The sequence below is a fragment of the Prevotella heparinolytica genome, assembly GCF_002998535.1.
Lineage (GTDB): Bacteria > Bacteroidota > Bacteroidia > Bacteroidales > Bacteroidaceae > Bacteroides > Bacteroides heparinolyticus.
In genome coordinates this window covers 1,105,758-1,163,428 of sequence record NZ_CP027234.1, presented here as the reverse complement: position 1 = coordinate 1,163,428, position 57,671 = coordinate 1,105,758, and the positions used below count along the sequence as shown (strand labels likewise).

Annotated in this window: 41 protein-coding genes and 1 pseudogene (2 of these 42 cut by a window edge); 26 read left to right on the top strand and 16 right to left on the bottom strand. The window is 47.5% G+C overall.

Annotated features, from left to right (window positions below; all coding sequences use genetic code 11):
• The 5 genes from C3V43_RS04815 to C3V43_RS04795 form a co-directional block, all read right to left on the bottom strand.
• Positions 1–570 carry the 5' end (the start) of a SusC/RagA family TonB-linked outer membrane protein gene (locus C3V43_RS04815; RefSeq protein ID WP_106068821.1) on the bottom strand. Its footprint begins 2,676 nt before the window's first position, so 570 of the gene's 3,246 nt are visible here — the first part of the coding sequence; it begins with the start codon at positions 568–570; its stop codon lies off the left edge, out of view.
• Between the two features lie 21 nt (positions 571–591).
• Positions 592–2,337: a RagB/SusD family nutrient uptake outer membrane protein gene (locus tag C3V43_RS04810; RefSeq protein ID WP_106068820.1), complete on the bottom strand. Its 1,746-nt coding sequence runs from the start codon at positions 2,335–2,337 to the stop codon at positions 592–594.
• 8 nt (positions 2,338–2,345) lie between these two features.
• Complete coding sequence (locus tag C3V43_RS04805; protein WP_317046018.1) at positions 2,346–5,411, bottom strand: SusC/RagA family TonB-linked outer membrane protein; 3,066 nt, start codon at positions 5,409–5,411, stop codon at positions 2,346–2,348.
• A 70-nt stretch (positions 5,412–5,481) separates the two neighbouring features.
• Positions 5,482–7,347: a LamG-like jellyroll fold domain-containing protein gene (locus C3V43_RS04800; RefSeq protein ID WP_106068818.1), complete on the bottom strand. Its 1,866-nt coding sequence runs from the start codon at positions 7,345–7,347 to the stop codon at positions 5,482–5,484.
• Positions 7,348–8,038: 691 nt separating this feature from the next.
• Positions 8,039–12,319: a hybrid sensor histidine kinase/response regulator transcription factor gene (locus tag C3V43_RS04795; RefSeq protein WP_106068817.1), complete on the bottom strand. Its 4,281-nt coding sequence runs from the start codon at positions 12,317–12,319 to the stop codon at positions 8,039–8,041.
• Between the two features lie 279 nt (positions 12,320–12,598).
• On the opposite strand from C3V43_RS04795, the gene C3V43_RS04790 reads away from it, so the two are divergent.
• Genes C3V43_RS04790 through C3V43_RS04780 form a run of 3 tightly spaced genes read left to right on the top strand, consistent with a single transcriptional unit; the run spans position 12,599 to position 17,028 of the window.
• Entirely contained in the window at positions 12,599–14,047 is a 1,449-nt protein-coding gene (locus tag C3V43_RS04790) for an arabinan endo-1,5-alpha-L-arabinosidase (protein WP_394336163.1), read from the top strand.
• 24 nt (positions 14,048–14,071) lie between these two features.
• Positions 14,072–16,057 (top strand): alpha-L-arabinofuranosidase family protein, encoded by a 1,986-nt coding sequence (locus tag C3V43_RS04785; RefSeq protein ID WP_106068815.1) that lies wholly within the window; start codon positions 14,072–14,074, stop codon positions 16,055–16,057.
• Positions 16,054–17,028, top strand: a complete 975-nt coding sequence (locus tag C3V43_RS04780; protein WP_106068814.1) for a glycoside hydrolase family 43 protein — start codon at positions 16,054–16,056, stop codon at positions 17,026–17,028. The genes C3V43_RS04785 and C3V43_RS04780 overlap by 4 nt, the downstream gene beginning before the upstream one ends.
• Before the next feature lie 112 nt (positions 17,029–17,140).
• Here C3V43_RS04780 and C3V43_RS04775 read toward each other — a convergent pair whose 3' ends face one another.
• Complete coding sequence (locus C3V43_RS04775) at positions 17,141–17,617, bottom strand: copper resistance protein NlpE N-terminal domain-containing protein (RefSeq protein ID WP_106068813.1); 477 nt, start codon at positions 17,615–17,617, stop codon at positions 17,141–17,143.
• 150 nt (positions 17,618–17,767) lie between these two features.
• Here C3V43_RS04775 and C3V43_RS04770 point away from each other — a divergent pair, with 150 nt between their 5' ends.
• On the top strand, positions 17,768–18,580 hold the full coding sequence (locus C3V43_RS04770) for an alpha/beta hydrolase (protein WP_106068812.1): 813 nt from the start codon (positions 17,768–17,770) through the stop codon (positions 18,578–18,580).
• A 26-nt stretch (positions 18,581–18,606) separates the two neighbouring features.
• Here C3V43_RS04770 and C3V43_RS04765 read toward each other — a convergent pair whose 3' ends face one another.
• Positions 18,607–20,004, bottom strand: coding sequence for a S41 family peptidase (locus C3V43_RS04765; RefSeq protein ID WP_235655884.1), 1,398 nt, complete (start codon positions 20,002–20,004; stop codon positions 18,607–18,609).
• Positions 20,005–20,120: 116 nt separating this feature from the next.
• On the opposite strand from C3V43_RS04765, the gene C3V43_RS04760 reads away from it, so the two are divergent.
• Together C3V43_RS04760 and mnmA are read left to right on the top strand one after the other, a co-directional pair.
• Positions 20,121–21,407, top strand: a complete 1,287-nt coding sequence (locus C3V43_RS04760; RefSeq protein ID WP_106068811.1) for an O-acetylhomoserine aminocarboxypropyltransferase/cysteine synthase family protein — start codon at positions 20,121–20,123, stop codon at positions 21,405–21,407.
• A gap of 51 nt (positions 21,408–21,458) precedes the next feature.
• Entirely contained in the window at positions 21,459–22,523 is a 1,065-nt protein-coding gene (gene mnmA / locus C3V43_RS04755; protein ID WP_106068810.1) for a tRNA 2-thiouridine(34) synthase MnmA, read from the top strand.
• Here the strand turns inward: mnmA and C3V43_RS04750 are convergent.
• Both C3V43_RS04750 and C3V43_RS04745 read right to left on the bottom strand, forming a co-directional pair.
• Complete coding sequence (locus C3V43_RS04750) at positions 22,514–23,176, bottom strand: response regulator transcription factor (protein ID WP_106070469.1); 663 nt, start codon at positions 23,174–23,176, stop codon at positions 22,514–22,516. The two genes, mnmA and C3V43_RS04750, sit on opposite strands and share 10 nt — an antisense overlap.
• A gap of 426 nt (positions 23,177–23,602) precedes the next feature.
• Entirely contained in the window at positions 23,603–24,538 is a 936-nt protein-coding gene (locus C3V43_RS04745; RefSeq protein WP_164996216.1) for a helix-turn-helix domain-containing protein, read from the bottom strand.
• A 159-nt stretch (positions 24,539–24,697) separates the two neighbouring features.
• Here C3V43_RS04745 and C3V43_RS04740 point away from each other — a divergent pair, with 159 nt between their 5' ends.
• The 14 genes from C3V43_RS04740 to nhaA all read left to right on the top strand — a co-directional run bounded on the left by C3V43_RS04740 (position 24,698) and on the right by nhaA (position 41,102).
• Positions 24,698–25,969, top strand: a complete 1,272-nt coding sequence (locus tag C3V43_RS04740) for a TolC family protein (protein WP_106068808.1) — start codon at positions 24,698–24,700, stop codon at positions 25,967–25,969.
• Between the two features lie 190 nt (positions 25,970–26,159).
• Positions 26,160–27,011 (top strand): HlyD family secretion protein, encoded by an 852-nt coding sequence (locus C3V43_RS04735; protein ID WP_174704394.1) that lies wholly within the window; start codon positions 26,160–26,162, stop codon positions 27,009–27,011.
• A gap of 9 nt (positions 27,012–27,020) precedes the next feature.
• Positions 27,021–28,481: an ATP-binding cassette domain-containing protein gene (locus tag C3V43_RS04730; protein WP_106070467.1), complete on the top strand. Its 1,461-nt coding sequence runs from the start codon at positions 27,021–27,023 to the stop codon at positions 28,479–28,481.
• 69 nt (positions 28,482–28,550) lie between these two features.
• Positions 28,551–29,546, top strand: a complete 996-nt coding sequence (locus tag C3V43_RS04725) for an ABC transporter permease (protein WP_106068807.1) — start codon at positions 28,551–28,553, stop codon at positions 29,544–29,546.
• Between the two features lie 6 nt (positions 29,547–29,552).
• Positions 29,553–30,638, top strand: coding sequence for an ABC transporter permease (locus C3V43_RS04720; RefSeq protein ID WP_106068806.1), 1,086 nt, complete (start codon positions 29,553–29,555; stop codon positions 30,636–30,638).
• Positions 30,639–30,867: 229 nt separating this feature from the next.
• Entirely contained in the window at positions 30,868–33,330 is a 2,463-nt protein-coding gene (pheT, locus tag C3V43_RS04715) for a phenylalanine--tRNA ligase subunit beta (protein WP_106068805.1), read from the top strand.
• 44 nt (positions 33,331–33,374) lie between these two features.
• A complete protein-coding gene (locus C3V43_RS04710; RefSeq protein ID WP_106068804.1) occupies positions 33,375–34,112 on the top strand; it encodes a YebC/PmpR family DNA-binding transcriptional regulator in 738 nt (245 codons plus the stop codon).
• Positions 34,112–34,357: a TIGR03905 family TSCPD domain-containing protein gene (locus C3V43_RS04705; protein ID WP_106068803.1), complete on the top strand. Its 246-nt coding sequence runs from the start codon at positions 34,112–34,114 to the stop codon at positions 34,355–34,357. The genes C3V43_RS04710 and C3V43_RS04705 overlap by 1 nt, the downstream gene beginning before the upstream one ends.
• Positions 34,358–34,930: 573 nt before the next feature.
• The gene (locus tag C3V43_RS04700) at positions 34,931–36,196 is read left to right on the top strand and encodes an Nramp family divalent metal transporter (RefSeq protein WP_106068802.1); all 1,266 of its coding nucleotides are present in this window, start codon (positions 34,931–34,933) and stop codon (positions 36,194–36,196) included.
• Positions 36,197–36,225: 29 nt separating this feature from the next.
• Positions 36,226–36,990, top strand: a complete 765-nt coding sequence (locus C3V43_RS04695) for an exodeoxyribonuclease III (RefSeq protein ID WP_106068801.1) — start codon at positions 36,226–36,228, stop codon at positions 36,988–36,990.
• Entirely contained in the window at positions 36,990–37,454 is a 465-nt protein-coding gene (locus C3V43_RS04690; RefSeq protein ID WP_106068800.1) for a C-GCAxxG-C-C family protein, read from the top strand. The genes C3V43_RS04695 and C3V43_RS04690 overlap by 1 nt, the downstream gene beginning before the upstream one ends.
• Positions 37,455–37,606: 152 nt before the next feature.
• Positions 37,607–37,807, top strand: a complete 201-nt coding sequence (locus C3V43_RS04685; RefSeq protein ID WP_106068799.1) for a winged helix-turn-helix domain-containing protein — start codon at positions 37,607–37,609, stop codon at positions 37,805–37,807.
• A 123-nt stretch (positions 37,808–37,930) separates the two neighbouring features.
• Complete coding sequence (lepA, locus tag C3V43_RS04680; RefSeq protein ID WP_106068798.1) at positions 37,931–39,712, top strand: translation elongation factor 4; 1,782 nt, start codon at positions 37,931–37,933, stop codon at positions 39,710–39,712.
• A gap of 73 nt (positions 39,713–39,785) precedes the next feature.
• Positions 39,786–41,102 carry a Na+/H+ antiporter NhaA gene (gene nhaA, locus C3V43_RS04675; RefSeq protein ID WP_106068797.1) on the top strand — a complete coding sequence of 439 codons (1,317 nt, stop codon included), beginning with the start codon at positions 39,786–39,788 and terminating at the stop codon, positions 41,100–41,102.
• An 84-nt stretch (positions 41,103–41,186) separates the two neighbouring features.
• Here nhaA and C3V43_RS04670 read toward each other — a convergent pair whose 3' ends face one another.
• The 3 genes from C3V43_RS04670 to C3V43_RS04660 all read right to left on the bottom strand — a co-directional run bounded on the left by C3V43_RS04670 (position 41,187) and on the right by C3V43_RS04660 (position 44,201).
• A complete protein-coding gene (locus tag C3V43_RS04670) occupies positions 41,187–42,497 on the bottom strand; it encodes a DNA recombination protein RmuC (RefSeq protein ID WP_106068796.1) in 1,311 nt (436 codons plus the stop codon).
• Between the two features lie 33 nt (positions 42,498–42,530).
• Positions 42,531–43,385: a type I methionyl aminopeptidase gene (gene map / locus C3V43_RS04665; RefSeq protein ID WP_106068795.1), complete on the bottom strand. Its 855-nt coding sequence runs from the start codon at positions 43,383–43,385 to the stop codon at positions 42,531–42,533.
• A 171-nt stretch (positions 43,386–43,556) separates the two neighbouring features.
• Positions 43,557–44,201, bottom strand: coding sequence for an HU family DNA-binding protein (locus C3V43_RS04660; protein WP_106068794.1), 645 nt, complete (start codon positions 44,199–44,201; stop codon positions 43,557–43,559).
• A gap of 467 nt (positions 44,202–44,668) precedes the next feature.
• Between C3V43_RS04660 and C3V43_RS04655 the strand changes: the two genes are divergently transcribed.
• The gene (locus tag C3V43_RS04655; protein ID WP_106068793.1) at positions 44,669–45,082 is read left to right on the top strand and encodes a hypothetical protein; all 414 of its coding nucleotides are present in this window, start codon (positions 44,669–44,671) and stop codon (positions 45,080–45,082) included.
• Positions 45,083–45,120: 38 nt separating this feature from the next.
• Here C3V43_RS04655 and C3V43_RS04650 read toward each other — a convergent pair whose 3' ends face one another.
• Positions 45,121–46,032, bottom strand: a complete 912-nt coding sequence (locus C3V43_RS04650) for an RluA family pseudouridine synthase (RefSeq protein ID WP_106068792.1) — start codon at positions 46,030–46,032, stop codon at positions 45,121–45,123.
• A 20-nt stretch (positions 46,033–46,052) separates the two neighbouring features.
• The gene (gene rlmD, locus C3V43_RS04645; protein WP_106068791.1) at positions 46,053–47,498 is read right to left on the bottom strand and encodes a 23S rRNA (uracil(1939)-C(5))-methyltransferase RlmD; all 1,446 of its coding nucleotides are present in this window, start codon (positions 47,496–47,498) and stop codon (positions 46,053–46,055) included.
• A 205-nt stretch (positions 47,499–47,703) separates the two neighbouring features.
• On the opposite strand from rlmD, the gene ppdK reads away from it, so the two are divergent.
• Entirely contained in the window at positions 47,704–50,430 is a 2,727-nt protein-coding gene (ppdK, locus tag C3V43_RS04635) for a pyruvate, phosphate dikinase (RefSeq protein WP_106068789.1), read from the top strand.
• Positions 50,431–50,707: 277 nt separating this feature from the next.
• On the opposite strand, the gene istB is transcribed toward ppdK, so the two are convergent.
• Together istB and istA are read right to left on the bottom strand one after the other, a co-directional pair.
• Positions 50,708–51,496, bottom strand: a complete 789-nt coding sequence (istB, locus tag C3V43_RS04625) for an IS21-like element helper ATPase IstB (RefSeq protein WP_106068784.1) — start codon at positions 51,494–51,496, stop codon at positions 50,708–50,710.
• Between the two features lie 12 nt (positions 51,497–51,508).
• Positions 51,509–53,079, bottom strand: a pseudogene (gene istA / locus C3V43_RS04620) (IS21 family transposase).
• 147 nt (positions 53,080–53,226) lie between these two features.
• Here istA and mobC point away from each other — a divergent pair.
• The 4 genes from mobC to C3V43_RS04600 form a co-directional block, all read left to right on the top strand.
• A complete protein-coding gene (gene mobC / locus C3V43_RS04615; protein ID WP_106068788.1) occupies positions 53,227–55,218 on the top strand; it encodes a conjugal transfer protein MobC in 1,992 nt (663 codons plus the stop codon).
• Between the two features lie 304 nt (positions 55,219–55,522).
• Positions 55,523–55,726, top strand: a complete 204-nt coding sequence (locus C3V43_RS15090) for a permease of the drug/metabolite transporter (protein ID WP_211815600.1) — start codon at positions 55,523–55,525, stop codon at positions 55,724–55,726.
• Positions 55,727–55,763: 37 nt separating this feature from the next.
• Positions 55,764–56,801 carry a PDDEXK nuclease domain-containing protein gene (locus tag C3V43_RS04605; RefSeq protein WP_021662848.1) on the top strand — a complete coding sequence of 346 codons (1,038 nt, stop codon included), beginning with the start codon at positions 55,764–55,766 and terminating at the stop codon, positions 56,799–56,801.
• A gap of 120 nt (positions 56,802–56,921) precedes the next feature.
• Positions 56,922–57,671: the 5' end (the start) of an IS1182 family transposase gene (locus tag C3V43_RS04600; protein WP_106068183.1), read on the top strand. Its footprint extends 915 nt past the window's final position; the window shows 750 of its 1,665 coding nt (coding positions 1–750); the start codon lies at positions 56,922–56,924; the stop codon falls past the right edge of the window.

Sequence of the window (57,671 nt, the reverse complement as noted above, 5' to 3'; positions counted from 1 at the left end):
GCGGGCATTGCTGTTCATAGTGCGGATACCGCGGATATACATGGCCGATTCCGTCCATCCCGGTTCACTGGACCATTCATAAGTCTGTACGCCGTTTACGGTGGAGGTGAATGCGTTCTGCAACACGGTGATGGGGTGCTTCTGGAGTTCTTCTCCCGTTACCACGGAGGTGGCTTCCGTCAGCAGTTTCCTGGCTTTGCGTCCGAAAGGTACCGGTGTGGTATGTAGATACTCATCTAAATCGGAGGCCAGCTCTACTTTGAACTCGTCGCTGAACTCTACGGGTACTTGCGCATTCTTGTAACCGACGCTGCTGATGCAGATCTCATCGGTCAGTTTTACACCTTTCAGGATGAAGTTCCCGTCTTTGTCGGTCAGGACAATGCGACTCTGTTCTGCTATGTTCACCACCGCACCGACAATGGGATTGCCTTCGCTGTCTATAACACGGCCTTTCAATGTTTGCTCGCTTTGTGCCCATATGGCGGTGGCTACAAAGAGCAAGACTACCGGCATCAGGGCTTTGCCTGCATCTGCCATTCTTTTTATGATGTGATTCATTTTATACATATGCTGTTATCATGTTTAAGGTTACCAACCGGGATTGTTTTTGATGCCGGTCTTCCAATATTCGCCTTCGGGTATGGGATAGAGGTACATCTTCTCGCTGAATACGCGTTTTTGTGCCACTTTGCGAGTGATGCTGCCGTCGGCAGCTACATCGATTCCTATGATGTCGCGTCCCAACGCTTTCTCGGCCACATTCCACCGGCGTACATCCCACGGACGATGTTCCTCGAAAGCCAGTTCTATGCTACGCTCCTTGCGGATGAAGTTGCGCATCTTCTCTTTCGTATTGAGGTCTGTTCGATCGGCTATATTCCCCGTGATACCGGCACGATGGCGTATCAGGTCAAGCGCTTTGTATACTTCCTCGCAAGGTCCTTGTACCTCATTTATGGCTTCGGCATAATTCAGCAGAATTTCCGAGTAGCGAATGAAAGACCATAGACGGTATGCCTTACCTCCATGGTTGTTGCTCAAGATGGATTCCGGAATCAGCTTCCGCACATAATAACCGGTCGGAGTGGCATTGGCATTTCCCATCGGGTTGTCGCGCTGTCCTTTCACCACGTTGATAGTTCCGTTTCCCCAAACAACACCATGATAGAGGATGGATGCATTCAGACGTTGGTCGCGGTTAATCCACATCTTGGCATCGCTGTACCCGGCGGCCGGGTTGATAATCGGTTGTGTGCCGTTATATGCAGGCGCCCCTGTTTCATCATAACTTTGGAACGGAGCGTTTCCGTCTATCATGTCATACATGTCTATCAGGTTTTGCGAAGGACATAGACCGCCGTTTCCACCTTCTCCTACCGGAGTGTCATTGGAAATGCCTCCCCAGGTTATTGTATTGTTGTTGCGGTAGAAAATCATTTCTTTGTTCCCTTCGGCGGGTGTCAGCAACCAGGCATTGGTCAGTGCAGTCTTGGCGTCTACGCCTTGCATCAGTGAGTAAAGGCCTCCGTAAGTGTCGATGAAGCTCTTGTTGGCATCGGCAGCCTGTTGCCATGTGACACCCGATTCGGCACTGTAACGAGGACTGGCCATATAAAGCATGATGTGGCTGTGGAGCGCACGTGCCATGGGTTGATTGATGCGTCCGTATTCTTTGTAGTTTTTATCATTGGGCTGTAATCCGGCTTCGCACTCCTCCAGCTCTTTCAGAATGAAATCCACTACATACTCTTTCAGTGTGGGACGGGTGGTGTAGTTGCTCAGCAAGTCACCGTTGGGGTCGAGTACTTCGGTCACTATGGGGATAGGGCCATAGCGTAGGAAGAGTTCCCAATAGAACCATGCACGCAGGAAGCGGGCTTCCGAGATGTAGTTCTGTTTTTTCACCAAATAGTCGCTTTCGGATAGCTCGGCACCTTTGGGAACACTTTCTATACGGGTCAATATCATGTTGCATTTACGTATGCCACGATAGAAGGCTTCCCAAGTGGCGGTGAGTTCGTTGGCACCGCCTTCTCCATAGTAGTTGCCTATATTGAAGGTGATACGCACACCCCCATTGGCATAACTGGTCTCACCCAAATCGGTGGCGGCATCCAGCCAGGAACGGTTGATGCGGCATGCTCCGTGGCGCAGGAAGTTGTATGTGTCATTGTGGAATTGAGTCATCATTCCCCAGTCGCCGAACACTTCTTCGCCTGTCAGTTCACCGCTTGGCTGCTTGTCGAGGAAATCGCCGAACATGTCTTCGCAAGAGGTGAGGGTAGTGGTGACGATGCCTAAGGCGAATATGCTGTATAATAATTTCTTTTTCATGTTCACTGTCAGAATTTAATGTTTACACCAAAGTTTACTGTCTTCATAATCGGATAGCGATTGGAACCGTTGCTTTCCGGATCTACCAAGTCATCCAGATGATCCCATGTCATGAGGTTGTTGGCGTTGACGTAAAGACGACAATCGCTCATTCCCACCACTTTCGACCATTTTTCGGGCAGCGTATAACTCAGTTCGATATTCTTCAGACGGACAAAAGCTCCGTTTTTCAGGAAGAAAGAACTTTGACGCTGATTGTGGTCGCCATAGCTGTCGTAGTGCAGCAGAGGATATTGGGCATTGGCCAGATTCTCGCTTTCGCTTTTTGCCGGATTCCAGCGTTGCAGATGGTGTTCCTTCACCTTGCCGCCGTTAACAAAGGCATACATAGCTTCTGCGTCGTAATAGCGGCTTACGTGATCTACGCCTTGAAACATGACACTGAATCCCCAACCTTTGTAGTTTGCTCCCAAGGTCAGTGCATAGGTGTTTTCGGGAACGTCGCTGTAACCGATGAAGGTTTCGTCGCGTTCGTCAATGAATCCGTCTTCGTTCATGTCACGGTATTTCAGATCACCCGCTTTTGGATTGCCGAAAGTAGAGACGGGCAGTCGGCCGCCATCAATGTCGGCTTGTGTCACGAATCCGTCGCATACCAGACCGAAGTATTGACCGATGGGATGCCCTTCGCGTTTGCGGTAATCGGTTTTCAACTTCGGCTCATCCATGTTTTTGATTTCGTTTTTGGCATGCGAGAAAGTCAAACCAACGTTGTATGTGAAATCTTTGTTGATGCGATGGCTGTGCTTCAGTTCGATTTCAAAACCTTTGTTGGCGGTTTCTCCCAAGTTGGCGGCGGCCATGGTGGTTCCCACCCATTGCGGGCGGGTGAGGAACTGGGTCAGAATATCATTACGCTTTTCGTAAAAGAGGTCGATGTTACCGTTCAATAAACCGTTCCACAAACCGAATTCAAGGCCGACGTTGTATTTATGCGCACGTTCCCAAGTGACGCCATAGTTAGGATACTGCGACTCATAGATACCGCTCATGCCGGTACTTCCAAAGTAGTAATCATTGCTTAGTTGCTGCCAGTTTTCTTCGTAGAGGAAACGCTGTGTTACCCCGCCTACCTGATAGACATCGTTACCCACCTGTCCGTAGCTGGCACGTAGTTTCAGATTGTTCAGCCACCCGGAGGAGTTTTGCATGAACTCTTCGTTGCTGATGCGCCATCCCAAAGAGAAAGCCGGGAAGAAACCGAAACGTTTGCCTTTCATGAAGTTTTCCGAACCGTTGTAACCGAAATTCACTTCTGCCAGATAACGGTCATCGTAGCCGTATGTGGCACGACCCACTAAGCCTTGATAACGTTTGGCCAGTTCGTCGTTCACGCGATAGTCGTTCTGGTTGTAGAGCACCATACCCGTAACGTCATGTTTGCCGAATTTGCGGGCATAGTTGATTTGTGCTTCCATGTAGAGCTTGTAGATGGCATTGCGATCTTGCGAGCCGGCCAGTTCACCGTCGCTGTTGAAGCGGTTGTAGGCATCAATGTCGTCATAGTTGTCGCGGTCGTTCAGCTCGTATGTAGCAAACAACTTGCTATATAGTTTTTTGTTGAACGAGTCGTAGTCGAACGAAACCATTGCTTTGGCGCTGAGGCCTTCGGTCAGCCAATCCATTTTGTAGTCGGCAATAAAATTGGTTTCGTTGATGGTGTTGGTGGAGCGATAGAAGCCGGCTTCGGCCAGACGTCCTACGATGTTGTTTTGGTATTGCGAACTGCCGCCGTAAATGGTTTGCCGCTTTTCTCCGTTCTGCACTTCGGTTTTTACGGGGAAGAGCCATCCCGGTGTATGATTCATTTCGTAGAAGATTTCGCTGTAGGCGGCACTTTCGTTGCTGTTCGAACCGCCGCGCTCCTCGAAACGCGTACCGAAGTTGACGGAGAAAGTCAGGTCTTTGGTCAGGAAGAGGTCCATATTGGCACGGAAGGCATATCGGGTGAAAGTCGGGCTGGAAGAGTTGCCGAACTTGTCATTGCTCAAATCCTTCACCAATCCCTGCTGATTGTAATACTCGGCCGACGCGTAGTAACGCATACGCTTTGTGCCTCCGCGCACGCTCACGTTGTAGCGTTGGGCGGGAGCACTGTTTTTCAGCACTTCGTCATACCAGTTCACGTTAGGATAGAGCATGGCGTCGATGCCGCTCAGTTGACCCGCACTCGATTTGCGGAACATTTCCAGGTCGGCAGCGTTGAATTGCGAAGGCAAACCGTCGTTGGCCAATGCTTCTTCCAACAGTGTCAACGATTGGTAAGAGTCCAGATACGTATCTTTACGGGTAGGGCTTTGAATCTGGTAGTTGGCCGTCAGGCTCACTTCCGGTTTTTGTTCCTTGCCGCGTTTGGTGGTAATCAGCATCACGCCGTTGGCACCGCGTACACCGTAGACTGCTGTGGCCGAAGCGTCTTTCAGTACGGAGATGGTTTCGATGTCGTCCGGAGCTATTTGTGCGAACGAGCGTTCCACACCATCTACTAACACCAGCGGTTGTGCATCACCGGCAAAGGTGGCACGGCCGCGGATATAAATCTGCGTGTCGTCCGAACCCGGCGCACCGGATGTCTGTGAGGTTATCACACCCGAAATTTTACCGGCAATGGCTTGTGACACGTTGGCGGCAGGTGAGGCAAGCAGTTCCTTACTCGAAACTTGAGAAATGGCTCCTACCACACTCTCCTTTTTCTGGGCTCCGTATCCCACAACCACCACTTCTTCCAGCATTTCGCTGTCTTCTTTCATCAGGATGTTGAAAGAGGTTTTGCCTGCAACGGGAATCTCTTGGGTCTGATACCCTACGTAGGAGATTTGCAGTGTGGCATTCTCACCGCTCACTGTGAGTTTGAAATTACCTTCCAAATCAGTAATCACACCGTTTGTTGTGCCTTTTTCCACGACGCTGGCACCGATTACGGGACCGAAGGCATCGTTCACTACACCGCTCACTTGTTTGCTTTGGGCAAAAAGTTGCTGCACGGTCAGCATGAAGGCAAGTGCCAACAACATGCCCGCCAAGCGGGGAGTAGCTGATATTGTGACTGTTTTGTTGTTCATAATGTATTGTTTATAAGGATTGTTACTTAAATAGCGGAGTAAACAGGTAGCAGTTTGAACTATCCATCTTGAGGTGCGAGCCATCTACGATGAGAAATGCTCGTACAGGTTGGTTGCCGTCGCCGCAGTTTGTTACAAAAGTTTCTTTATACACGTTTCCGTTAGGTGACGTGGCAACAGCCGTAGTAGTCACTTTGGCTCCGTCGCGCAAGATGTTTATAGTCACTTGGGCACCTTCCATGTCGGCACGGAAAGCATCCCAATTGCCATAGCCCTCGTTGGTCCAGGTACCTGCTCCATAGCTGTCGCCCCATCCGTAAAGGTCGGATCGAATGACAAAGTATTCGGCATAGCCACCCGCACCACGGTCGGCATCGGTGCAGAGGCAGAGGTTCCAGTTGTTCCAGTTGCCCGCCCCGTTGGTGTGGTTCTCGAATTCAAGGCGCAGATTCTGTCCGGCAGGAATCAGGAAATAGTCAGAAAATTCCTGCCACCAGCCTGTGGAACAATCTTCGGCACCGATAGCGGTTTTCGTTATGGGCTGGGGAGTAAAAGCGGAGGTCTCTTGGGTGTCGAATACGATGTGTGATCCGTCCATCACAAAGAAAGCTCTGACTATCTGTGCGCCGTCTCCGCATGTGGTGGTAAAAGTTTCTTTATACACGTTGCCGTTATTGGCTTTGGCCGTGGCTTCTACAACCACTGTGGCTTTGTTGCGGCGGATGGTTACCGTCACATCGGCTCCTTCCATGTCGGCACGGAAAGCATCCCAGTTGCCGTAGCCTTCGTTGGTCCAAGTTCCCGTTCCATAGCTGTCGCCCCAACCGTAGAGGTCGGACCGAATGACAAAGTATTCGGCATAGCCGCTTCCACCCCGGTCGGCATCGGTACAGAGACAGAGGTTCCAGTTATTCCAATTGCCCACTCCGTTGGTATGGTTGGTAAACTTGAATTTTATTTGTCCATCGGCGGGTATCCTGAAATAGTTGGAAAAGGCGTTCCACCAGCCTGCCGAATTATCCTCCGCACCCACCGTGATGATGGGAGCACCGATGATATATTCAAATGCGCTCTCTTCCATGCTTGGCATCCGGCATTCGTTGTCGGTTATCTGGTTACGATAGATTTTGATATCGTCTATCCACATCTCTTGCGTGGGAATGTCTGAGCCGGCACCTATATATAAATAGGAAGTAGCGGCCATGAATTGTACAATCTTGCTGAAATCGAAGTCTGATTTCAATACGGTTTTGTCAATACGTTGTTTTCCGTCTACATAGATGCTGTAGCCGTCGTTGCGCACGGTTACCGCCATGTAGTGCCACTCTCCGGCGGGCAATAGCAAGGGATTTCGAGAAACTTTGTTTTCTTCGGGATTGTTGGCTTCATATTCTCCGTCCACCCCTTCGTACTTCAACCAGCCGTTTGCAGTGAGGAACATGCGTTGTGTTCCGTTGCTGTTCTGAAAAGAGAATAATGCGCCGGTCAAGTCGGGTTCCAGTTCCTCTTCCGTCTCTTTGTCGATGCGGAGGGCTTGTTTTACCCAGAATGTCAGCGATATGCCGTTTTGAACCTTGTAGGCGGTCAGCGGATTGAACGTACGGGCATAACCGTTGGGCAGGTGCAGCACGTGTCCGTGGTCATTGTCTTTTTCCACCACGGCGATGTTGCCTTCCTCATAAGCGTAGTAATTGAAACTTTCCGGTTCAAATCCTGCTTCGCCCTCTTTTGCAGCCGGTTCGAAGTCGATGTTTGCTACCTGTTCCAATTTGGGATAGACATCCGTACCTGCCGGTGGATCCATTTGGCCCCAATCCTCGCAAGCCGAAAATGAAAGAATAGTCATTGCCGCCATAATAATGGACGGACTCTTTCTTGTCTTCTTCATAATACAGATATTAATTGTTAAACAAATTCGGTTTCTACTCACAAGTAGTAACGCAAAGGTATAACATCGTCTGCTGAAAGAGGTGGACAAATGAACATTAGAGGTGGACAAACGAGTAAATAAGTGTATTATTTACATTGGTTGTGCTTCTCCATACCATATAAAGCTGCTTGTTTCTCTTTGTTTAGATGTTTCTGCTTTATTCTGCTTTAAAGATAAATGTATTACGTTGAATTACAAACTTTGAATACACCCATCTTCTTTTGTAGGGTATAAAGTTAGGGAAAAATAGTATATGTTGAAAGTGCTAACCAACTTGGAAACGCCAACAAGTTTGGGCACTTTAATAAACAAGAACAATTTGCTGTTTCTTAGTTTGTTATATATGAAAACTCTTCTCGCGCGCGAGAGAGAAGAAAAAAGATAAGAGAAGAAAAGAGGAGAATAGAATAGAATAGAAAAGACTCTCCTCCATAAGGTTCCTCTCAAAACGAAGGTGGAGGTGGAGGAGATTGCCACTTATCGGGAAAATTGCAGCAGATTGACGAAGGAAATGCCACACTTCATCGTCCTAAATGCCACACTTTGTTGGCTCAAATCTCACACCTTGCACCTTGTCAAGTGTGGCATTGGAGACGGTGAAGTGTGGCAAAAGAAACGATGCGCTCCTGCAACCGGGGTTACCGGTTCTTCAAGAGCGGGATTGTTCGCTCAGCAAGGTGCCGGGACTGATGTTGAACTCTTTGGCAAAACATCGGCTGAAGTATTTGGGATCGTTGAAACCTACTTCATAGGCTATTTCTGCAATGTTCATACTCTTGGTGTTGCGGGTTTTCAGAATCAGTTCGCGTGCCACATTCAGGCGGTAGCTGCGGATAAACTGATTAGGCGACTGTCCCATCAGGCTTTGCAACTTTTGGTTGAGCAGCGACTTGCTGACCCCTGCGGCTTCGCTGAGGTCGCCGACTTCCAACGTGGGATCTTTGTAGCGTGTCTTCACCGCCTCCATGATACGGGCGATAAATTTCTTGTCGCCCGATTCGTCGCCAATGTGCAACGCATCCGGATCCATGCTGACGGCAAATTTCCGCTGATAGCGTTTCCGTGCCTCCAAGATATTCTCTATGCGTGTCAGGAGCAACGTCTCGTCAAAAGGCTTCAGCAGGTACTCGTCCACGCCGATGCGGTAGCTCTCTATGCGAGACTCTTGCGAGGTTTTGGCGGTCAGCATCAGGAACGGTATGTGAGAAACGGAGAGATTCTCCTTCACGCGGCGAGACAGTTCGATGCCATCCATCACGGGCATCATCAGGTCGCTGATAATGAAGTCGATGTGCTGTGAAGTCAGCACGTTCAAGGCTTCTTCTCCGTTAGAGGCCTCCGTCACCTGATACTTTTCGCGAAGGATGGAGCGGATATATCCGCGCATATCGAGGTTGTCTTCCACCACGAGGATATGGAGACGTTTCTGGTTGCCATCGGATGGCTGTGCGGGCAGGCCGAATGTGGTTTGCCTGCCTTCGGAAGCGGCAGGCTCGGCAGATTGAGCGGTAGATACGGGAATCAACAGACGGAACGTACAACCGGCGGTGCGGTTGTTTCGTACCTCGATGTCACCGTTCATGGCTTGCACGATGCACCGGCACAGATAGAGGCCGATGCCGCTGCCCGACTGTCCGTACATGGGGAATTTAGGCTGGTTGCGCACTTGGTAGAAACGATTGAATATTTTTTCAAGATCTTCGGGCGGAATGCCGCTGCCCGAGTCGCAGATGCTGATGTAGAGCGATTCTGCACGCTTTTCCGTCTTTGGAAGCCGGGCGATGAAGAGCGACACGCTGCCGCCGTCGGGGGTAAATTTGATGGCGTTACTCAACAGGTTGGTCAGTATCTTTTGCATGGCTTCTTCATCGTAATTCAAATGGTTGTCGCCGAGGCGGATGTAGAACCTCAGGTCGATGTTTCGCTCATGGGCGAAGACGGCGAAAGGCATCACCAGCTCGTTGGCAAACTTTCCGAAGTTGCCGGGAGTGTTGACAATCTTCAACGTTCCGGATTCTATCTTGCGGAAGTCCATCAGTTGGTTGACGAGCGACAACAGGTATTTGGAGTTACGCTCCACGAATTGCAGTTGTTCGATGACCTGCGGGTTATAGCTCAGCTTCAGGGCGCGTTCTATGGGGCCGATGATGAGCGTGATAGGCGTGCGGAACTCGTGCGTGATATTGGTGAAGAAAGCTATTTTATCCAGCGTCATTGTATGCACCTTGTGCGCCAGTTCGGCCAGTTTGGCTTTCTGCATGGAAATTTTCTCGTTCTGTTCTGTCAGCAGCCGGTTCTGTCGGGAGAGTTCTTCGGTTTTCTCTTCCAGCAGCAGTTTCTGCTCTTTCAGTTCGCGGGTGCGATGTTCCACTTTGCGATGCAGCAGCTCGCTGCGGCGCTTCAGGTTGCGGACGCGCCATTGATAGAACTGCCATATGGCTATGCCGACCGCTACGATAGCCAGCAGAATGAACCAGACAGTCTTGTAGAAGTAGGGTCTGACAAGTATGTCCAGTTCTGCCGTTTGTTCCTTGCCGCCTTCCTGATAAGGAGTGTACTTCACTTGCAGGGTGTACTTGCCCGGCGAGAGGTTGGTGTATCGGGCAAAGCGGTGGTTGGCAGGTGCGGGAATCCATTGCTTGTCGAAACCGATGAGGCGGTAGCTGTAGCTGCCTGCATTTTCCGGTTCGTAGTTGAGTGCGGAGAATTCCAGCGAGAAGGACTGCATGCTCTCGTGTATGCTGATTTTGCGGGTGAAAGGCAGGTCTTTCGGCAACATTCCCTTGCCGGGCTGTACTACTTCGTTGCCTGCCCATAGGCGGGTGAAGCGGAGAGGTGCGGGTTGCGAGGGGAGATAGGAAGGAAGGTCGGGGGTAATGGCCACCATGCCTGTCACATGTCCGAAGTACAGCAGGTTATCGGTCGAGCGGCAAGCGGCGTTCCAGTAGAATTGCGTGCAGTCGAGGCCATCTTGTTTCGTGAAGTTGATAAAATGTTTTTTTTCGGGGAGAAAGCAAGAAAGTCCGTTGTTGGTAGCCAGCCAAAGATGTCCTTTATCATCTCCCAAAATGGTGCGCACCGTGTTATTGGGTAGCCCGTTGACAGTGGTATAGGCTTCGAAACGCTCTTGCCCATCGGTACTGACAGTACGGCGGTAGAGACCGCATCCATTGCTACCGAGCCATAATGTTCCGTCTTCAGACTGATGGAAGCATACAATCTTTTCGATAAGTCCCGATTCAGGCTGGTCGAGTTTGTACTTCAGGTGTCGGTATTGGAACTGCTCTTGTACGGCTGTACGGCGCGAATGCAAGTCGATGATGTAGGTTCCTTCCAGACAGCCTATCCACAATCGGCCGTCGCGGTCGATGATGGAGCCGATGCATCCGTGTATGTTGCGGGCAATGGAGTCGGGCAGGGGGACAATCATCTTTTCCTGCTTCAGGTCGTAGAAATAGAGACCTTCGTTAGCTCCAACCCATACACCGTTATTGATAGAGTCGTAGGTCAGCGAGCCGATAAAATAGATGGGATAGTTGTTGCAATTGGCTGGTGTCAGCGTTTGCAGCCGGCGTTGCGGGTTTTTCTTTTCGAGCAGGTTGATTCCTCCTCCCCAAGTGCCGACCCACAAGCGGCCTTCGGCATCGGCGGTAATGGCACTGACGGAGTTATGGCTCAGGCTGCCGTTTTCGTAAGTATAGTGCTGAAAACTGTGGCTGCCTTTCGCTTGACGGTTCAGTCCTCCTTCCACTGTGCCCACCCACAGAGTGCCCGCTTCGTCTTCGTAGATGGCGTTTACGGGATTGCGGCTCAGGCTGCCCGGATTTTCTTTATCGTGTCGGAAATTCTGCAAAGCCAGCCGTTTGGGGGTCAATAGGTTAATGCCTCCGCTTTCGGTTCCTATCCAGATATGCCGTCCTTCCGTGGTAATGCAGTTCACGAAGTTACTGTTCAGCAGAGGCGTTTTGCTGCCGGGCAGGTCGTTCCTGATCTGCTCGAAATTATCCTTTAGCGGGTTGTATATATTCAATCCGCATAGGGTGGCTACTATCAGTTGCTTGTTTTCGGTGACGGCCAGTGCAGTCAGGAAATTCTGGGAGAGGGAGTTAGGGTCGCCGGTCACGTATTCGTAATGTTTCACCACGTCGTTGTTTCGGTCATATCTGTACAGCCCTTGACTGGAAGCTATCCATATTTCGTGTTCTTTGAGAATAAAATCGGAGATAGTGATGTCCGGGGCGAAGTTCAGGCTGCGAGACACCGGTACGGCCTGCAGGCGGTCTCCTCCTTGCGGACTTACATTGCATATTTGTCCGTTCAAACTGATCCATACCGTGCCTTTCTGCTCGATGTCTTTGAATACCAGGTTGTTTTTTTGTATTCCTGCATGGTTCAGCGAGTGGATGCTTTCAATGTTTCCAGCAGCATTAAACGCTATGCGGTGAAGGCGGTTGCCATCGTGCGTCCAGATACATCCTTCTGCGTCTGCTTCTATGTGTGAGACAGGATGATTCATCAGTGCGGCAGGCAATCCTTTCAGCTTGTCGGGACGGAAGGTCTGCAAAGTGCGTAGGTCGATAAGGTCTACACCCCCTTCCGAGGAAACCCATAGACGATGGAAGCGGTCTTCGCGCACGCAACGCACGAAGTTGCTTTTCAGTTTGCGGTGAAAGGTGTTGGAATTGAAGTGGATAAATTCATATCCATCGTATCTCGACAAGCCACCACCTGACAAAGACAACCAGATGAAACCCTGGCTATCCTGAAAAATATCTTCGATGAAATTAGCGGGTAAGCCCTCGTCCATCGTGATGTAAGTGGCATTGTAGTGTTTGGCAAATGCTTCTTGCGCCAGTATGCGGTCAGGCAACAGAAGAAGCCAGAGAAGTATTGTAATAAGGTGTAAAGAGCCAATAAGGATTTTTTTCATTGTTGTAGACTGTTGGTTGACGGAGGCAAAGTTAGCGTCCGGAGTCTGATTAGCCAAAGTTTTACTGCGCAAAATCTGTTTTTTGTCTGTTTGTCCACCATGTTTGTCCGTTTGTCCACCTCGCCGAAATCCTTTGGACGTATATTTGCGATGTCTTTCAATACAATATTATTTCATCGGGAGATGACTGGGGGATAAGTAAACTTTGGTCGTCTGTTTATTTTATTTGGTAATATGAGGAAAACGTTACAATCATTGTTGACTGCTTTTTGTGCCCTGATGTTGTTGGCCGGCTGTGGGGCAGCTTCATCCTTTGCTCCGACGCCTTTTCCCAACCCTTGGGCGGATGATTATACTCCGTTCTTTTCGATGGAGAATTATCGTTCGTGGGGCACTTACAATGTGCACGACCCCTCTTGTCGCAAGCTGGGCGACTATTATTACATGTATTCCACGGATGCAATTTATCGGGAGAATAAGAAGGAGGCCGAAAAGAAAGGTGTGCCGCTTGGATATATACAGGTGAGACGTTCCAAGGATTTGGTAAACTGGGAGTTTTGCGGTTGGGCGTTTCCGAAGATTCCGCAGGAGGCGATGGAGTGGGTGCGCTCTCGTGCCGGAGGGCAAGGGGCGACGAATATCTGGGCTCCATACATCATTCCATTCGGAAAGAAGTACCGCCTTTATTACTGTGTATCGGCCTTCGGACGCAAGACATCCTACATCGGACTGGCAGAATCGTTCTCTCCCGAAGGGCCATGGACACAAGTGGGCTGCGTGGTGAAGACAGACGAAACCACTGCCATGAATGCCATCGACCCCAGCATTGTAGTCGGTACGGATGGTAAATGGTGGATGCACTACGGATCATATTTTGGCGGTTTGTATTGCGTGGAACTGAACCCGTCGACCGGTCTTCCCGCCACTGAAGGGGATAAGGGACATCTGATTGCCCGTCGCGCCAATTACCGGAAAGATAATCTGGAAGCTCCCGAAATCATCTATCATCCCGACTTAAAGAAATATTTCCTTTTTGTCTCTTACGATCCGTTGATGACGACCTACAATGTACGTGTAGGCCGTTCGGACAAGCCGGAAGGTCCTTTCATTGATTATTTCGGAAAGGAACTGAAAGATACTACCAATAATTTTCCTATCTTAACAGCCCCTTACCGTTTCCGGAATCACCAAGGTTGGGCGGGAACTGCTCACTGCGGTATGTTGACATCGGAGGAGGGCAAATTTTTCATGGTGCATCAGGGACGTTTGTCACCACAAAACTTGATGATGGACTTACATGTGCGTCAGGTGTTTTTCACGGAAGAGGGCTGGCCCGTAGTGTCGCCCCAACGCTATACAGGCAGCAAGTCACAGAAATTTTCCGACGTCGATTTGTTGGGTGAGTGGGAAGTGTTACGGGTGCGAGAACCATTGTATGAACGCCGATTGGAATCCGGACAGATTCTCTGGGGTGAGGATGAACTGAAGAATGAGGAGTGGAACTTGTCTCACACGGTTTTTTTCAGGAAAGGGAACAAGATAGCCGATGGAAAAGGGCATTGGCGCTTTGCGGAGGAAAAACAGTCTCTTTCCCTCACACTTGACGGAGAGGAACTGAAAGGATTGATTGTCTTTGCGGGGCACGACTGGGAGAACGAGACGGAAACGATACTCTTCACGGGGCTTGACAGCCGGGGACGTTCCGTATGGGGAAAAAGAATCAAATGATACATCTAAATATTTTGTTTTACCATGAGAAAATACACAGGATTATTGGCTGCATTCACTTTTGCAGCAAGTGTGGGGCTTCAGGCACAGACCAATGAACTGGTGGTGCAGACCAAGAGAGTGGGGGCGGAAATCCAGCCTACCATGTACGGCCTCTTTTTTGAAGATATTAATTATGCCGCCGATGGCGGCTTGTATGCCGAACTCGTGAAGAACCGTTCGTTTGAGTTCCCGCAGAACCTGATGGGGTGGAAAAGTTTCGGAAAAGTCTCCTTGAAAGACGATGGCCCTTTTGAACGAAATCCGCATTATGTGCGTTTGGCCTATTCCGGCCATCCACACAAGCAGACAGGGCTGGATAACGAAGGATTCTTCGGTATTGGCGTGAAGCAAGGAGAGGAATATCGCTTCTCCGTATGGGCGCGCATTCCCGAAGGAGGAGAGGCTGGGAAGATTCGCGTGGAACTGGTGAACACCGCTTCGAAAGGAGAACGTCAGGCTTTTGCCACAGAAACACTGACGATAGATTCCAAAGAATGGAAAAAATATCAGGTGATGCTGAAACCGAATGTCACAGATGCAAAGGCAGTGCTTCGCATCTTCCTTGCTTCTCGGCCGACGGTAGATTTGGAGCATGTTTCCCTCTTTCCCACAGATACTTGGAAAGGACATGAAAACGGATTGCGGAAAGACCTGGCACAAGCCTTGGCCGACCTGAAACCGGGCATCTTCCGTTTTCCCGGCGGATGTATTGTGGAAGGAACGGATTTGGCTACCCGATATGACTGGAAAAAGTCGGTAGGTCCTGTGGAAAATCGTCCTCTGAACGAAAACCGTTGGCAATATACTTTCCCTCACCGTTTCTTTCCCGACTATTACCAAAGTTACGGTTTGGGATTCTATGAGTTCTTCTTGCTATCGGAAGAAATTGGTGCAGAGCCGCTTCCAGTGCTGAGCTGCGGCTTGTCTTGCCAGTTTCAGAATACCGATGCGGACGCTCATGTGGCGGTTTGCGACTTGGGCAGTTACATTCAGGATGCGCTCGATTTGATAGAATTTGCCAATGGTAGCATAGATAGTCCGTGGGGTAAGGTACGTGCCGAAATGGGACATCCGGCTTCCTTCAACCTGAAGTTTATCGGCATTGGCAACGAACAATGGGGCAAGGAATATCCCGAACATCTGGAACCGTTTATTGCCGCTATCCGCAAAGCTTATCCGCAGATGAAGATCGTGGGCAGTTCGGGCCCCGACTCCGAAGGGAAGCAGTTCGATTACCTCTGGCCGGAGATGAAGCGGTTGAAAGCCGATTTGGTGGACGAGCATTTCTATCGCCCCGAAACATGGTTCCTCAGTCAAGGAGCACGATATGATAACTATGACCGCAAAGGCCCGAAGGTTTTTGCCGGAGAATATGCCTGTCACGGCAAAGGAAAAAAATGGAACCATTTCCATGCTTCCTTGCTGGAAGCCGCTTTCATGACGGGGCTGGAACGTAATGCCGACATAGTGCACATGGCTACTTATGCGCCTCTGTTCGCGCATGTGGAAGGGTGGCAGTGGCGTCCGGACATGATTTGGTATGATAACTTGAATTCGGTACGAACGGCAAGCTACTATGTGCAGCAGCTTTACGCCCTCTATAAGGGTACGAATGTATTACCGCTCACTATGAACAAAGTGCCTGTTACGGGCGGTGAAGGGCAGAATGGCCTTTTTGCCAGTGCGGTATATGATAAACTGAAAGATGAAATCATCGTCAAGGTGGCGAATACTTCGGACAAGGCTCAGCCTTTGACATTGAAGTTCGACGGATGGAAGAAAAAAGAGGTGCTCTCTGCCGGACGTTGCATCAAGTTGGCATCTGCCGATCCGAATATGGACAATACGATTGGAAAGCCTTCGGCCGTTATACCTCGTGAATCGGATTTGCAGGTAAGCGGGCAAGTATTGAATGTGAATTTGGAACCGAAAACCTTTGCCGTTTATATCCTGAAGAAATTGTCATGAATCGTTTTATCGGATTTATATTGGGGATGGTGACTTTTATGCCGGCAGTTTCTAAAGAACTGTCGGCACAGAAAGATACTTCTTTTGTGGCACACGGGAATCCTATTGTGAAGCATAAATATACGGCCGACCCTGCAGCTTTGGTGCACGATGGCAAGATCTATCTCTATGCCGGACATGATGAATGTCCACCGGGAGCTGAGCATTATCTGCTCAACGAGTGGTGCGTGTTCTCCTCTTCGGATATGAAGACTTGGAAGGAACATCCCATACCGCTGAAAGCCAAAGACTTTGCATGGGCCAAGGGTGAGGCATGGGCAAGCCAGGTGATTGAACGAAATGGCAAGTTCTACTGGTATGTGACGGTAGAACATGCAACTGTGCCGGGCAAGTCTATCGGTGTGGCTGTCTCCGATTCGCCTGTCGGTCCGTTTGTCGATGCACGCGGTTCGGCCTTGATCACCAATGCAATGACTACGGAACGTAGCAAGAGTTTATGGGACGATATAGACCCTACTGTCTTTATTGATGAAGATGGGCAGGCTTATCTCTATTGGGGAAACAGTCAGTGCTATTATGCCAAATTAAAAGAAAATATGATAGAATTAGACGGTCCTGTTGTTCCGGTAGATTTACCTCGTTTTACGGAGGCACCGTGGGTGCATAAACGCAGTGACTGGTATTATCTGTCTTACGCCTCGGAATTTCCGGAGAAGATTTGTTATGCCATGAGCCGCAGCATCACGGGGCCATGGGAGTATAAAGGAATCCTGAATGAGTTGGCCGGTAACTCCAACACAAACCATCAAGCCATCATAGAGTTCAAAGGTGATTGGTATTTCATCTATCACAACGGCGGAATCAATCCCTTGGGCGGGAGCTTTCGCCGATCGGTTTGTATCGACCGTTTGTTCTATAATGAAGATGGAACCATGAAGCAGGTGAGAATGACCACGGAAGGGGTTTTCTGAAAAGAAAAATAGAGGTTGGTTGTTTTTGAGGGAAGGATTGTTTTTCAGGAATAAGAAAGTGGCGGAAGATATTCAAAATATCTTCCGCCACTTTCTTATTGCATGCCTTTGTTTATCTCACCAGAACGATGTCATAGTTTAATTCGCCTGCAGCCTCTTGCAACTCCTCATTGACAAGGCGTAAAGTACTGTCGTTCACTATAACGAAATAAATCGGAGTGTCGCTATCATCGGGAATCAGCTTAATGGCTGTCTTCTTTTCGTTATTGACGTCTTTCTGTATTACTTGTTTCTTGCCTTTGGAAGTGAAACTTTTATCTTTTCCGGCACCTTCGGCTTCCAGATAAGTGGTCTCTAATGTATATGTACCTTCTTCGGTAGAGTTTATATTGTCTAATTTCAATACATATTGAATGCCCGGACCATCGGCAGCAGGAAGTATGCCTTTGTAAACAACCTCGGCAGCTGCATTCTCGGTGACAGCCATTACTGTTTCGTTTGTAGAGGCAGAGTCATTGTTATTCGTTCCTTTTGACTTACAAGATATCAATGCAGCGGCAATGGCTGCAATCATCATTACTTTTTTCATGATTTTAATTGTTTAATCGTTTATAAATAGTTTAGTTAATATAACTTTCATAGTGCAAACTATGAATTGTTTTCTGAGACAAAAATAGTAATTTCTCGGTATTTATTATTAATATTGTCCCTTCGTTTAGGAAAAATAAACAATATCAAGATGAAAAAAAGAAGAATGTTAATGAGTGCGCTGTTGTTACTGTTTGTGGTAGCTGTGCAGGCGGTGCGTGTAGACACGGTATGTGTGAAAAGCACCTCTATGAATAAGGAAGTAGAAGTGGTGTATGTATTGCCGGATAAAGCAGTAGGAAAAACGGCCTGCCCTGTAGTTTATCTGTTGCATGGTTATAGCGGCAATGCCCGGAGTTGGATTCAGTTGAAGCCGGAATTATTGCAGATTGCAAATGAGAAAGGCATCATCTTTGTGTGTCCGGACGGGAAGAATAGTTGGTACTGGGATAGTCCTAAGAATGCCGCTTACCGGTATGAAACTTTTGTGTCGTCAGAGTTGGTGAAATATACCGACGAGCACTATGCCACCGTTCCGGCGAAGAAAGCACGTGCCATCACCGGTTTAAGCATGGGAGGGCATGGAGCTTTGTGGATTGCCATGCGACATAAAGAAATATTCGGTGCGGCAGGCAGCATGAGTGGAGGGGTGGATATCCGACCGTTTCCGCAGAACTGGGAAATGAGTAAACAACTGGGGGAGTTTGCCGCCAACAAAAAGGTTTGGGATGAGCATACGGTGGTCAACCAATTGGATAAGATAGAAAATGGCGACTTGGCGATGACCATTGATTGCGGTGAAGCCGATTTCTTCCTTGAGGTGAACAAGGATTTGCACAACCGGTTATTGGCGAGAAAGATAGATCATGATTTTACGATCCGCCCCGGTGGACATACCGGCCCATACTGGAACAATTCGATAGACTATCACATTCTTTTCTTCGAAAAGTTTTTCAAGAAGTGATTCGCTTCGTCGGTTTCCGTGCCTCCTTATCTGATGCGTACCGCTTGGCTTGCGCGACGTTCGATAGAGTTTGTTATTGTGATGACCTTTAATGCGGAACTTTGCTTCTTGTCGTCAGGCTTTATGCTTCCGTCGATTACTCCCAATGCGGTGCTCAACATTCGTTCTTCCGTATTGCCGAAAGGCAGGAATTGCTTGGGGGTATCGGTCTCGTCTACCGAAAATTCGGGAGTAAAGCCGGAAGCGTAGTCTGATTCTCCCTTGGAATTGTAGATTTGGCAGACAATGGGACTCATGGTTATTTTCAGCTCTTGACTGCTGAAAGTTAGAGAACCTACGTTTTTGCCTACAGTTGTACTACCGATAAGAACGACCTCCATATATGGTTGAAGACAGTTGATGACCATCTCGGAAGCAGAAGCTGTCTGGCTTCCGGTAAGAACGTAGAGCGTTTTCAAGTTCAGGTTTGCACCCTCTCCTATAAGGTCGGCATTGAGTTTAAAGGATACTTCTTTCGGATTGGTTCGGCTGTTGAATTCCAGATATCCCAAATCTTTGCCAAGAGCCGAAGAAGGAGCAAGCATGCTACACATCAGTTCGGCACAACTCAATAAGCCGCCATTATTGTAGCGCAAATCCAAGATAAATTCATTTACTTGCTGGTTGGCGAAGTTTCGGAAGACGTTGCGCAAATCGTTGTCGTACTCATGGGTGTTATTCGTGGCACCGGGGCTGAAATGGTTGTACACCAAGTAGCCTATCCGCTTGTTGTCTCTTATGTACGCATTATGATAGTGCACCGGATTGTCGTCGATTGAACGTGCCGCTGCTATTTGTCTCGGCTCTCCGTAGGCTACTATTGCTTTCTTCTCCGCATCATAATGGCCTATTGTCAGTTTCATGGCTGTACTTCCATAAAGCTTGTCGGAATTCTTTTGGGTAATGGGTTCTCCGTTTATCTTCATGATCCACTCTCCGCGTTGCAGTTTGATGTCCGAGGCAGGGCTGGCATTTGCAACATAGAGAATACGTGCATAGAGTGCCGTGTCATTTCCTTCTACACTTTCTGTAGAAAACTGAAATCCGTAGCTGTAGTCTGTATAAGGAATGCTGCGGGTGGTGGTAGGATTTGTAAGGCTATCAATGTGAGAATATTTGTCTTTCTTGGAAAGGAGGGAACCAAAGAATTTCTCGGGGGCAGTGAAGTAATTCAGTTTGTCGGTATGAGGAATTTCGTCGGCCCAATAATACCACACTCTCATTGAGTCGTCAATCCATCGGGTTGTCCGGGTCTGTTCGGCATATGCAGCCCAACGGTCTTCTCCGCAAGAGGAGAGATAGGAGGGAATAATCAGTACTCCCACGATATATATCAGTATGTTTTTAGCTTTCATGGCTGCAAAATTAGAAAATAGTTTGTTCATCTACCACAAATATGGTATAAAAATCCCTATCGTATGTCATTGTCTGCCGTGGCCAGCTTCGCTACCTTTGCAAAATCCGAATTGGAAACACATTATTTATCTAAATATACAAAACAATGGAAACGAAGAAATTACACTTTGAGACTTTGCAACTTCACGTAGGACAGGAACAGCCAGACCCGGCAACAGACGCTCGTGCGGTACCCATCTACCAGACCACTTCTTATGTGTTCCGTGATTCGGCTCACGCTGCTGCCCGTTTCGGTTTACAAGATCCGGGAAATATTTACGGACGGTTGACGAATTCCACGCAGGATGTTTTTGAAAAGCGTGTAGCTGCCTTAGAGGGTGGAGTTGCCGGATTGGCCGTGGCCTCCGGTGCGGCGGCCATCACGTATGCTTTTGAGAATATCACTCGTGCAGGCGACCATATTGTGGCTGCCAAAACCATTTATGGCGGTACTTATAACCTGCTGGCCCACACATTGCCTACTTATGGAATAACCACCACTTTTGTGGATCCGAGTGACTTGAATAATTTCGAGAAAGCCATACAGGAGAATACCAAAGCCGTATTTATTGAGACATTGGGAAATCCGCACAGTAATGTGATTGACATTAAAGCTGTGGCCGAAATAGCTCACCGTCATCAGATCCCTTTGATTATAGACAATACTTTCGGCACACCTTACCTGATTCGTCCCATTGAGCATGGTGCGGACATTGTAGTTCATTCGGCCACCAAGTTTATCGGTGGGCATGGAACTTCCTTGGGGGGTATCATCATAGACAGCGGAAGGTTTGACTGGGTTGCTTCCGGTAAATTCCCTCAACTGACGGAACCCGATCCGAGTTATCACGGGGTACGCTTCGTAGATGCTGCCGGTGCGGCTGCCTACGCCATTCGCATCCGGGCGGTATTGTTGCGCGATACCGGGGCGGCCATCAGCCCGTTCAACGCCTTTATCCTGCTGCAAGGGCTCGAAACACTGTCGCTTCGTGTAGAGCGCCATGTAGAGAATGCACTGAAAGTTGTTGATTTCTTAAAGAAACATCCTAAGGTAGCCACTGTAAACCATCCGTCTCTGCCCGAACATCCGGATCATGCACTTTATAAAGAATATTTTCCGAACGGAGCCGGTTCTATCTTTACTTTCGAGGTGAAGGGCGGTGTGAAAGAGGCACAGGCCTTTATCGATAATCTGCAGATTTTCTCCTTACTGGCCAATGTGGCAGATGTGAAATCACTGGTCATTCATCCTGCCACTACCACTCATTCTCAGCTGAATGAACAGGAACTGGTAGAGCAGGGCATCAAGCCGGGAACGGTTCGTCTTTCCATCGGAACGGAACATATCGATGATTTGCTGGACGACTTGTCGCAGGCTCTTGATAAAATTTGAGGAGGAACGAATCGAAATGATTGATAATAGAAACTGATTCGGGGTTTATAAATGAATATTGCGGTATTGTTATCAGGAGGTGTCGACAGTTCTGTTGTTGTACACCTCTTTTGCGAGCAAGGTTACCGTCCTTCTCTGTTTTACATTAAAATAGGGAAGGACGATACCGATTATATGGACTGTTCGGCAGAAGAGGATGTAGAGATGGCCTCGGCCATTGCCCGACGGTATGGACTACCTTTGGAGGTAGTGGATCTGCATCGCGAATATTGGGACAATGTAGCGGCTTATGCCATCAATAAGATAAAGTATGGGTTGACTCCTAATCCTGACGTGATGTGCAACAAGCTCATCAAGTTCGGTTGTTTTGAACAGCAAGTAGGAAAAGAGTTTGATTTTACGGCAACCGGGCATTATGCCACCACGTTGCTTCGAGATGGAAAGACTTGGTTGGGTACCGCCCTTGACCCTGTAAAAGACCAGACCGACTTTCTGGCTCAGATAGATTATCTGCAAGTCTCGAAACTGATGTTTCCATTGGGCGGACTGATGAAACAGGAGGTGCGCGACGTTGCATTAAAGGCCGGATTGCCCAGTGCCAAGCGTCGCGATAGTCAGGGCATCTGTTTCTTGGGGAAAATAGATTACAATGATTTTGTCCGTCGCTTTCTTGGTGAGCGGGAAGGGGATATCGTTGAATTGGAGACCGGTAAGAAGTTGGGCAGGCATCGGGGATATTGGTTTCATACCATTGGGCAGCGCAAAGGACTGGGGTTGAGTGGAGGCCCGTGGTTTGTTGTTCGCAAGGATGTCGATGAAAATGTGATTTACGTCTCCCGCGGATATGATACGGAGCTTCAGTATGGCAATGAGTTCGGCATGCGCGATTTCCATTTTATAACCGATAATCCTTGGAAAGACGTGCATAAAGAAGCGGATGTGACTTTCAAGATACGGCATACGCCGGAATTTATAAACGGACAGTTGCGGCGAGAAGCAGATGGCTATCGGATTGTTTCGGCAGAGAAGCTGCAAGGTATTGCACCGGGACAGTTTGGAGTGGTCTACGATGCCGCTTCCCGGTTTTGCATTGGCAGTGGGGAAATCTATATATAATATTCCACCAAGTCTACAATGCCTGCTTTCATGGCATACTTGGTGGCTTCGTGTGCATTGTTCACGTTCAATTTCCGGAAGATGTTCTTCCGGTGGCTGTTCACTGTATGGAAACTGAGGTTTCGTTCGGCTGCTATTTCTTTCGTTGTTTTTCCTAAGGCAACTTCTTTCAGGATACTGCGTTCGGCGGTAGTCAGCAAATCATCCTTAATGGACGGATGAGTGGGCGAGGAGACGGCATTACCCGAAAGCAACAGATTACTGACATGATTGCAGATAAAACGTTCCTTGCGCAAAGCGCATTGCAGTGCAGTTACTATTTCTTCCGTGGAGTTGTCTTTCAAAACTACCCCGAATGACATGCTGCTGAATAATATCTGCCTCAAGAACGGAACGCTCAGTTCATCTGAGAAAAGAAGCCAGTCTGCCCTTTTGAAGCGTTCGTGAAGAACAATCAATTCATCGGCTCCGGAAAAGTCGAAAAGGGTATAGTCCAATATAACAACTGCATCGGGATGCAAACGCAGCTGCTGTATCAGTTCTGCTTTGTTATCGGCTTCCAGCAATAAGGGTGTTTCCTTTTGCCGGCTCAACAGAAACATCATTCCGGCTTTGGTGATATCCTGATTGTCTGCAATGATAAATTCTCTCATGACCATTCGCATATAATAAACTTCGGTTGCAAATGTACGCTTTTTAAGTGATTTGCTGTGAAGTAAAGGTAGATAAAACGACTTTATTTGTTAGATTATTCTGCTAAGCGTCGGCCGGCATTTTTTATTTTGAAAAATATCATCAAATTTATCCTTGAAAGAGTGGAGGGAAAAAGGTGAGGGATGTTCACTTCTATATAGAGGGTACATCAGTCGTATACTGATGTAGGATCAGTCGTATACTGAAGGTACATCAGTCCTATACTGATCATACCCCCTCTCAGAAGTACTTCTCGCAAGGGTATATCTGTCTTTTAAATCATTTCCAAAAACGAATATTTGCCAATAAATAATTCTTACATATACGCATCTTTTGCATTCATTCGCATAATTACCTCTTTAAAAGACAGACGAAAATGGATTGACTTATACCATCTTTTGAAACTTCCCTGGTGTCATACCTGTCAGTCTTTTAAAATATTTGGAGAAAAACGAGGGATTGGGGAAATTGAGTTCCTCGGAAATCTGGAGGACACTTTTGCCACTGTAGCGCAGCTGTACTTTGGCCTGAGTGATGAGGGCACGGTCAATCCAATCCTTAGCGGTGACACCTCCGGTCTGACGAATGACTGTGCCGAGGTAACGCTCAGTGAGGCACATGCGATTGGCATAGTAGCTTATCCGGTGCTGTTCGTTACAGTGTTGGTTGACGAGCTGAATGAAGCGGTCGAAGATGGTCTGCTCGCGCGAGCGGGTGGCGGCCAGATGATCAGCTTGCTGATGGAACAGACGGTCGTAGTGGTGCATCAGTGCTGCAACGAGGGCAGAAGCGGTGGGACGATGATAGTTCTTTTGGTGGATGAGCTGCCAAAGAGTGTCAAGAATATGACGGGCAGTCTGAAAGTCGTCGGCGCAAGCAGGCAACTGGAAATCGCGTACTTGTCCGTTGAAGGCAGAAGGATACTGCTCTGGGGTAAAAGGCATGGGGAAGTCGGTAAAGAGTCCGATGCCCATAATCTCAAGGTCGTCAGAGAAGTGGATAGGATTGATAATGGTTCCCGGCCCAAGGTAGATTAGTGTACCGGCAGTCAGGTGGCGGTTTACGAGATTGAGGTTCACGTTGCCTTCGCCGCAGATGATGATGCCCAGGCGGTGGTCGTTGATGACGAAAAGTGGCGATTGCTGCTGAATCAGATGAAGCACTGACGGATTGCTGTGAATCATTGCCAGTTCGTTACTGAAGTAAGCATGTTCACGGATTTGTGCAAAGTTTGTGGAAAAGATGTCGCGCATTTGCGACACATCCAACAGTTTGGGTGCTTGTTTAGGCAAGCACCTTTTTGAGGCGAGTGTTTTGTTCATGTTCTTGCCTGTTTTTGCTACAAAGATAATAATTCTCCAATAAGAATGCTCTATATGGGTGGAAATCGTACAAAAAGAGTATTTCACCATTTCGTTGGGTAGCAATGGTTTGCTGAAATCACCGCATCTTTGAAGCAGAATGTTTGAAATAGTAAAATTATGAGAAGAGTAGTATTAAGTCTTTTTTTTATCATTTTTCATTCAGTCTTCGTCGTGGCACAATCTCTTGAGGAGTGCCAGTGGGCAGCGGAGCAGAACTATCCGCTGATAAACCGGTACGATCTTATTGAGAAGACTACAGACTTGACGGTCTCTAACATTGGGAAAGGCTGGTTGCCGCAGATTTCGGCTTCGGGTCAGGTCACTTATCAGACTGATGTAGCCGGTTTCCCGGAACAGTTTCAGAAGCTCTACCAACAGATGGGACTTGATATGAAAGGCTTGAAGAAAGACCAGTATCGCTTGAGTATCAGTATCAACCAGATGTTGTTTGACGGCGGTGCTGTCAGTAGCCAGAGAAAAATTGCCCGCGAGCAGGACAAGGTGCAGGCAGCCCAGACGGAGGTGGAGCTTTATAATGTTCGCAAGCGTGTGAACGAGATGTATTTCTCACTGCTTCTGATTGAAGACCGGATTCGATTGAACAAAGACGTTCAGGAATTGCTGAGTGACAATGAGAAAAAGCTCACTTCGATGGTGAAGTGCGGTACAGCGGCAGAGAGTGACTTGCAAAATGTGAAGGCCGAGCGACTGAACGCGATTCAGCAGATGACTAATCTGGAGTCGCAGAAACGGATACTTCAGACGATGCTTTCCACCTTTTGTGGCATCGAGATTAAGAAGGTGCTGAAACCAACCATTGCAGAGATTAATGGCACAAACAATCGACCCGAGATGCGACTATTTGATGCACAACTCCGTCTGGCTGATGCTCAGGAAAAGGCTTTAGATTCGGCTCTGATGCCCAAACTTGGCCTATTCGCACAAGGATTCTATGGCTATCCCGGCCAGAATATGTTCGACGACATGATGAAACGCAACTGGTCGTGGAATGGCATGATTGGTGCTCGTCTGACATGGAACATCGGAGTGTTCTATACTCGCAAGAACGATAAGGCGAAGATTCAGTTGCAGCGCGACCTGACAGAGAACAGCCGCGATGTGTTTCTCTTCAACAACAATCTGGAGCAGATTCAGCAGAATGAGAATATCGCACGCTACAAGAAGCTGATGGCCGATGATGACGAGATTATCTCGCTGCGTACTGCCGTTCGCAAGGCTTCCGAGTCAAAACTCTCGCATGGTATCATCGACGTAAACGATCTGGTGCGTGAAATCAATCAGGAGAATGCGGCACGAGTGCAGCAGTCAATGCACGAAATAGAAATGTTGAAACAAATTTACGATAACAAATTCACAACCAATAATTAGAATCAGTTTGGAGTTTCTTCAATCTCGCAGAAGAAAGCTAAAATGAATTCAAAACAGATTCTTAATTCAAGATCAAAACAATGCGATTATGAAAAAAAAGATTAAGAGAACGCAGAGCAGCTTTGCCGAGCATAAGAACTTTCGTTTGGAAGGCAAAAAAATATTTGTACTGGCAAGTACGACGTTGATGATGGCCGCTTGCGGAAACAGCGGTAAAGAGTTTGATGCTACCGGCACGTTCGAGGCTACAGAAACTACCGTTTTTGCTGAACAGAATGGTGTATTGCTGAACTTTAGCGTCAGCGAGGGAGAAAATATCGAGACCGGTGCTGAGGTGGGACTCATTGACACCACGCAGATATGGCTGAGGATTCAGCAGCTTAGGGCAACGAAGGAAGTGTATCAAAGCCAAAAGCCGGATATGGAAGCGCAGATTGCCACCACTCGCCAGCAACTGACAAAGGCTCGGCAGGAGCAGCAGCGTTATAAGGAATTGGTGGCTGACGGAGCAGCTCCGAGTAAGATGCTGGACGACGCTATGAGTCAGGTGCAGGTGCTCTGGAAGCAGCTCATCGCCCAGCAGTCGGCTCTGGCAACCAACATACGGTCGCTTGACATGCAGATGGCTGCTACCGATGTGCAGGTGGAGCTGCTTTACGATCAGTTGCGTAAGTGTCACGTGGTGACGCCCACCAAGGGCACGGTATTGGAGAAATATGTGGAACGTGGCGAGTTCGTGGTTATAGGTAAACCGCTCTTCAAGATTGCTGATATTCAGGATATGTATATGCGTGCTTACATCACTTCAGTTCAGCTTCGGAACATCAAGTTGGGACAGAAGGTGAAGGTTTTCGCAGACTATGGCAACAGACAGAAGAAGGAGTATGACGGAATCATCTTATGGATTTCAGCTCGTTCGGAATTTACGCCCAAGACCATCCTCACCGACGATGAGCGTGCCGACTTGGTGTATGCCGTGAAGGTGGCCATCAAGAATGACGGATTTGCAAAAATAGGAATGTACGGAGAGGTGAAATTCTAATTGATAATTATGAACGCCATTGAAGTTAAGAATATCAGTAAGAGCTATGGGGCAGTGAAAGCACTTGACGATGTGTCGTTCTCTGTCAGCAAAGGGGAAATCTTTGGTTTGATAGGTCCAGATGGTGCAGGCAAGACGTCGATGTATCGCATTCTCTGTTCGCTGTTGCTACCGGATACGGGGACAGCCACGGTTGATGGTTTCGATGTGTTCAGTCAGATGACAGAAATCCGCCGTCGCGTGGGCTACATGCCTGGCAAGTTCTCACTCTATCAGGATCTGACCGTGAAGGAGAATCTGGAGTTCTTCGCCACTCTCTTCGATACTACCGTCGAGGAGGGGTACGACAGCATCAAGGCCATCTACTCGCAGATAGAACGGTTCAAGGACCGCCGTGCAGGAGCACTCTCCGGCGGTATGAAACAGAAACTGGCTTTGAGCTGTGCCTTGGTGCATAAGCCAAGCGTTCTGTTCCTTGACGAACCGACGACAGGCGTAGACCCCGTCAGCAGGAAAGATTTTTGGGAGATGCTGGCCATGCTGAAGGAGTATAACATCACTATCGTGGCTTCCACACCCTATCTTGACGAGGTGCTCTGTTGTGAATGCGTGGCCTTCCTTGATCATGGAAAACTTTGCGGCATCGACACGCCCGGGGTGATTCTTGACAGATTCAAGGAAGTCTTCAACCCTCCCGGTATTGAGCATGAGAAGGCTGTTGAGACTAAGAGTGAAAATGTCATTGAGGTGGAACACTTGGTAAAGGCTTTCGGTAACTTCCATGCTGTCGATGATATCAGCTTTACAGTCAAGAAAGGCGAAATATTCGGTTTTCTTGGAGCCAACGGTGCGGGTAAGACGACCGCCATGCACATGCTGATAGGCCTGAACCAACCTACCGCTGGCATTGGCCGCGTCGTGGGCTATGATATTCGCACGGAATACGAGCAGATAAAGAAGCGCATCGGTTACATGTCGCAGAAATTTTCGCTTTATGAAGATTTGACAGTGGCAGAAAATATCCGGCTGTTTGCAGGAATTTACGGTATGGACGATGAGGCAATTGCCCGGAAGACCGATGAACTATTGGAACGCCTGCGTTTTGCGGACCATAAGAACACTCTCGTTGCTTTGTTACCCTTAGGATGGAAACAGAAGCTCGCCTTCTCCGTTTCCATTTTCCACGAGCCGGGTATTGTGTTCCTCGATGAGCCTACGGGCGGTGTTGATCCCGCCACTCGCCGACAATTTTGGGAACTGATTTACGACACGGCTGAGCGCGGTATTACGGTCTTCGTGACCACCCACTATATGGACGAGGCCGAATATTGCGACCGCATCTCCATCATGGTCGACGGCAAAATCAAGGCCATCGGTACACCCGGCGCCTTGAAACAAGAATTCAATCAACCCGATATGAACCATGTATTTACCTATCTGGCAAAGCAGGCAACCCGTTCAAGCGATTAAGTATGAAACTATTTCTATCATTCATACATAATAAAAGAAACAAAGCATATTCTGCGCGACAAGCGGACGATGTTGATGCTTTTTGGTATGCCATTGGTGATGATGTTGCTTTTCGGCTTTGCCATCACCAACGATGTGAGGAATGTGCGCACAGTGGTGGTGATGGCCAACAGCGACCAAGCGACACAGGCTGCCGTTGAACGGCTTTCGCAGTCAGAGTATTTCATTATCGTAGAAATCGTCAGTACACCGCAGGAGGCAGAGCGCATCATCCGCAATCAGAAAGCGGATATGGCGGTGGTGTTCAGTTCTAAGTTCGCCAGCAAAAAGAACGGCGTACAGTTCATTGTTGACGGTGCAGACCCCAACATGGCGCAGCAGTGGACAAACTACGCGACGCAGGTGCTGCTTAACCCTGCCGGCGGACTTGTGAACGCGAAGATGCTCTACAATCCCCGGATCAAGTCGGCCTACAACTTCGTGCCTGCCATCATGGGTATGCTGCTGATGCTGGTGTGCGCCATAATGACCTCGATATCGATTGTCCGCGAGAAGGAAAGGGGAACGATGGAGGTGCTGCTCGTTTCACCCGCGAAGCCACTGATAATCATTATCTCCAAGGCGATACCTTATCTGGTGCTGGCTTTCGTCATCCTCATCATTATCCTATTCATGGCGCGGTTTGTGTTAGGCGTACCGCTGGTGGGTTCGTTGTTTTGGATATTCTTCATTTCCACGGTGTATATCCTGCTGGCACTTTCGCTGGGACTGCTGGTGTCGAATGTGGCACAGACGCAGATTGTGGCGTTGCTCATATCGGCCATGGTGCTCTTGATGCCCATTGTGATGCTTTCGGGCATGATCTTTCCCGTGGAGTCAATGCCCGGGATACTGCAATGGGTGTCAGCCATCATCCCCACGCGTTACTACATCTCGGCCATGCGCAAGATGATGATCATGGGTGTGGGCATCAAGCAGGTGTTTTCTGAACTGGTCATCCTTTCAACCATGCTCGTTGTCCTGCTGTCGCTGTCGCTTGTAAAGTTTAACAAACGCTTAGATTAATGCTATATGGTACTGAAATATCTTATCCAAAAGGAGTTTATACAGATTCGCCGCAATGCGTTTTTGCCCCGGCTCATCGTCGTGTTCCCTATTGTGATTATGTGCGTCACGCCGTGGGTGATGAATATGGAGGTGAAGAACATCGTAGTCGATGTGGTTGACCTCGACCACTCCATGCAGTCGCAACGTCTCGTCCACGACATCGAGCATAACAGTTACTTCATCTTTCATGGCCAGAAACCCACTTATGCCGAGGCTCTGAAAGATATTGAGCGTACTGACGCCGACATTGTGGTAGTCATCCCGCAGGATTATAGCAAGGATTTGGCTCTCAATAAACAGTCGCAGGTACTTATTGCTGCCAATGCGGTAAACGGCATCAAGGGAAGTATGGGCGCGGCCTATCTCTCGCAGATTGTCACGGCCAATGTCAATCCCGATGCCGACGCCATCCGGCAAAAGTTCTTTACATTGTTTCTCTATAACAAGCACTTGAACTTCAAACTCTTCATGATTCCCGCTCTCTTCGCCATTGTAATGATGCTGATGACCGGTTTTTTGCCCGCACTGAACATTGTGAGCGAGAAGGAGTCGGGCACTATCGAGCAGATTAACGTCACGCCTGTCAGCAAATGGTTGTTCATACTTGCCAAACTCATTCCTTACTGGCTCATTGCTCTGTTCGTCATCACTATTTGCCTCTTTTTGGCGTGGTTTGTCTATGACATCACGTCTATAGGCCCATTGTGGCTCATTTACTTGTTGGCTATGTTGCTGGCTCTATTCTTTTCGTCGTTTGGACTCATCATCTCTAACTACAGTGACACTATGCAGCAAGCTGTCTTCGTTATGTGGTTTTTCGTGGTCATCCTATTGCTCCTCAGTGGTCTCTTCACCCCCACGCGTTCCATGCTTTCGTGGTCATATCTCACTACCTACGTTAATCCCGTTTGCTACTTCATTGAGGCCGTTCGTACCGTCTTCATCCGTGGTGGCGATTTCCGGAGCATCTGGCATCAAGTCCTTGCCCTCTCTGCCATCGGCCTCTTTATGGGTGGTTGGGCAGTGCGGAGCTACAAGAAGAATGGCTGAGGAAGAACTTATGTCTTTGGGCTTAGAATCTGTTTTGAAAATCTTCAATGTTTCTTAGCATCTTCACCATATTTTTCTTTGTCACTATTTTCGATTTAAGGAATAGAAAACAGAAATTTCGTTCAATTGGTTACTCCTTTTTATTATTTTCTTATGAGATAATTCCCCGTCAACCGAAAAAACTTATTAACTTTGCGGGTCACTTTTGGAAACAATAAAAAACAATGATATGAATATCTCTTATAATTGGTTGAAGGAGTATGTCGATTTTGATTTGACGCCGGATGAGGTTGCAGCCGCCTTGACGTCTATCGGATTGGAAACAGGAAGTGTGGAGGAGGTGCAAACCATCAAGGGAGGATTGGAAGGATTGGTCATCGGTGAAGTATTGACATGCGAGGCCCATCCAAATTCGGACCACATGCATGTTACAACCGTTGGCTTGGGACAGGGAGAACCCGTGCAGATTGTATGCGGCGCTCCCAATGTGGCAGCCGGACAAAAAGTGGTAGTGGCCACTTTAGGCACAAAACTGTATGATGGTGACGAATGTTTCACTATCAAGAAGTCGAAACTTCGCGGAGTAGAATCCGTGGGTATGATTTGTGCCGAAGATGAAATAGGTGTCGGCACAGACCATGCGGGTATCATTGTACTGCCTGATACGGCGGTTCCGGGTACGCTTGCCAAGGATTATTATAATATAAAAAGCGATTATGTATTGGAGGTGGACATCACTCCGAACCGTGCCGATGCTTGTTCGCATTATGGCGTGGCCCGCGATTTGTATGCCTATCTGACGCAGAACGGAAAGCAGACTGCCTTGAAGAAACCGTCTGTGGATGCTTTTGCCGTTGAGAACCATGATTTGGATATTAAAGTAACGGTAGAGAATACAGAGGCGTGTCCCCGATATGCCGGAGTGACGCTGAAAGGGGTTACGGTAAAAGAAAGTCCGGAGTGGTTGCAAAACAAACTTCGCATTATCGGCCTGCGCCCTATAAATAATGTAGTGGATATCACAAACTATATTGTTCACGCTTTCGGGCAACCGCTTCATTGCTTTGATGCCGATAAGATCAGAGGGCGTGAGGTGATTGTGAAAACAATGCCTGAAGGCACGCCCTTTGTCACTCTTGACGGCGTGGAGCGTAAACTGAACGAGCGCGACCTGATGATTTGCAACAAGGAAGATGCCATGTGCATCGCCGGCGTTTTCGGAGGATTGGATTCCGGTTCTACCGAGGCTACTAAAGATATATTCCTCGAAAGCGCTTATTTCCATCCTACGTGGGTGCGTAAGACGGCCCGTCGTCACGGGTTGAATACGGATGCCTCTTTCCGGTTTGAAAGAGGAGCCGACCCCAACAACGTGGTTTACTGTCTGAAACTTGCTGCACTGATGATAAAAGAACTCGCGGGAGGTATCGTCTCTTCCGAGATAAAGGATGTATGCGCTGCTCCCATAGAAGACTTCAGCGTGGAACTTTCGTATGAAAAGGTACATTCGTTGATTGGTAAGGTCATTCCGACGGATACAATCAAGAGCATTGTGACAAGCTTGGAGATGGGGATTGTGAAGGAAACCACCGAAGGGCTTACGTTGGCTGTGCCTCCTTATCGCGTGGACGTGCAACGCGACTGCGACGTGATAGAGGATATTCTGCGCATCTATGGATATAATAATGTGGAAATTCCGTCTACATTGAAATCTTGCCTGACGACAAAAGGCGAGCATGATAAATCGAATAAGTTGCAGAATCTCATTGCCGAACAGTTGGTGGGCTGCGGTTTCAACGAAATATTGAATAATTCATTGACCCGTGCGGCTTACTACGACAATCTGGAGTCCTATCCCTCGAAGAATCTTGTGATGCTCTTGAACCCGTTGAGCGCAGATTTGAATGCAATGCGCCAAACGCTGCTCTTCGGAGGTTTGGAAAGCATTGCGCATAATGCCAACCGTAAGAATGCCGATTTGAAATTCTTTGAGTATGGTAACTGCTATTGCTTCCATGAAGAAAAGAAGAATCCGGAAAAAGCATTGGCTGCTTACTCTGAAGATTTCCATCTTGGTTTATGGGTGACGGGCAAAAGAGTTTCCAACTCATGGGCACATCCGGATGAAGACAGTTCCGTATACGAACTGAAAGCATACGTTGAAAATATCTTTGCACGTTTGGGATTGCAGATGAAAGATTTGGTTGTGGGTAACTTGACGGATGATATTTATGCTGCCGCCTTGTCCGTACAGACAAGAGGAGGGAAGAGGCTGGCAACATTTGGCTCTATCTCGAAGAAGCTGCTGAAAGCATTCGACATTGACAACGAGGTGTATTATGCCGACCTGAATTGGAAGGAATTGCTGAAAGCCATCAAAAACATAAAAGTGAATTATACGGAACTATCCAAGTTCCCGGCCGTGAAGCGCGATTTGGCCTTGTTGCTCGACAAGAAAGTGCAATTTGCCGAAATCGAGAGAATTGCTTATGAGACGGAAAAGAAGTTGCTGAAAGAAGTCGCTCTTTTCGATGTATACGAAGGCAAGAATCTGGAAGCCGGCAAGAAGAGCTATGCGGTAAGTTTCTTGTTGCAAGATGAGAATGCAACACTGAATGATAAGCAGATAGACAAGATTATGTCGAAGTTGGTGGTTAATTTGGAAAACATGCTGGGAGCCAAGTTGCGCTGATTAAGTATCGAATGATTTATAATTAAAAAATAAATATAGTTCCAATGGGAAGAGCATTTGAATATAGAAAGGCCGCCAAACTTAAAAGATGGGGCCACATGGCAAAGACCTTTACGAGGTTGGGTAAACAAATTGCTATTGCGGTAAAGGCCGGTGGTCCGGAACCGGAAAACAATCCGACTTTGCGTTCGGTTATCGCTACTTGTAAACGCGAAAACATGCCGAAAGATAATATCGAGCGCGCCATCAAGAACGCGATGGGTAAAGACCAAAGCGACTACAAGAGCATGACTTATGAAGGATATGGCCCTCATGGCGTTGCTGTTTTTGTTGACACTTTGACGGATAATACCACCCGTACGGTAGCGGATGTCCGTTCCGTATTCAATAAGTTCGGTGGTAATTTGGGAACCATGGGGTCTTTGGCTTTCTTGTTCGACCATAAATGTGTGTTTACTTTCAAAAAGAAAAACGACATGGATATGGAAGAGTTAATCCTCGATTTGATAGACTATGATGTGGAAGAGGATTATGAAGAGGATGAGGAAGAAGGTACAATCACGATTTACGGTGATCCGAAGAGCTACGCGGCCATTCAGAAACATCTGGAAGAGTGTGGGTTTGAGGATGTCGGCGGTGAGTTTACCTATATCCCGAATGACCTGAAAGACGTGACTCCCGAACAGCGCGAGACCATTGACAAAATGGTAGAACGTCTTGAAGAGTTCGACGACGTGCAGACGGTTTATACCAATATGAAACCGGAAGAAGGCGAAGCGTAATGATGTACACATATAAGACTCAAGGTACATGTAGCAGTAACATCGAGCTTGAAGTAGAAGATGGGATTGTGAAAGAAGTGATATTTTGGGGTGGATGTAATGGAAACCTGCAAGGAGTTTCGCGCTTGGTGAAAGGCATGCCGGTGGATATGGTGATAAGCCGTCTGGAAGGTATTCGTTGCGGCAGGCGCTCCACTTCTTGTCCCGACCAATTGTGCAAAGCGCTGCATGAGATGGGGTATTAAGCCTTTTGCTTGAAATAAGAGAATGTAGAGGCAAAACTCCGTATGGTTTTCTTCTCAGGCGCGGATTGCGCGGATTTTCACGGATTTTGTCAACGGAAGCTGTGTTAATCCCGCGAAATCCGCGTCTGATATTATATCGTAGCGCGAATGGAAACAGGGGCGGTCAGAAAGTTTGGCGTACAAATCTTTCTATATTGTAATTCTGTGTAAATCAGTGTTGTGCGCTTGTGTCACCATAAGCCTGTATTTGGGGAGGCGTTTGCCCACACTTTAATGGACACAAGCCCGCACTTCAGTAAGCGTAAGCCCACACTTCAGCAGGCGTATGCCCACACTTTAGAGGAGGTATTCCCACACTTTATGGGAGGTGAGCCCGCAGCTTACAATCGCTATCCCCACACTTTAAGACAAGGTTGATCTTGGGAGGGATATGGATTGTCGAAAGACTTCTCGGACTGACCCCGGAAACGGACCCTGACTTGTTTTAATTTAACTATCAACCTCCTTGCGAACTTAATAGGAGCGTATTTGTTATTAATTCAATGTTTTTACACTTTTAAATAAACGAAGACAATGAAGAATATTCTTAAAGACCTGAAACGGAGAGACCATAAACGTTATCTGGGCGGTCTGGACGTTTTCAGATACATAGGTCCCGGACTGCTGGTGACGGTGGGGTTTATCGATCCGGGCAACTGGGCTTCTAACTTTGCCGCCGGTTCCGAGTTTGGTTACTCCTTGTTATGGGTAGTCACATTGTCTACCGTTATGTTGATAGTGTTGCAGCACAATGTGGCACACTTGGGCATTGTGACCGGCTTATGTTTGTCCGAGGCCGCCACCAAATATACTCCCTCATGGGTGTCTCGTCCCATACTCGGCACGGCGGTACTGGCTTCCGTCTCTACTTCCTTGGCAGAGATATTGGGAGGGGCCATTGCCTTGCAAATGCTCTTTGGCATTCCTATTATATGGGGATCGGTATTGACGACGGCGTTTGTTTTCATTATGCTTTTTACCAACTCCTATAAAAAGATTGAGCGTTCCATTATCGCATTTGTCTCTGTCATCGGACTTTCTTTTATTTACGAGCTTTTTCTGGTGAAGATAGACTGGCCTGTGGCCGTGCAGGGATGGGTGACGCCTTCTTTCCCGCATGGTAGCATGCTGATTATTATGAGCGTGTTGGGAGCGGTGGTGATGCCTCATAACCTGTTTCTTCATTCGGAGGTGATACAGAGCCATGAATATAATAAGAAAGACGATGCTTCTATCCGGAAGGTGTTGAAATACGAACTGTTCGATACACTGTTCTCCATGGTGGTGGGGTGGGCTATCAATAGCGCCATGATACTGCTGGCTGCGGCAACCTTTTATAAAGGAGGCATTCAGGTGGAAGAGTTGCAGCAAGCCAAATCTTTGTTGGAACCCTTATTGGGAAACAGCGCTGCCGTGGTTTTTGCATTGGCGCTGCTGATGGCAGGCATATCTTCTACAATCACCAGCGGCATGGCTGCGGGTTCTATTTTTGCCGGAATATTCGGAGAGGCTTATCATATTAAAGACAGTCATTCGCAAGTAGGCGTGATACTTTCGTTGGGCCTTGCCTTGCTGCTGATTTTCTTTATCGGAGATCCCTTCAATGGATTGTTGATTTCTCAGATGGTATTGAGTATTCAGTTGCCTTTCACTGTCTTTCTCCAAGTCGGACTGACCTCTTCTCGAAAAGTAATGGGACAGTATGCAAACAGTAAATGGAGCACTTTTGTGCTTTATTCCATAGCTGCCGTTGTCACGGCTTTGAATATCATGCTGTTAATCTCCGAATTGACATCCTGAATAAAGAAACTTTTAAAAGAAATTCGGATATGAAAATTATTACATACAATGTGAATGGGTTGCGGGCTGCCGTGACGAAGGGATTTCCCGATTGGTTGGCGCAAGAGCGGCCCGATGTGCTTTGTCTGCAAGAAACGAAATTGCAACCGGAGCAATATCCTGCCGAGGCGTTGGATGCATTAGGATACAAACATTATCTCTATTCCGCACAAAAGAAAGGGTATAGCGGGGTTGCTGTTTTGACTAAGCGTGAGCCGGATCATGTGGAATACGGCATGGGGATGGAAGCGTATGATAACGAGGGACGTTTTATTCGTGCCGATTACGGGGATATTTCCGTTGTAAGCGTCTACCATCCTTCCGGAACCAGTGGCGACGAACGTCAAGCATTCAAGATGATTTGGTTGGAAAAATTTCAGGAGTATGTGCTTGAACTTGAGCGTACCCGTCCTAAACTGATTCTTTGCGGTGATTATAATATATGCCATGAGGCAATAGATATTCACGATCCTGTGCGCAATGCCACCAATAGCGGTTTCCTGCCCGAAGAGCGCGAGTGGATGACACGTTTCCTCAATGCAGGTTTCATCGACAGCTTCCGGTTTCTTCATCCGGATAAGCAGGAATACACATGGTGGAGCTACCGTTTTAATTCTCGCGCCAAGAATAAAGGCTGGCGCATAGATTATTGCATGGTGAATGAACCGGTGCGTCCGATGCTGAAGGAGGCTCGGATACTGAGCGATGCCGTTCATTCCGATCATTGCCCGATGTTGTTGGAAATTGCAGAGTAATGAAGGAGACAGAGGATAGAATAGCAAAGGCGGTCGAACTTTTCAAGAGTGGGTATAATTGCTCTCAATCTGTTGTGGCGGCTTTTGCCGACATGTATGGATTTACGGAAGAACAATCGTTGCGCATGTCCGCATCTTTCGGAGGCGGTATCGGCCGCATGCGCCAGACGTGTGGCGCTGCGTGCGGGCTGTTCATGCTGGCCGGATTGGAAAAAGGAGCGGTACGTGCCAGTGACCGTGAAAGCAAGGCGGCCAATTATGCTTTGGTGCAGGAGTTGGCCCAAGAATTCGAGAAACGCAATGGTTCTATAATTTGTGCCAAGTTGTTGGGACTGGAGAAAGTGGAAAAATCTTCTATTCCCGAAGCGCGGACAGAACAATATTATGCAAAGCGTCCTTGTGCCAAGATGGTGGAAGTTGCTGCCCGAATCTGGACTGAATACATGGAAAAGGCGCATCAATAGTAATGAAACGGAACTTTATGCCCCTTTATATAAAAAAATATGATTATAAATGTGTTCTATAACATATTTTGTCTATCTTTGCAGCGATATAAGAAACACCTGCATCTTTGTTAATGGAGATGAGGATAACGTTTAACTAAAAGCAAATAGAAATGTTACAAGAAAAAGCTGGAAATGTTGCAGGACAGATTTGGACAGCATTGAATGGCACAGATGGCTTGACACACAAGCAAATCAAAAAAGTAACCAAACTGGTTGATAAGGACTTCTTCCTCGGTTTGGGTTGGTTATTGAGAGAGAACAAGGTCGTTACTTCCGAAGTAGAAGGCGAATTGTTTGTAAAGCTGAACTAAGCAGAGATTGATTAGAATGTTATAAAAAGATGCGTTGATACATGTATATGTTGTCAACGCATCTTTTTTATTTGCCCCGATTTCATTATCTTTGCGCACCGAATAAATAGATAATTGTTGACAATGAATAATATACGCAATTTCTGCATTATTGCCCATATTGACCACGGTAAATCGACACTGGCAGACCGTCTGCTGGAGTTTACCAATACCATACAAGTGACTAACGGACAGATGCTGGATGACATGGACTTGGAGAAGGAGAGAGGCATTACCATCAAGAGCCATGCCATACAGATGGACTATACGTATAAAGGCGAGAAATATATTTTGAATCTGATTGATACTCCGGGACACGTGGATTTCTCGTACGAAGTGTCGCGCTCCATTGCCGCATGCGAAGGCGCGTTGCTCATTGTAGATGCTTCGCAGGGTGTGCAGGCTCAGACTATTTCCAACCTCTATATGGCCATCGAACATGATTTGGAAATTATCCCGGTCATCAATAAATGCGACATGCCGAGCGCCATGCCCGAAGAGGTGGAGGATGAAATCGTCGAGCTGCTGGGTTGCAAACGTGAAGAAATTATTCGTGCTTCCGGCAAGACGGGTATGGGAGTGGAAGAAATCCTTGCCGCCATTATTGAACGCATTCCTCATCCGGAAGGCAGTGAAGAGGCTCCGCTTCAGGCTTTGATTTTCGATTCCGTATTCAATTCTTTTCGCGGCATCATTGCCTATTTCAAGATTGTGAACGGCGTAATCCGTAAAGGAGATAAGGTGAAGTTCTTCAATACGGGCAAGGAGTATGATGCGGACGAAATAGGCGTACTCAAAATGGATATGCTTCCGCGTTCCGAACTGCGTACCGGCGATGTGGGGTATATCATTTCGGGCATCAAAACCTCCAAAGAAGTGAAAGTGGGTGATACCATCACGCATATCATGCGCCCTTGCAAAGAAGCCATTGCCGGATTTGAGGAGGTGAAGCCGATGGTTTTTGCAGGCGTATATCCTATTGAGGCGGAAGATTTTGAAGATCTGCGTTCTTCGCTGGAGAAGTTGCAGCTGAATGATGCTTCGCTGACTTTCCAGCCGGAATCCTCGTTGGCTTTGGGTTTCGGCTTTCGTTGCGGTTTTCTGGGCTTGCTTCACATGGAGATTGTGCAGGAACGTCTCGACCGTGAGTTTGATATGAACGTCATCACAACAGTTCCCAACGTATCTTATAATATTTATGACAAGCAAGGCAACATGACCGAGGTGCATAACCCCGGCAGTATGCCCGACCCGACAATGATTGATCATATCGAAGAGCCTTATATCCGTGCTTCGGTGATTACCGCTACCGACTATATCGGTCCTATCATGACCCTTTGTTTGGGCAAGCGCGGCGAACTGGTGAAACAGGAATATATTTCGGGCAACCGTGTGGAAATCTATTATGATATGCCGCTTGGCGAGATAGTTATCGATTTCTATGATAAGTTGAAGAGTATCTCCAAAGGTTATGCTTCTTTCGATTATCATCCCAATGGCTTTCGTCCTTCCAAACTGGTGAAGCTGGATATCTTGCTGAACGGCGAGCCGGTGGATGCTCTTTCTACTTTGACGCATTTTGACAATGCTTACGAACTGGGACGACGGATGTGCGAAAAGCTGAAAGACTTGATTCCGAGACAACAGTTTGATGTAGCCATTCAAGCGGCTATCGGTGCGAAAATTATTTCCCGCGAAACGATTAAGGCTGTGCGTAAGGATGTGACGGCAAAGTGTTATGGCGGAGATGTGAGCCGTAAGCGCAAGTTGCTTGAGAAACAGAAAAGAGGTAAAAAAAGAATGAAACAGATTGGTAATGTGGAGGTGCCGCAGAAAGCTTTTCTTGCAGTACTGAAGCTGGATTGATAAAATCTTTTGAGGGAGGATGTGTCGTGTTTGACATTCTCTTTCATATAAACGATTCCAACATCTAATCAATATGAAAAAAATATTTTCTATCAAAAGTCGTTTGTCGCTCAATGTCTGGGCAAGTATTTTATTGTTTGTAGTGGCAATAATGGCTGCATGTGTGGCTAACTCGCCGATGGCGCCGGTTTATCAAGACTTTTTGTCGCAAGAATTGTATCTCCGTGTCGGAGACTTCAACTTGTTTTCACACGGAGGGCATCCGCTTACGATGATTGAATTTGTCAACGATTGTTTGATGGCGATTTTCTTTTTGTCCGTAGGATTGGAGATAAAGCGCGAACTGCTGGTGGGCGAGTTATCCTCTTTCCGTAAGGCGGTGCTTCCTTTCATTGCAGCTTGCGGGGGAATGATATTGCCGGTGCTGTTCTACTCTTTGTTGGTGGTGCAAGGCACTCCCGATGCGCAAGGCATGGCTATACCGATGGCTACGGACATTGCTTTCTCGTTGGGAGTACTCAGTCTGCTGGGCAAGCGAGTGCCTTTGAGCCTGAAGATATTCCTGACGGCTTTTGCCGTAGTTGACGATATTGGAGGTATTTTAGTGATAGCCTTGTTTTATAGTTCGGATGTGGCGTATGGGTATTTGCTGATAGCGGCAGCGCTCTATGCAATTCTTTACTATTTGGGCAAACGGGGAATGACGCAAAAGATTCTCTACCTGTCGGGAGGAGTTGTCATCTGGTATTTGTTTCTCCAGTCGGGTATCCACAGCACTATTTCGGGTGTGATATTGGCATTTGTGATACCGGCACGTCCGCGTCTGGATGCAGGGCGGTATATCAAACATATCCGTGCCGTTGTAAACTGTTTCCCGGTCTCTCATTCAGACAATATTGTGTTGGACAATGAGCAGATTGCCAAACTGAAGAGGGTGGAGCGTGCTTCGGACTTTGTCATCAGTCCGTTGCAGTCATTGGAAGATAATCTGCATGGGGTGGTGAATTTCGTTATCCTCCCGTTGTTTGCCTTTGCCAATGCCGGTGTAGTGCTTGGAGACAGTGGCGATGTAGTGGGTGACGTGAGCATAGCCGTGGCCGTGGGATTGCTTTTAGGGAAATTTGTAGGTATCTACCTCTTCACGTGGGTGGCGATAAAGAGCAAATTGGCTCCGATGCCTTCGGGTATGAACTGGAAAAATATTGCCGGCGTCTCGTTGTTGGGAGGTATCGGGTTTACGGTTTCTTTGTTCGTGGCTAATCTTTCCTTTGCAGGCGATTATCCGGAACTCTTGAATCAGGCGAAGTTCGGCGTACTGCTGGGTACGATAGTTGCCGGTTTGCTCGGTTATCTTGTCTTGAACATGGTGTTGCCTAAAAAGGAGTTATAATCCCGGAGATTCCGAACTACCCCTTATTCCCTTTATCGGATACCTTTCCAAAAAGGGAATAAGGGGTAGTTTGTATACGGATGCTTATTCCGTCTCTTCCGTCTCCTTATCTTTGGGCAGGAGTTTTGGCGAGATTCTCTTTTTCGGCGTAAGGCTCATGCCTTTCAGCATTTCTGCTTGGCGCACTATGCTTCCGTTTCCGTCCGATAGTTGGTTGAAGGCACGTTCATAGTCTTTTTGCAGACCGGTAAGCCTGTCGCCGATGGCGAGGAAAGTATCGGTGAAGCCGGCTATCTTTTCGTAGAGGGCTGTGCCGCGTTTGATGATGGCCTGTACGTTCTTCACCTGATTCTCTTTTCTCCAGAGATCGAGAGAAAGGCGCAGGGCACTGATGAGGTTGGTGGGGCTTATCAATACCACCTTTTTGTTATAAGCGTATTCCCAAAGAGTGGCGTCGGCCTGAACTGCAAGCAGATAGGCGCCCTCGGTGGGGATGAACATCATTACGAAATCGGGCGACTTGATGTTGTAGCGCGAATAGTCCTTTTGGCTTAGTTCGTCGATATGCGTACGGACAGATTGCAGATGCGCTTTCAGCAAGCGAGCCTGTTCCTCCTTGCTTTCGGCGGAAGTATAGGCTGTATAGGAGAGGAGTGAAACTTTGGAGTCTATAATCATTTCCCTGTCATCGGGATATTTCACGATGATGTCCGGTTGCATTTTCCGGCCGCTCTCTTCGTTGGCGATGGCATCGCCACGTTCGTCTTTCAAGTATTCCTGACGTGTATAATGTTCTCCTTCAATCAAGCCGGAGGCTTGCAGCAAGCGTTCCAGAATCATTTCCCCCCAGTTGCCTTGCATTTTCGAGTCGCCTTTCAGGGCACGGGTCAGGTTGTTGGCATCTTCACTGAGCCGATTATTCAACTCCACCAATTCCTTGATACGCTCGCTAAGAGAGAAGCGCTCCTTGGATTCGTTGCTGTAAACTTGCTCTACTTTTTCGCGGAAATCTTTCAGATTGTCTCCGAGAGGGCGCAACAAGTTGCCGAGATGTTCGGCATTCAGTTTCTTGAAGTCTTCGGCTTTGTTTTGGAAGATGCGGTTGGAGAGGTTCTCGAATTCGATGCTCATACGTTTGTGCAGAGCTTCGGCCTCTTCCTGTTGCAGCTTCAGTGCTTTTACTTCTTTTTCCTGCTGTTGCTTCAACAAATCCGTTTCCTTTTCCTGCTGCTGTTTCAGCATGCTCACTTCTTTGTCCTGCTGCTGTTTCAGCAACTCCATCTCTTTCTCTTTTCCACCTATTTCGGCACGTATGGCGTCGACTTTTCGTGCGGCAAGCAGATAGCCGATGACGAAGCCTATGCAGATGCCCGTGATGAGTAGTATTATATCCATGTCGTTATTTATTGAAATGAATCGTTTTAAATCCTATTCGGTCAAGATTTCGTTTCCGTCTTCTGTAATCAATATCATGCTTTCCCATTGTGCGGAGGGCAGTCCGTCGTCCGTGCATACAGTCCAGCCGTCGGTTTCGTCGATGAACACTTCATACCTTCCCATATTAATCATCGGTTCGATGGTAAACGTCATGCCCGGCACTATCATCATGCCCGTGCCGCGTTTCCCGAAGTGCTCTACATCCGGCTCTTCATGAAATTTCACTCCTACGCCGTGTCCGCAAAGGTCGCGCACCACGCTATATCCGTTCTTCTCGGCATGCTCTTGAATGGCTGCGCCTATGTCGCCGAGGCGTGCCCAAGGTCGGGCTGCCCGTACACCGATGTCGCGGCATTCTTTCGTCACTTGCACCAAGCGTTGCTTTTCGGGGCTGACTTCTCCAATCATGTACATGCGCGAGGCATCGGAGAAGTAACCCTTATAAATGGTAGATACATCTACATTCACTATGTCTCCGCTGCGCAAAAACTCTTTCGTGCTGGGTATGCCGTGGCATACGACATCGTTGATGCTTGTGCATACGCTTTTGGGGAATCCTTCGTACAGAAAAGGAGCGGGGATTGCATCGTGGTCGGTAGTGAAGCAGTAGACCATGTGGTCTATCTCGGCGGTGGACATGCCTTCGCGTATATTGGCCGATATGTAATCCAGCAGTGCCGTGTTTATCTTGGCGCTTTCGCGTATGCCGGCCAGTTGTTCTTCCGTGCGCAACAGGTGGCGCGACGGCAACTTATATCCTTCTTTCTTATATTGTTGGATTTTTGCTTCTACCTCGTCGGAATAGTTTTTGGGAGTAAACCGTACTCCTTTCATACCCTTTTTCATACTACTTCTTCTTTTTATAAATGACAGGCAAAAATACGGAATAATACGGTATGGTTGTGTACATAGGGCATAAAAAAACGCACACACGCACACGCCTCTCCGGCATATCCGTCCGTACATGCTTCTTAAAAAACGCATGGGATTTGCGCGGCCGATTCTTCTTTCGTCTCCTTACATGGCGGTGTTGTCCGGCTTCAGAACATACACTTTGTGTGTGCGTCGTCCTTTGCTTCCGATGCCTGTTTCTGGGTTTTTCTCCCATTCTCTCAGCTCTTTGGCTGCGGCGGTTCTCAGCAGCCCCGTCAGTCGGCAGTACTCCGCAACGCTCATGATGAGGTTCTTCCTGATGTATTCCTTGGCCATGGCCAACCGTTCTTGCGGGCTGAAGGATTGTGAGGAGCGGCGGCACTTCTTGTATCTTGCCCGTTGCAGATGGCAGTTCCGGGCTGTTTCGTACACCAACTCCTTGTCGGCCTTGAAGTGTATGTCTTTCAGGCAGATGCTTGCCGCATTGCGCTTGGACTCGCCCTCTTCGCCGCTTTCGCGTTCTTTGCCCTTGCGCAGGCCTAATGCCGGGGTGAATATGCCCAGGCCGTTTATCTTTACCGAATAGCCTCCGCTCACATTGTAGGCAATCTCGTCGGCGATGGCTTGCACCAGCCCCATAATGTCTCCTCGCGTGAAGGTGGTGGCTTTAGCTATTTTCTCTGCAACATCTCCCAAGTCTTTCTGTCCGTATAGTTGCATCTTGGGATAAAATATGCGCTTGCCTTCTTTGTTGGGCAGGGTAAGCTCCTGCATGTCGTATTCTGCCATAATCGGATATATAAATGAAGTTTTGGTTATAAATTAATCATTCTCTTTCTCTGCCTGCCCGGATATTGCTTGCCTGATATAGGCAATGCTACGGTCGGATACAGGCAGAAAAGTTGTTTAGTACAGGTATCAAAGCGTTTCTTTATGGGCAGAGAAGTTGTCGCTTTACGCGGATGAATCTCTGTACGCAGTGCGCGGACAAATAAACGCAGCGTGCGGATAAGTGTTCGCACGGCTCGGATAAGTGTTCGCAATGCGAAGATAAAGAATGTTTAGTAAGCAGGCAAGTTTTTGGAGAAGATTAATCGGATAGATATCTCCGAGTGAGGAATCATTTAACAGGATACTTTCGGAAAGGAAGCAGGGCGGAATCCTGACATCGGAATAAAGAAAAAAACGAAAGGAATGGTATGTCTTTTATTTTTTTGCGTATGTTTGTCTCTGAATGCTAAATGACGATATGACTTATGAGATTCTTGAGTTATGTGAAGATATGTCTGTTGTGTGTGCTGGCTGTAAGTCTGACAGCATGCGAAGACGACCAGGAAATGGTGGATGCTGCGCTCATCGGACGTTCGTGGACAGGCTATGTGGGCATGCAGGATGAACATGGTGAACGGGTTTTGAGTACCTTTTATTTTGGAGCCGATGGATTCGGCGAGGAGCTTCAACGCTATTATGACGGAGAAGTTTATGGCCAATTCCGTTTTCAATGGTGGTGGGAAGATGATTATAGCCGAAATCTGGTTCTGGACTATGGCCGGGTAGGAGGCATTTCCTATATGAATAATGTTCGAATCGGCGATACCCGATTACGGGGTGTATTCTATTTTTCCAAAGAATCTTCTGGCTTTAATTTCACTCTGGACATGGATTATTAGGAGAGAGGGGCACAGCAAATAATAGGCCGTGCCGCCCCTTATTGTTTCCTCAAAAACAACTTCTTGAAATCTCCGGGATACGGAGTCTCGAAATTCATCTTTTCTCCCGTGACGGGATGATAGAAGCATAACTTGAAGGCATGCAGCGCCAATCTTCCTATCGGATTGACATCTTCCAGTCCGTAGCGTCCGTCGCCGATGATGGGATGCCCTAAGTCCTGCATGTGCACGCGTATCTGGTTTTTGCGTCCGGTTTCGAGATTCAGTTCCACTAAAGAGTAGCCGTTGGCACGTTTAATGGTGCGGTAGTGCGTGATGGCTTTTTTGCCGCCGTCGTCCGTGGGACTGGAATGTACATAAAGCGTGCGGTCGGTGAGCCATGAGGAAACAGAACCGGCATTCTTTTCCATCTCTCCGGACACGACCGCTACATAGCGGCGGTCGAACACGATGTCGTGCCAGTTGTCACGCAATGTGTTTTGCGTCTTCTCGTCTTTGGCAAACATCATCAAACCTGAAGTGTCACGGTCCAAACGGTGGACAATGTAGACTCGATGCTGTCTTCCCGAACGCTGCACGTATTCGTTCAGTATCGTATAGGCTGTACGCTCTTTCTGCCTTTCCGTATTGACGGACAACAATCCTTGCATTTTTTCGATAACGATGATATATGCATCTTCATACACAATCTTTATCAGTTTGTGGTTGAAATCCTTCTTTCCTTTTTCGCGGCTGATTTGTACTTTCATGCCCGGTTTCAAAGGGAAGTTGTATTGCGTGGTGATGACGCGGTCCACATATACAATCCGCTTGCTCAACAACGATTTCAGTTTGGTGCGACTGGCATCCGGCATTTTGGCTGCCAGAAACTCCATAAGTTCCATCGGTTCTTTCACCATATAGTCCGTATATTGTGTGCGGGCTCTTGCCACGATTTTTTCTTTTGCCATGTTGGTCAGTGGTTTAGCGATTAGTTGATTAGCGGTTTCTCATTCTCAGGCTTCAGTTCGAGCAATACCACATTCTCTACATGATGGGTATGCGGAAACATGTCTACCGGTTGAACGGCCTTTACCTTATATTTTACGTCGAGCAGTTGTAAATCGCGTGCTTGCGTGGCGGGATTGCAACTGACATATACGATACGTTTGGGCTCGGCAAAGAGAATGACGCCTATCACATCCTGATGCATTCCGGCACGGGGAGGGTCGGTGATGACGACGTCGGGGCGACCGTATCGGTTGATAAAATCCTCCGTCAGCAGGTCTTTCATATCTCCTGCAAAGAACAAGGTATTCTCTATCCCGTTAATCTCGGCATTTACTTTGGCATCTTCAATGGCTTCGGGCACATATTCTATGCCTATGACCCGGCGGGCTTGCCGGGAGACAAAATTGGCGATGGTTCCCGTACCCGTATATAGGTCATATACTAGCTCGTTGCCTGTCAGCCCCGCAAAGTCGCGTGCTATTTTATAAAGATTGTAGGCTTGTTCGGAGTTGGTTTGATAAAAAGACTTCGGTCCTACTTTGAAACGCAGCCCCTCCATCTCTTCGAAAATATGGTCTTTCCCTTTAAAAGTATATACGTCGAGGTCTGTAATGGTGTCGTTCACCTTATTATTAATAATGTAAAGCAGAGAAGTTATCTCAGGGAATGTGTCTGCCACATATTGCAGCATCTGCTTGAAAAGCTCCATTTCTTCCTCTCTTTCTATCTTGCAGATGAGGATTACCATCAGTTCGCCCGTGGTGGACGTACGCACAATCATATTTCGCAACATCCCTTCGTGAGTGCGCAGGTTGATGAACGAGTAATTGTGTTTATAGGCATAATCACGTACGGCATTGCGAATCCGGTTCGAAATGTCGTCCTGCAACCAGCATTTTTCTATGGCCAATACTTTGTCAAAAGCATTGGGAATATGGAATCCTACGGCATTCATTTGTTCGTACACCACGTTTTGCCCCACTTCTTCTGCCGTGAGCCAACGTTTGTTGGAAAAAGTATATTCCAACTTGTTACGATAGAATTGCGTTTTTTCCGAGCCTAAGATGGGAGATATTTCAGGAAGCTCTATCTTGCCGATGCGTGTGAGGTTGTCAGTCACCTGCTTTTGCTTGTATTTGATTTGCTCGGAATAGGGAAGTACCTGCCATTTGCAACCGCCGCATACGCCGTAATGTTGGCAAAACGGAACAGCTCTTACCGATGAATATTCATGAAACTTTACTGCCTCGGCTTCGGCATAATGATGTTTCTTTCTCTTGATTTGCAAGTCAACCACGTCACCGGGGACGACGTATGGCACGAATACAACCAAATCATTGACTTTTGCGATGGCTTTTCCTTCGGCAGCCACATCCGTTATTGTCACTTTCTCCAATAGGGGAAGTTCTTTTCTCTTTCTTGCCACTTCTACACCAAATATAATAAATTCTTCTGCAAAAGTAGATATTTTTTCGGTAATTCTCTCTATGAAACGAAATATTAAAGATTGCAATGTCGAAATTGCATTTTGGCATAAAGTTTTCGAGGGAAAAAGTTTTATAGTATGCGAAATATACTTAGATTTGCGAACAGAAAAATAAAGTAATAATCAGAAACTTTAAATATTTATTATGGACAAAAAAAGAGTTTACACTTTTGGAAACGGCCGGGCAGAGGGAAAGGCTGACATGAAGAATCTGTTGGGTGGAAAAGGTGCCAACCTTGCAGAAATGAATCTTATAGGAGTTCCGGTTCCTCCGGGCTTCACAATTACGACAGAAGTTTGTACCGAATATTATGAAATGGGTCAGGACAAAGTCGTTGCTTTATTGAAAAACGAAGTAGAACAGGCCATCGCTCACGTAGAAACGCTGATGCGTTCCAAGTTCGGTGATGTGGAGAACCCTTTGTTGGTCTCTGTACGTTCGGGTGCACGTGCTTCCATGCCGGGCATGATGGATACTATCTTGAACTTAGGTCTGAATGATGAAGTGGTAGAAGGCTTGACACGCAAAACCGGCAATGCACGTTTTGCATGGGATTCTTACCGCCGCTTCGTTCAGATGTATGGCGACGTGGTGCTTGGCATGAAACCGGTAAACAAAGAAGATGTAGATCCGTTCGAGGCCATTATTGAAGAGGTGAAACATGCCAAAGGCGTGAAGTTGGATAATGAGCTCGAAGTAGAAGATCTCAAAGAATTGGTGAAAAAATTCAAAGCCGCAGTCAAAGCGCAGACAGGTAAGGATTTCCCGGCTTGTGCTTACGAGCAGCTATGGGGAGCCGTATGTGCCGTGTTCAATTCTTGGATGAACGAGCGTGCCATTCTTTATCGTAAAATGGAAGGAATACCTGATGAATGGGGTACGGCTGTCAGTGTTCAGGCCATGGTGTTCGGCAATATGGGAGAAACCTCGGCTACGGGTGTTTGCTTCAGCCGCGACGCAGCAACCGGCGAAGACCTTTTCAACGGTGAATATCTGATTAATGCGCAAGGTGAAGATGTGGTAGCAGGTATTCGCACTCCGCAGCAGATTACAAAAGTCGGTTCGCAACGTTGGGCGGAACTGGCCGGCGTGAGCGAGGAAGAGCGTGTAAGCAAATATCCTTCCATGGAAGAGGCCATGCCGGAAATCTATAAAGAGTTGGATGCGTTGCAGACCAAGCTCGAAAACCACTACAAGGATATGCAGGACATGGAATTCACCGTACAGGAAGGTAAACTCTGGTTCCTCCAGACACGTAACGGTAAGCGTACCGGTGCCGCTATGGTGAAAATTGCCATGGATTTGCTTCGTCAGGGAATGATTGATGAAAAAACGGCATTGCTTCGTTGCGAGCCGAACAAACTGGATGAGTTGCTTCATCCGATATTTGATACAAAGGCTCTGAAGCAAGCCCAGACTTTGACCCGTGGTTTGCCTGCATCTCCGGGTGCTGCTTGCGGGCAGATTGTATTCTTTGCAGATGATGCCGCCGAATGGCATGCTGCCGGCAAAAAGGTTGTGATGGTACGTATTGAGACTTCTCCCGAAGACTTGGCCGGTATGGCAGTTGCCGAAGGTATCTTGACTGCTCGTGGAGGTATGACCTCGCATGCGGCCGTAGTGGCTCGCGGCATGGGTAAATGCTGTGTATCGGGTGCGGGAGCGTTGAATATCGACTATAAGGCACGTACAGTAGAGATAGATGGCGTTCTCCTGAAAGAGGGTGATTACATTTCTTTGAATGGTAGCACAGGCCAAGTATATAATGGTAAGGTAGAAACAAAGGCTGCCGAACTTTCCGGTGACTTTGCCGAGTTGATGAATCTGGCTGATAAATATACTAAACTGCAAGTTCGTACCAACGCCGATACTCCGCACGATGCAGAGGTGGCACGCAACTTCGGTGCAGTGGGAATCGGTCTCTGCCGCACAGAACACATGTTCTTTGAAGGCGAGAAGATTAAAGCCATGCGCGAGATGATTCTTGCAGAAGATGCCGAAGGACGCCGCAAGGCTTTGTCTAAGATTCTGCCGTACCAGCAAGCCGACTTCAAGGGTATCTTCAAGGCTATGGCCGGATTCCCGGTAACTGTTCGTCTGCTCGATCCTCCTTTGCACGAGTTTGTTCCTCACGATTTGAAAGGTCAGCAAGAGATGGCCGATGCAATGGGAGTGAGTCTGCAATATATTCAGCAACGTGTTGAATCGCTTTGCGAACACAACCCGATGCTGGGGCACCGTGGTTGCCGTTTGGGAAATACATATCCTGAAATTACCCAGATGCAGACGCGTGCCATCTTGGGTGCAGCCTTGGAGTTGAAGAAAGAAGGCGTTGAAACGCATCCTGAGATTATGGTGCCGCTGACCGGTATCTTGTACGAATTTAAACAACAAGAAGATGTCATTCGTGGCGAAGCCGCCAAGTTGTTTGAAGAAGTAGGGGATAGCATTGATTTCAAGGTCGGTACTATGATTGAAATTCCTCGTGCTGCTCTGACTGCCAACCGTATTGCTTCTTCGGCAGAGTTCTTCTCATTCGGAACGAACGACTTGACTCAGATGACGTTTGGATATTCACGTGACGATATCGCTTCTTTCCTTCCTATCTATCTGGAGAAGAAGATTCTGAAAGTCGATCCGTTCCAAGTGCTCGACCAAAATGGCGTAGGACAGTTGGTACGTATGGCCACGGAGAAAGGGCGTGCCATCCGTCCGGATTTGAAATGCGGTATTTGCGGCGAGCATGGTGGAGAACCTTCTTCAGTGAAGTTCTGCCACAAGGTGGGATTGAATTATGTCAGCTGTTCTCCGTTCCGTGTGCCCATTGCACGTTTGGCGGCGGCGCAGGCTGCGATTGAAGACTTGAACTGAAATAGAAGTATCTGAAAAATAGATATAACTGATAATCTGTAAGTTGAAGGGATTTGCTCTTGAGGCGAATCCCTTTTTTCTATGCTGTAAAACGTGTGATTTGTGCGCTTGTTTATTCAGAAATAATGGGCGGATGCCGGAAAGATCTGCCAGTTGCATGTATGGAAAAGCCAATCAACTTTGACCCTTTTGGCCAAACAGAATTTGCCCCCTTTGGGCACAATAGAATTGACCCTTTAAAAGTCCTGGTGATAGGGGTCAATCTTATTTTACCCTTTTAAACTTCTCGGTTATTCTTTGATCTTAATTTACGCATACTTTCACCATTCAGTTCTATGTTATGAGCCGTGTGGATGATACGGTCAAGGATGGCATCGGCAATGGTCGGGTCTCCTATCATATCATACCAGTTGGACGGGGGATACTGCGAGGTGATGATGATGGATTTCCTTTCATGCCTGTCTTCAATGATTTCAAGCAGTATGGGACGTTCCTTTGCATCAAGGGGTACGAGGAACAGGTCATCGAGGATGAGCAACTGACAGCGTTCTATCTTTTTGAGTTCTGTTTCAAGCATCCCTTTAATCTTGGCGACTTTTAGTATACCAAGCATTTTGGGTGCATTGGCATAGAGTGTTCTGATTCCTCTTTTACACGCCTCGTGGCCTAAGGCGCAAGCCAGATAGCTTTTGCCCGTACCTGAAGAACCTGTAATGAAAAGATTCTGTCCTTTGTGTACAAAGTCAAGAGTAGCAAGACGTTCCATCTGATTACGGTCCAGCCCTCTGTTTACAGCATAATCAATCTGTTCGACATAGGCCTTGTATCGGAATGCTGCATTCTTGGTAAGCCTTGTGATGGCAGCCTGGGCACGATAGTCCCATTCGCGTGCAAGGAGCATGGAAAGGAATGTATCGGCTGTCATTGACTGTGTAGTGGTCCCGGCAAGGCTTTCCCGGAAGGCCTCTGCCATACCGTGTAATTTCATTCGGTTCATCAGCTCCAATGATATGGTATTCTGATCTTGTTGCCCCGTAATAGGAGCTGTTTTATTGTTTGTTTGCATATGATATCGTTTTTATTGTCCTGACTTTTCTTTTTGGTAGTATTCACTTCCACGTATATTCTTGTGTTTCAACGGAGTGATAGGAATTGCATGAGGCTGTATTGTTCCGTCCTCATCGGGAAGGAAGTCGGCATCTTCTCCCAATCCCAGCACCTCTCGTAAGGCTTGGTAACCGTATTGCAGCTTCTGGTCTGCGCATGCGCATGCTGCGATGAGACGGTCACGGCCGTATTTCTTTTCCAGAGCCAGAATGCCCCGACATGATCTGAACGCTTTTGGGGGATATTGCATGGTTCGTTCCACTTCACGAAGATAATTCAAAACGATATTATCCATTTCTGAGGCTTGCCGGAAGAGTTCATCCAGATCCTTGTCATAAGGGCCGTAGTGCCCAGGCAAGTTGTGCTCCTTTTCCATGAATAGGTATAGGGAATATCACAGCGGCCGTGTGTGGCAACAAGATTCATACCACAATAGATTTCCACCGTGTCGGCATCGTAGAGCATCGTTACGCGTCTTCCTACATATTCTCTCGGAACGCTGTAATGGTGCTTGAACAACGAAACATAAGAGTTCTTGCCAACGGTCATTACTTTCCTCTCCTTCACTATGTAACGTTGCTGGGGAAGCGGACGGAGATAGTCTTTTTCGCCACGCAGGAACATTTCCCTGCGCGACATTTCCCGACCGGCCATCACCTTCCCATTGAACTTCTGCAAGGAAACACGGATGGCGGCATTGAGCTCATCCAGACTTGTAAATGTCATTCCTTCTATTTCAAAGTAAACGGATCGGTAGAGCAGCTTCACCGCATTTTCAACCAAGGCCTTGTCCTTGGGATGGCGCACACGGGCGGGATAGACAGCGCAACCGTAGTGTTCGGCGAAGGCGGCGAAATCCTCATTGATGACAGGCTCGTTACGGTCGCTTCTCGTTACGGCAGCCTTCAAGTTGTCGGGTACAATGGCCGCAGGAACACCTTCAAAATAATACATGGCATTCTCGCACCCCCTTATCAAATCTTCCTTGCGTTGAGACCATACGGCCTCGCAGTAGGTGTAATGGCTGAACGGAAGGATGGCAACGAATACCTCGGACTTCTTCGTCTCGCCCGTCATCTCATCGACAACTTCAAGTTTGTCGCCGGCAAAATCAACATACATCTGGTCTGCGGAATAATGCTCTACATGACCGACAACCTTGATGCGAAATCTGTATTCGCGGATAATCCGCTTGAAAGATGATAGCCCATAGCCGTCAGGATACGCAGCATGATACTTCTTGAATAATTTTCTCACACTCATCCCTTTACGTGATAATTGAGATACATAATCGGGAAGCAACGCTTCCAATTCAACCCTTTTGGAAGAAGGTTCACGATGACGGAGCGATGTATTACCGAATATCTCATCCAGCTGCCTATCGGAATAAGTAAGGAGCTCTTCGATACTTTTACCGCTTGAAAGAAAATGGCGGACATACTTACGAACCGTGTTACGGGAAATACAAAACGTACAAGCCATTTCTTTGATTCCCATACCTGAGGCATAGCATCTTAAAATGCTTTTAATTCTTTTATTCATATATGTAGATTTTATGGTTAACCCGTTACACCAGGACTCGGGTGTCACAAATCTACATAAAAATCAATGGCCACTGTTACCTAAGGGGGGTATTCTTATTTGAGCCAAAAGGGTCAATTTTATTGTGCCCAAAGGGGGCAAAAACGTTTGGCCAAAAGGGTCAAAGTTGATTGGCTTTTCCATGCCGTAAGTATCATACTGGTGGTTGCCCATCTCTATTGGTATTGCTATGAAGCCATCAAACTATGGGGGCTGAACATCGGTGTGGTGGACAGGATACTGATGAATTTCCATCGCACGGCGGGACTATTTGGAAATATGCTTTACACCAAGCTCTTTGCGCTGGTACTGATGGGGCTTTCCTGTTTGGGTACAAAGGGCGTGAAAGAGGAGCATATCACTTGGTCGAAGATATGGGCATTCATGGACGCCGGCTTTGTCTTTTTCTTCCTCAATTGGTGGATACTTGCCTTGCCACTGCCCATAGAGGCGAATACGGCTCTCTATACTTTTACGATAACCGTAGGCTATGTTTGTCTGCTGATGGCGGGACTCTATATGAGCCGACTCTTGAAGAACAACCTGATGGAGGATGTCTTCAATCAAGAGAATGAATCCTTTATGCAGGAGACAAGACTTTTGGAGAACGAGTACTCGGTCAATCTGCCGACCCGATTCTATTACCGCAAGAAATGGAACAGTGGCTGGATAAACGTGGTCAATCCTTTCCGTGCGGTCTCCGTCTTGGGAACGCCGGGCAGTGGTAAGTCCTATGCCATCATCAATAATTTCATCAAGCAGCAAATCGAAAAAGGTTTTGCCATCTACTGCTACGACTTCAAGTATCCCGACCTCTCCACGATTGTTTACAACCATCTGCTGCATCACTCGGAAGGATATAAGGTCAAACCGAAGTTTTACGTGATCAACTTCGACGACCCTCGTCGGTCGCACCGCTGCAATCCGATACACCCCGATTTCATGAGCGACATTTCAGATGCCTACGAGTCGGCGTACACCATCATGCTCAACCTCAACAAGACGTGGGTGCAGAAACAAGGAGATTTCTTCGTGGAGTCGCCCATCGTACTCTTCGCCGCTATCATTTGGTATCTCCGCATTTTCGAGGGAGGGAAATACTGTACCTTTCCGCATGCCATAGAGTTTCTCTGCCGCAAGTACGAGGATATTTTTCCGATACTCACCTCATATCCTGAATTGGAGAACTATCTTTCTCCTTTCATGGACGCTTGGCTCGGAGGGGCGGCTGACCAGTTACAGGGGCAGATAGCTTCCGCCAAGATTCCCTTATCGAGGATGATAAGTCCGCAGCTCTATTGGATTATGACAGGAGATGATTTCACACTCGACATCAATAATCCCAAGGAGCCTAAAATCCTATGCGTAGGAAACAATCCTGACAGACAGAATATCTACGGAGCGGCATTGGGATTGTATAATTCGCGTATCGTCAAGCTCATCAATAAAAAAGGGATGCTGAAAAGTTCCGTGCTCATCGACGAGCTACCCACCATCTATTTCAAGGGGTTGGACAACTTGATTGCCACCGCACGAAGCAACAAGGTGGCGGTATGCTTGGGCTTTCAGGACTTTTCGCAACTGAAGCGCGATTATGGAGACAAGGAAGCTGCTGTAGTGATGAATACTGTCGGAAACATTTTCTCCGGACAGGTGGTCGGCGAGACGGCAAAGACTTTATCGGAGCGTTTCGGAAAGGTGCTTCAAAAGCGACAGAGTATGAGTATCACCCGCAGCGACAAAACGACCTCCATATCCACGCAGATGGACAGCCTTATCCCACAGAGTAAGATTTCCACGCTCACACAGGGAATGTTCGTAGGAGCGGTCGCCGATAACTTCTCCGAACGTATCGAGCAGAAGATATTCCACTGTGAGATTGTGGTGGACAATGCGAAAGTTGCAAAGGAAACGGCTGCTTACCGCCCGATACCCATTCTGACAGACTTCACGAATGAAAACGGAGAGGATATGATGGAGCAGGAAATCAAGGCAAACTATGACCGTGTCAAGACGGAGGTGCGGGAAATCGTGGAACGGGAGTTGCAGCGGATTGCCGATGATCCGGAACTTTCCAAACTACTCAATACCAAGAAATAACGGTTGTTTTTCTTGGCTCTAAGGCAGAATTTTTGTATTTTTGAACACGCTAATTGATTACACTATGAATTGTTTTGATCATACTAAAGAACCGGCGGTAGCCCAATGTTCCGATTGCGGAAAAGGGCTGTGTCCTGAATGTGCGGAAAGGTATCAGCCGATACTCTGTACACCTTGTTTTCAGAAAAGAAAACGTAGTGAGATTTGGCGAAGCATCTTCAGTCTGCTGTCTCTCATCGCCTTGTTTGTCATAGGTTTCAGATGGAATTTCTTGGCGACCAAAGGTTTTGAGGATATGAGATGGATGTCCGGATATGTGCTGATGGCGATATGGTCGGGCTATCTCTTTGTGGAAAAGTACATTCCTTATAAGATGATGGCTGGGACAAATGGGCAGTGGATTGTTTACTATATTGTCAAACTGCTCCTCTTTGTCGTCATAGGAGTCTTCACCGCACCTTTCACCTGCTTGTGGGCAGTGTTCAGGGTAATAAAGGCTTTTCGGTAAGAGGCGGCAAGAATAACATCTATAAAGAAGAAAGAATATGAGTACGCACAATATACCACTCACATCGGCAGAATACCTGAGTTTCAAGGAAGAGATAACAAAGCGAATTCGCTCTGCACAATACGAAGCGTTGAAAGCCGTCAATAAGGAGATGATAACTCTCTATTGGGAGATAGGCAGGCGCATTACCGAACAGCAGAAGGCACTCGGATGGGGAAAATCTGTTGTGGAAAACCTCTCACAGGACATTCAAAAAGAGTTCCCCGGAATCAAGGGCTTCGGAGTTTCCAATATGTGGGACATGGCACGCTTTTACGCTGAATATCAAACGAATGAAATTCTCCAACCATTAGTTGGAGAAATCAGTTGGTCGAAGCATATCGTCATTCTGACCAAATGTAAGGAGACGCAGCAAAGGCAGTTCTACATCTTGGCGACCAAGAAATACGGATGGACGAAAGACGTGCTGATACACAAAATAGAATTGAAAACGTATGAGAGTTTCCTGCTCGGACAGAGTAACTTTGATACTACGCTACCTGAAAATATCCGTAACCAAGCCGTCCTCGCCGTAAAGGACGAATATATGTTGGATTTTATCGGATTGAGCGAGGAACATTCGGAGTATGAGTTGGAACAGGCTATCATCAAGAATATCCGCTCTTTTCTGATGGAGTTCGGAACGGACTTTTCGTTTATGGGAAACCAATACCGATTGGAGGTGGATGGCAGGGAGTACTTCATCGACCTGCTGCTATACAACCGTCGCCTGCAGGCAATGATAGCCGTGGAGCTGAAAATCGGTGAGTTCAAGCCTGAGTACAAAGGGAAGATGGAGTTTTATCTCAATGTCCTGAATGAGACGGTTAAGTTGCCGCATGAAAACCCTGCCATCGGCATCATCATTTGCAAATCCAAAAGCAGGACGATTGTGGAATATGCCCTCAAGACTTCGGCAATGCCCATCGGTGTGGCGACATACAGCCTTTCACCCGAACTGCCCGAAGCCTATAAGGAACTGCTTCCGGCATCCGAGGATATAGCCAAGAAATTGGAACTGCTTATCAAAGAATAAGACAGGAGGGTGTGTCAAAATAGACACATCCTCTTTTTTTGCACAAAGCCCCGACTTTCTCAAGCCAGGGCTTTGCTATTTCCTAAAGTTTTTGTAACTTTAGGCATACAAAATTACGTTATGTCAAAGTTACACTTTCGCCCTTACACTTGCAACCAAACGGTGCTTTTTCCACAACGGCTTGATGAAAATATTGCGGAGAACGACCCTGTCCGCATGGTCAACGCCATTGTTGACGGTCTTAATTTGGATAATTTCCGCAAGCTCTACAAGGAAAGCGGTCGTAGTCCATACCACCCGAAGATGATGCTCAAGGTTATCCTCTATGCCTATATGAATAATATCTATTCTTGCCGCAAGATAGAGCAATTGCTCCTGCGTGACATACACTTCATTTGGCTTGCAGGATATGAGAAACCTGATTTTATTACTATCAACCGATTCCGTAATCGTGTCAAGGACGAACTCAACAATGTATTTACCCGGTTGGTTCTTCTGCTCGCGGAGCGTGGCTTTGTAACGCTCGATGTGGAATATATCGATGGTACGAAGATAGAGTCAAAAGCCAACAAATACACTTTTGTATGGCGCAGGACAATAGAAAAGAATCGCACTAAACTGATAGAGAAGATACGCATCCTCCTGCAGCAGGTCGATGATACCATTGCGCAAGAGAAATCCTCGGAGAAAGAGCATGTGGAGTTCACGCCCGCAACATTGAGCGAACTGTCTGCCGAACTTAGAGAAGCCCTTGCCACGCCCCCTGCCGCTACCACCAAAGAAGAGAAAGCACAGTGCAAGAAAAAGGAGAAACAGATAAAGGAACTGGATAAGTACCGTGAGAAACTGCAGGAGTATGACAGCCGTCTT

Excerpts from the sequence above, each read along its gene's own strand:
- nhaA (WP_106068797.1), top strand. The coding sequence starts at position 39,786 with ATGAAAAAAATATTTTCTATCAAAAGTCGTTTGTCGCTCAATGTCTGG.
- C3V43_RS04790 (WP_394336163.1), top strand. The coding sequence starts at position 12,599 with ATGTTGTTGGCCGGCTGTGGGGCAGCTTCATCCTTTGCTCCGACGCCT.
- C3V43_RS04800 (WP_106068818.1), bottom strand. The coding sequence starts at position 7,347 with ATGAAGAAGACAAGAAAGAGTCCGTCCATTATTATGGCGGCAATGACT.
- C3V43_RS04730 (WP_106070467.1), top strand. The coding sequence starts at position 27,021 with ATGAACGCCATTGAAGTTAAGAATATCAGTAAGAGCTATGGGGCAGTG.
- C3V43_RS04605 (WP_021662848.1), top strand. The coding sequence starts at position 55,764 with ATGAGTACGCACAATATACCACTCACATCGGCAGAATACCTGAGTTTC.
- C3V43_RS04750 (WP_106070469.1), bottom strand. The coding sequence starts at position 23,176 with ATGAGAGAATTTATCATTGCAGACAATCAGGATATCACCAAAGCCGGA.
- C3V43_RS04770 (WP_106068812.1), top strand. The coding sequence starts at position 17,768 with ATGAAAAAAAGAAGAATGTTAATGAGTGCGCTGTTGTTACTGTTTGTG.
- C3V43_RS04785 (WP_106068815.1), top strand. The coding sequence starts at position 14,072 with ATGAGAAAATACACAGGATTATTGGCTGCATTCACTTTTGCAGCAAGT.
- istB (WP_106068784.1), bottom strand. The coding sequence starts at position 51,496 with ATGCAAACAAACAATAAAACAGCTCCTATTACGGGGCAACAAGATCAG.
- C3V43_RS04700 (WP_106068802.1), top strand. The coding sequence starts at position 34,931 with ATGAAGAATATTCTTAAAGACCTGAAACGGAGAGACCATAAACGTTAT.
- ppdK (WP_106068789.1), top strand. The coding sequence starts at position 47,704 with ATGGACAAAAAAAGAGTTTACACTTTTGGAAACGGCCGGGCAGAGGGA.
- C3V43_RS04805 (WP_317046018.1), bottom strand. The coding sequence starts at position 5,411 with ATGTTGTTGGCACTTGCCTTCATGCTGACCGTGCAGCAACTTTTTGCC.
- C3V43_RS04735 (WP_174704394.1), top strand. The coding sequence starts at position 26,160 with ATGGCCGCTTGCGGAAACAGCGGTAAAGAGTTTGATGCTACCGGCACG.
- C3V43_RS04795 (WP_106068817.1), bottom strand. The coding sequence starts at position 12,319 with ATGAAAAAAATCCTTATTGGCTCTTTACACCTTATTACAATACTTCTC.
- C3V43_RS04685 (WP_106068799.1), top strand. The coding sequence starts at position 37,607 with ATGTTACAAGAAAAAGCTGGAAATGTTGCAGGACAGATTTGGACAGCA.
- C3V43_RS04670 (WP_106068796.1), bottom strand. The coding sequence starts at position 42,497 with ATGGATATAATACTACTCATCACGGGCATCTGCATAGGCTTCGTCATC.
- C3V43_RS04765 (WP_235655884.1), bottom strand. The coding sequence starts at position 20,004 with ATGAACAAACTATTTTCTAATTTTGCAGCCATGAAAGCTAAAAACATA.
- C3V43_RS04740 (WP_106068808.1), top strand. The coding sequence starts at position 24,698 with ATGAGAAGAGTAGTATTAAGTCTTTTTTTTATCATTTTTCATTCAGTC.
- C3V43_RS15090 (WP_211815600.1), top strand. The coding sequence starts at position 55,523 with ATGTCCGGATATGTGCTGATGGCGATATGGTCGGGCTATCTCTTTGTG.
- C3V43_RS04810 (WP_106068820.1), bottom strand. The coding sequence starts at position 2,337 with ATGAAAAAGAAATTATTATACAGCATATTCGCCTTAGGCATCGTCACC.
- C3V43_RS04660 (WP_106068794.1), bottom strand. The coding sequence starts at position 44,201 with ATGGCAGAATACGACATGCAGGAGCTTACCCTGCCCAACAAAGAAGGC.
- C3V43_RS04695 (WP_106068801.1), top strand. The coding sequence starts at position 36,226 with ATGAAAATTATTACATACAATGTGAATGGGTTGCGGGCTGCCGTGACG.
- C3V43_RS04775 (WP_106068813.1), bottom strand. The coding sequence starts at position 17,617 with ATGAAAAAAGTAATGATGATTGCAGCCATTGCCGCTGCATTGATATCT.
- C3V43_RS04705 (WP_106068803.1), top strand. The coding sequence starts at position 34,112 with ATGATGTACACATATAAGACTCAAGGTACATGTAGCAGTAACATCGAG.
- mnmA (WP_106068810.1), top strand. The coding sequence starts at position 21,459 with ATGAATATTGCGGTATTGTTATCAGGAGGTGTCGACAGTTCTGTTGTT.
- C3V43_RS04780 (WP_106068814.1), top strand. The coding sequence starts at position 16,054 with ATGAATCGTTTTATCGGATTTATATTGGGGATGGTGACTTTTATGCCG.
- lepA (WP_106068798.1), top strand. The coding sequence starts at position 37,931 with ATGAATAATATACGCAATTTCTGCATTATTGCCCATATTGACCACGGT.
- pheT (WP_106068805.1), top strand. The coding sequence starts at position 30,868 with ATGAATATCTCTTATAATTGGTTGAAGGAGTATGTCGATTTTGATTTG.
- C3V43_RS04760 (WP_106068811.1), top strand. The coding sequence starts at position 20,121 with ATGGAAACGAAGAAATTACACTTTGAGACTTTGCAACTTCACGTAGGA.
- C3V43_RS04690 (WP_106068800.1), top strand. The coding sequence starts at position 36,990 with ATGAAGGAGACAGAGGATAGAATAGCAAAGGCGGTCGAACTTTTCAAG.
- C3V43_RS04710 (WP_106068804.1), top strand. The coding sequence starts at position 33,375 with ATGGGAAGAGCATTTGAATATAGAAAGGCCGCCAAACTTAAAAGATGG.
- C3V43_RS04655 (WP_106068793.1), top strand. The coding sequence starts at position 44,669 with ATGAGATTCTTGAGTTATGTGAAGATATGTCTGTTGTGTGTGCTGGCT.
- C3V43_RS04725 (WP_106068807.1), top strand. The coding sequence starts at position 28,551 with ATGTTGATGCTTTTTGGTATGCCATTGGTGATGATGTTGCTTTTCGGC.
- map (WP_106068795.1), bottom strand. The coding sequence starts at position 43,385 with ATGAAAAAGGGTATGAAAGGAGTACGGTTTACTCCCAAAAACTATTCC.
- C3V43_RS04720 (WP_106068806.1), top strand. The coding sequence starts at position 29,553 with ATGGTACTGAAATATCTTATCCAAAAGGAGTTTATACAGATTCGCCGC.
- C3V43_RS04650 (WP_106068792.1), bottom strand. The coding sequence starts at position 46,032 with ATGGCAAAAGAAAAAATCGTGGCAAGAGCCCGCACACAATATACGGAC.
- C3V43_RS04745 (WP_164996216.1), bottom strand. The coding sequence starts at position 24,538 with ATGAACAAAACACTCGCCTCAAAAAGGTGCTTGCCTAAACAAGCACCC.